The organism is Salinivibrio siamensis (assembly GCF_001996005.1).
Classification (GTDB): Bacteria; Pseudomonadota; Gammaproteobacteria; order Enterobacterales; family Vibrionaceae; genus Salinivibrio; species Salinivibrio siamensis.
Window position 1 is genome coordinate 115,344 of sequence record NZ_MUFB01000001.1, and the last position, 57,671, is coordinate 173,014.

Annotated in this window: 54 protein-coding genes, 1 other RNA gene and 1 other annotated feature (1 of these 56 only partly in view); of the genes, 17 read left to right on the top strand and 38 right to left on the bottom strand. The window is 51.2% G+C overall.

What is annotated here, in order from left to right; translation table 11 throughout:
- From surE to rlmD, 10 genes are all read right to left on the bottom strand, one after another.
- On the bottom strand, positions 1-643 hold the 5' portion of the coding sequence (gene surE / locus BZG73_RS00530) for a 5'/3'-nucleotidase SurE (RefSeq protein WP_077667322.1). 95 nt of this gene lie to the left of the window's left edge; 643 of the gene's 738 nt are visible here — the first part of the coding sequence; it begins with the start codon at positions 641-643; its stop codon lies beyond the left edge, outside the window.
- Complete coding sequence (truD, locus tag BZG73_RS00535) at positions 627-1,661, bottom strand: tRNA pseudouridine(13) synthase TruD (RefSeq protein ID WP_046074100.1); 1,035 nt, start codon at positions 1,659-1,661, stop codon at positions 627-629. The genes surE and truD overlap by 17 nt, the downstream gene beginning before the upstream one ends.
- Positions 1,658-2,140, bottom strand: coding sequence for a 2-C-methyl-D-erythritol 2,4-cyclodiphosphate synthase (gene ispF, locus BZG73_RS00540; protein WP_077578935.1), 483 nt, complete (start codon positions 2,138-2,140; stop codon positions 1,658-1,660). Before ispF ends, truD begins: the two co-directional genes overlap by 4 nt.
- A complete protein-coding gene (gene ispD / locus BZG73_RS00545; protein WP_046074098.1) occupies positions 2,137-2,853 on the bottom strand; it encodes a 2-C-methyl-D-erythritol 4-phosphate cytidylyltransferase in 717 nt (238 codons plus the stop codon). Before ispD ends, ispF begins: the two co-directional genes overlap by 4 nt.
- Before the next feature lie 42 nt (positions 2,854-2,895).
- Complete coding sequence (ftsB, locus tag BZG73_RS00550; protein ID WP_077667323.1) at positions 2,896-3,174, bottom strand: cell division protein FtsB; 279 nt, start codon at positions 3,172-3,174, stop codon at positions 2,896-2,898.
- A gap of 158 nt (positions 3,175-3,332) precedes the next feature.
- On the bottom strand, positions 3,333-4,631 hold the full coding sequence (gene eno / locus BZG73_RS00555; RefSeq protein ID WP_046074096.1) for a phosphopyruvate hydratase: 1,299 nt from the start codon (positions 4,629-4,631) through the stop codon (positions 3,333-3,335).
- A gap of 76 nt (positions 4,632-4,707) precedes the next feature.
- Positions 4,708-6,342, bottom strand: a complete 1,635-nt coding sequence (locus BZG73_RS00560) for a CTP synthase (protein WP_077606146.1) — start codon at positions 6,340-6,342, stop codon at positions 4,708-4,710.
- A 151-nt stretch (positions 6,343-6,493) separates the two neighbouring features.
- The gene (mazG, locus tag BZG73_RS00565) at positions 6,494-7,291 is read right to left on the bottom strand and encodes a nucleoside triphosphate pyrophosphohydrolase (protein WP_046074094.1); all 798 of its coding nucleotides are present in this window, start codon (positions 7,289-7,291) and stop codon (positions 6,494-6,496) included.
- Positions 7,292-7,341: 50 nt separating this feature from the next.
- Complete coding sequence (gene relA, locus BZG73_RS00570) at positions 7,342-9,558, bottom strand: GTP diphosphokinase (protein ID WP_046074093.1); 2,217 nt, start codon at positions 9,556-9,558, stop codon at positions 7,342-7,344.
- Between the two features lie 76 nt (positions 9,559-9,634).
- On the bottom strand, positions 9,635-10,966 hold the full coding sequence (gene rlmD / locus BZG73_RS00575; RefSeq protein WP_077667324.1) for a 23S rRNA (uracil(1939)-C(5))-methyltransferase RlmD: 1,332 nt from the start codon (positions 10,964-10,966) through the stop codon (positions 9,635-9,637).
- Positions 10,967-11,112: 146 nt separating this feature from the next.
- Here rlmD and barA point away from each other — a divergent pair, with 146 nt between their 5' ends.
- Positions 11,113-13,869 (top strand): two-component sensor histidine kinase BarA, encoded by a 2,757-nt coding sequence (gene barA, locus BZG73_RS00580; RefSeq protein ID WP_077667325.1) that lies wholly within the window; start codon positions 11,113-11,115, stop codon positions 13,867-13,869.
- A 47-nt stretch (positions 13,870-13,916) separates the two neighbouring features.
- On the opposite strand, the gene acpS is transcribed toward barA, so the two are convergent.
- The 11 genes from acpS to rpoE all read right to left on the bottom strand — a co-directional run bounded on the left by acpS (position 13,917) and on the right by rpoE (position 22,866).
- Positions 13,917-14,297 carry a holo-ACP synthase gene (gene acpS / locus BZG73_RS00585; protein WP_046074090.1) on the bottom strand — a complete coding sequence of 127 codons (381 nt, stop codon included), beginning with the start codon at positions 14,295-14,297 and terminating at the stop codon, positions 13,917-13,919.
- Positions 14,298-15,029 carry a pyridoxine 5'-phosphate synthase gene (gene pdxJ / locus BZG73_RS00590; RefSeq protein ID WP_077638533.1) on the bottom strand — a complete coding sequence of 244 codons (732 nt, stop codon included), beginning with the start codon at positions 15,027-15,029 and terminating at the stop codon, positions 14,298-14,300. It lies immediately after the preceding gene.
- A 2-nt stretch (positions 15,030-15,031) separates the two neighbouring features.
- Positions 15,032-15,727 (bottom strand): DNA repair protein RecO, encoded by a 696-nt coding sequence (gene recO, locus BZG73_RS00595; RefSeq protein ID WP_046074088.1) that lies wholly within the window; start codon positions 15,725-15,727, stop codon positions 15,032-15,034.
- A 43-nt stretch (positions 15,728-15,770) separates the two neighbouring features.
- Positions 15,771-16,676, bottom strand: coding sequence for a GTPase Era (gene era, locus BZG73_RS00600; RefSeq protein ID WP_046074087.1), 906 nt, complete (start codon positions 16,674-16,676; stop codon positions 15,771-15,773).
- The gene (gene rnc, locus BZG73_RS00605; RefSeq protein ID WP_046074214.1) at positions 16,676-17,347 is read right to left on the bottom strand and encodes a ribonuclease III; all 672 of its coding nucleotides are present in this window, start codon (positions 17,345-17,347) and stop codon (positions 16,676-16,678) included. The genes era and rnc overlap by 1 nt, the downstream gene beginning before the upstream one ends.
- 12 nt (positions 17,348-17,359) lie before the next feature.
- Positions 17,360-18,256, bottom strand: a complete 897-nt coding sequence (lepB, locus tag BZG73_RS00610; RefSeq protein ID WP_046074086.1) for a signal peptidase I — start codon at positions 18,254-18,256, stop codon at positions 17,360-17,362.
- 14 nt (positions 18,257-18,270) lie between these two features.
- On the bottom strand, positions 18,271-20,067 hold the full coding sequence (lepA, locus tag BZG73_RS00615) for a translation elongation factor 4 (protein ID WP_046074085.1): 1,797 nt from the start codon (positions 20,065-20,067) through the stop codon (positions 18,271-18,273).
- Between the two features lie 78 nt (positions 20,068-20,145).
- On the bottom strand, positions 20,146-20,643 hold the full coding sequence (locus BZG73_RS00620) for a SoxR reducing system RseC family protein (protein ID WP_077606142.1): 498 nt from the start codon (positions 20,641-20,643) through the stop codon (positions 20,146-20,148).
- Positions 20,640-21,623: a sigma-E factor regulatory protein RseB gene (rseB, locus tag BZG73_RS00625; protein WP_046074083.1), complete on the bottom strand. Its 984-nt coding sequence runs from the start codon at positions 21,621-21,623 to the stop codon at positions 20,640-20,642. The genes BZG73_RS00620 and rseB overlap by 4 nt, the downstream gene beginning before the upstream one ends.
- On the bottom strand, positions 21,620-22,252 hold the full coding sequence (locus BZG73_RS00630) for an RseA family anti-sigma factor (protein ID WP_046074082.1): 633 nt from the start codon (positions 22,250-22,252) through the stop codon (positions 21,620-21,622). The genes rseB and BZG73_RS00630 overlap by 4 nt, the downstream gene beginning before the upstream one ends.
- A gap of 32 nt (positions 22,253-22,284) precedes the next feature.
- Positions 22,285-22,866, bottom strand: a complete 582-nt coding sequence (gene rpoE, locus BZG73_RS00635) for an RNA polymerase sigma factor RpoE (protein WP_046074081.1) — start codon at positions 22,864-22,866, stop codon at positions 22,285-22,287.
- Between the two features lie 332 nt (positions 22,867-23,198).
- Here rpoE and nadB point away from each other — a divergent pair, with 332 nt between their 5' ends.
- A complete protein-coding gene (nadB, locus tag BZG73_RS00640) occupies positions 23,199-24,815 on the top strand; it encodes an L-aspartate oxidase (RefSeq protein ID WP_077578942.1) in 1,617 nt (538 codons plus the stop codon).
- Positions 24,816-24,890: 75 nt separating this feature from the next.
- Here the strand turns inward: nadB and BZG73_RS00645 are convergent, their stop codons facing one another.
- The 3 genes from BZG73_RS00645 to BZG73_RS00655 all read right to left on the bottom strand — a co-directional run bounded on the left by BZG73_RS00645 (position 24,891) and on the right by BZG73_RS00655 (position 27,473).
- Positions 24,891-26,723, bottom strand: coding sequence for a methyl-accepting chemotaxis protein (locus BZG73_RS00645; protein WP_077606140.1), 1,833 nt, complete (start codon positions 26,721-26,723; stop codon positions 24,891-24,893).
- A gap of 107 nt (positions 26,724-26,830) precedes the next feature.
- Entirely contained in the window at positions 26,831-27,157 is a 327-nt protein-coding gene (locus BZG73_RS00650) for a hypothetical protein (RefSeq protein ID WP_046074078.1), read from the bottom strand.
- A 52-nt stretch (positions 27,158-27,209) separates the two neighbouring features.
- Positions 27,210-27,473: an FAD assembly factor SdhE gene (locus BZG73_RS00655; RefSeq protein ID WP_046074077.1), complete on the bottom strand. Its 264-nt coding sequence runs from the start codon at positions 27,471-27,473 to the stop codon at positions 27,210-27,212.
- Between the two features lie 216 nt (positions 27,474-27,689).
- Here BZG73_RS00655 and ygfZ point away from each other — a divergent pair, with 216 nt between their 5' ends.
- From ygfZ to BZG73_RS00680, 5 genes are all read left to right on the top strand, one after another.
- Positions 27,690-28,667 carry a tRNA-modifying protein YgfZ gene (gene ygfZ, locus BZG73_RS00660; protein ID WP_077667326.1) on the top strand — a complete coding sequence of 326 codons (978 nt, stop codon included), beginning with the start codon at positions 27,690-27,692 and terminating at the stop codon, positions 28,665-28,667.
- Between the two features lie 3 nt (positions 28,668-28,670).
- Positions 28,671-29,174: an aminoacyl-tRNA deacylase gene (locus BZG73_RS00665; RefSeq protein ID WP_077667327.1), complete on the top strand. Its 504-nt coding sequence runs from the start codon at positions 28,671-28,673 to the stop codon at positions 29,172-29,174.
- An 8-nt stretch (positions 29,175-29,182) separates the two neighbouring features.
- Complete coding sequence (locus tag BZG73_RS00670) at positions 29,183-30,154, top strand: LysR family transcriptional regulator (protein WP_046074074.1); 972 nt, start codon at positions 29,183-29,185, stop codon at positions 30,152-30,154.
- Positions 30,154-30,690 (top strand): GNAT family N-acetyltransferase, encoded by a 537-nt coding sequence (locus BZG73_RS00675; RefSeq protein ID WP_046074073.1) that lies wholly within the window; start codon positions 30,154-30,156, stop codon positions 30,688-30,690. The genes BZG73_RS00670 and BZG73_RS00675 overlap by 1 nt, the downstream gene beginning before the upstream one ends.
- Positions 30,691-30,809: 119 nt before the next feature.
- Positions 30,810-31,055 (top strand): DUF1107 domain-containing protein, encoded by a 246-nt coding sequence (locus BZG73_RS00680; RefSeq protein ID WP_077667328.1) that lies wholly within the window; start codon positions 30,810-30,812, stop codon positions 31,053-31,055.
- A gap of 99 nt (positions 31,056-31,154) precedes the next feature.
- Here the strand turns inward: BZG73_RS00680 and gcvH are convergent, their stop codons facing one another.
- From gcvH to BZG73_RS00700, 4 genes are all read right to left on the bottom strand, one after another.
- Positions 31,155-31,544 (bottom strand): glycine cleavage system protein GcvH, encoded by a 390-nt coding sequence (gene gcvH, locus BZG73_RS00685; RefSeq protein WP_321166657.1) that lies wholly within the window; start codon positions 31,542-31,544, stop codon positions 31,155-31,157.
- 159 nt (positions 31,545-31,703) lie between these two features.
- Positions 31,704-32,939, bottom strand: coding sequence for an FAD-dependent 2-octaprenylphenol hydroxylase (locus BZG73_RS00690; RefSeq protein WP_077606135.1), 1,236 nt, complete (start codon positions 32,937-32,939; stop codon positions 31,704-31,706).
- Entirely contained in the window at positions 32,936-34,126 is a 1,191-nt protein-coding gene (ubiH, locus tag BZG73_RS00695) for a 2-octaprenyl-6-methoxyphenyl hydroxylase (RefSeq protein WP_077667329.1), read from the bottom strand. The genes BZG73_RS00690 and ubiH overlap by 4 nt, the downstream gene beginning before the upstream one ends.
- Before the next feature lie 57 nt (positions 34,127-34,183).
- A complete protein-coding gene (locus BZG73_RS00700) occupies positions 34,184-34,759 on the bottom strand; it encodes a UPF0149 family protein (protein WP_046074213.1) in 576 nt (191 codons plus the stop codon).
- A 458-nt stretch (positions 34,760-35,217) separates the two neighbouring features.
- Between BZG73_RS00700 and zapA the strand changes: the two genes are divergently transcribed.
- The 5 genes from zapA to serA all read left to right on the top strand — a co-directional run bounded on the left by zapA (position 35,218) and on the right by serA (position 38,644).
- A complete protein-coding gene (zapA, locus tag BZG73_RS00705) occupies positions 35,218-35,523 on the top strand; it encodes a cell division protein ZapA (protein WP_046074068.1) in 306 nt (101 codons plus the stop codon).
- Positions 35,524-35,526: 3 nt separating this feature from the next.
- A non-coding RNA gene (ssrS, locus tag BZG73_RS00710) (6S RNA) lies at positions 35,527-35,709 on the top strand.
- 33 nt (positions 35,710-35,742) lie between these two features.
- Entirely contained in the window at positions 35,743-36,342 is a 600-nt protein-coding gene (locus BZG73_RS00715; RefSeq protein ID WP_077667330.1) for a 5-formyltetrahydrofolate cyclo-ligase, read from the top strand.
- A 56-nt stretch (positions 36,343-36,398) separates the two neighbouring features.
- Entirely contained in the window at positions 36,399-37,058 is a 660-nt protein-coding gene (gene rpiA, locus BZG73_RS00720; protein WP_046074066.1) for a ribose-5-phosphate isomerase RpiA, read from the top strand.
- A 353-nt stretch (positions 37,059-37,411) separates the two neighbouring features.
- Positions 37,412-38,644, top strand: a complete 1,233-nt coding sequence (gene serA, locus BZG73_RS00730) for a phosphoglycerate dehydrogenase (RefSeq protein ID WP_077667332.1) — start codon at positions 37,412-37,414, stop codon at positions 38,642-38,644.
- Positions 38,645-38,715: 71 nt separating this feature from the next.
- Here serA and yaaA read toward each other — a convergent pair whose 3' ends face one another.
- Both yaaA and BZG73_RS00740 read right to left on the bottom strand, forming a co-directional pair.
- Entirely contained in the window at positions 38,716-39,489 is a 774-nt protein-coding gene (yaaA, locus tag BZG73_RS00735; RefSeq protein ID WP_077667333.1) for a peroxide stress protein YaaA, read from the bottom strand.
- Between the two features lie 94 nt (positions 39,490-39,583).
- Positions 39,584-41,008, bottom strand: a complete 1,425-nt coding sequence (locus tag BZG73_RS00740) for an alanine/glycine:cation symporter family protein (protein WP_077578952.1) — start codon at positions 41,006-41,008, stop codon at positions 39,584-39,586.
- Positions 41,009-41,251: 243 nt separating this feature from the next.
- Here BZG73_RS00740 and BZG73_RS00745 point away from each other — a divergent pair, with 243 nt between their 5' ends.
- Positions 41,252-41,431, top strand: a complete 180-nt coding sequence (locus tag BZG73_RS00745) for a DUF3545 family protein (protein ID WP_046074061.1) — start codon at positions 41,252-41,254, stop codon at positions 41,429-41,431.
- 73 nt (positions 41,432-41,504) lie between these two features.
- Here BZG73_RS00745 and ung read toward each other — a convergent pair whose 3' ends face one another.
- On the bottom strand, positions 41,505-42,188 hold the full coding sequence (gene ung, locus BZG73_RS00750; RefSeq protein ID WP_046074060.1) for a uracil-DNA glycosylase: 684 nt from the start codon (positions 42,186-42,188) through the stop codon (positions 41,505-41,507).
- A gap of 597 nt (positions 42,189-42,785) precedes the next feature.
- Here ung and grcA point away from each other — a divergent pair.
- Entirely contained in the window at positions 42,786-43,163 is a 378-nt protein-coding gene (grcA, locus tag BZG73_RS00755) for an autonomous glycyl radical cofactor GrcA (RefSeq protein ID WP_077667334.1), read from the top strand.
- Positions 43,164-43,257: 94 nt separating this feature from the next.
- On the opposite strand, the gene thrC is transcribed toward grcA, so the two are convergent.
- From thrC to thrA, 3 genes are read right to left on the bottom strand one after another with little or no spacing between them, the layout of a single operon-like run.
- Positions 43,258-44,541: a threonine synthase gene (gene thrC / locus BZG73_RS00760; protein WP_077667335.1), complete on the bottom strand. Its 1,284-nt coding sequence runs from the start codon at positions 44,539-44,541 to the stop codon at positions 43,258-43,260.
- On the bottom strand, positions 44,538-45,497 hold the full coding sequence (gene thrB / locus BZG73_RS00765; protein ID WP_077578954.1) for a homoserine kinase: 960 nt from the start codon (positions 45,495-45,497) through the stop codon (positions 44,538-44,540). Before thrB ends, thrC begins: the two co-directional genes overlap by 4 nt.
- A 2-nt stretch (positions 45,498-45,499) precedes the next feature.
- Entirely contained in the window at positions 45,500-47,959 is a 2,460-nt protein-coding gene (gene thrA, locus BZG73_RS00770; protein WP_077667336.1) for a bifunctional aspartate kinase/homoserine dehydrogenase I, read from the bottom strand.
- A 24-nt stretch (positions 47,960-47,983) separates the two neighbouring features.
- Positions 47,984-48,100 (bottom strand) — a sequence feature (Thr leader region).
- A gap of 165 nt (positions 48,101-48,265) precedes the next feature.
- On the opposite strand from thrA, the gene aceK reads away from it, so the two are divergent.
- Positions 48,266-50,005, top strand: coding sequence for a bifunctional isocitrate dehydrogenase kinase/phosphatase (aceK, locus tag BZG73_RS00775; RefSeq protein WP_077667337.1), 1,740 nt, complete (start codon positions 48,266-48,268; stop codon positions 50,003-50,005).
- 233 nt (positions 50,006-50,238) lie between these two features.
- On the top strand, positions 50,239-50,712 hold the full coding sequence (locus BZG73_RS00780) for a hypothetical protein (protein WP_077666507.1): 474 nt from the start codon (positions 50,239-50,241) through the stop codon (positions 50,710-50,712).
- A gap of 13 nt (positions 50,713-50,725) precedes the next feature.
- Here the strand turns inward: BZG73_RS00780 and BZG73_RS00785 are convergent, their stop codons facing one another.
- Positions 50,726-51,208, bottom strand: a complete 483-nt coding sequence (locus BZG73_RS00785; RefSeq protein ID WP_077667338.1) for a putative 4-hydroxy-4-methyl-2-oxoglutarate aldolase — start codon at positions 51,206-51,208, stop codon at positions 50,726-50,728.
- A gap of 33 nt (positions 51,209-51,241) precedes the next feature.
- Complete coding sequence (locus BZG73_RS00790) at positions 51,242-51,664, bottom strand: DUF3293 domain-containing protein (RefSeq protein WP_077667339.1); 423 nt, start codon at positions 51,662-51,664, stop codon at positions 51,242-51,244.
- Positions 51,665-52,098: 434 nt separating this feature from the next.
- Here BZG73_RS00790 and arcA point away from each other — a divergent pair, with 434 nt between their 5' ends.
- Positions 52,099-52,818 carry a two-component system response regulator ArcA gene (gene arcA, locus BZG73_RS00795; RefSeq protein ID WP_046074051.1) on the top strand — a complete coding sequence of 240 codons (720 nt, stop codon included), beginning with the start codon at positions 52,099-52,101 and terminating at the stop codon, positions 52,816-52,818.
- A gap of 127 nt (positions 52,819-52,945) precedes the next feature.
- Here the strand turns inward: arcA and arcB are convergent, their stop codons facing one another.
- On the bottom strand, positions 52,946-55,300 hold the full coding sequence (arcB, locus tag BZG73_RS00800; RefSeq protein WP_046074050.1) for an aerobic respiration two-component sensor histidine kinase ArcB: 2,355 nt from the start codon (positions 55,298-55,300) through the stop codon (positions 52,946-52,948).
- A 9-nt stretch (positions 55,301-55,309) separates the two neighbouring features.
- Positions 55,310-57,103, bottom strand: a complete 1,794-nt coding sequence (locus tag BZG73_RS00805) for a GGDEF domain-containing protein (protein ID WP_077667340.1) — start codon at positions 57,101-57,103, stop codon at positions 55,310-55,312.
- Positions 57,104-57,671: the final 568 nt, after the last annotated feature.

Genomic DNA, 57,671 nt, shown 5'->3' on the forward strand with positions numbered 1-57,671 from the left:
CGTGAAAATCGGTTCCCGGCCCTGCATCTTGGGTTTGACCTGGCGCACCGACCCAGTATATCGGTTTGCCCCGCGGATCGCTTTGTTTTATCACGTCTTCGGCATGATGACGGGCGCCAAGACGTGTCACTTTCCACCCCTCTAGGCTATCGATTGGCACATCGGGCACATTAATATTAATGAGGCGGTGGCTGGGCGCGGCATGGCGCTGGTTCTTGGCTAAGAATTGTTTCACTACATGCGCAGCTGTCTCAAAGTGTTGGTGACCACATAGTGAGACGGCAATAGCTGGCGCGCCCAGGAAAAAGCCCTCTGTCGCCGCGGCCACTGTCCCCGAGTAAAGCACATCATCACCGAGGTTAGCACCATGGTTAATCCCAGTGATCACAAAATCAGGCTCCCAGGGTACCAATTGCCGTAGCGCCAAATGCACCGAGTCTGTGGGGGTCCCCTGAACCGCATAACGCTGAGGTCCAAGTTCGCGCACGCGTAAGGGGTTTTCCAATGTGAGTGAATTTGACGCGCCTGAACAATTACGATCCGGCGCGGCCACCACCACATCTGCGATGGTCGATAACGCTTCGGTCAAGGTTTGGATCCCTTGAGCATGGTAACCGTCGTCGTTACTAATCAATATTCGCATTGTGCTCTCCTTGTGGGCTCGCGACGACTAACTCTCGCATCACCGCGGTGGCAAATGCGCCCGCGGGTAAAAAGAAACTCACGGTTAAGGTGTCAGCATCGTGTGTCCAAGTCATCGCTTGCGGCAGTAAACACAACACACGACGGTCATGACGCATGCGATTATCACGGATCACGGCTAATAGCTCAGGCTCTTTGTCGACCACCGCTTGCTCAAAGTGCTGTGCTTGCCCCTCAGTGGGCAACGCATTATCGCCGGTCAGAGGGCCGGTGATCGCAGAATGACACTGCCCTGCCTGCTCAACCAAGTACGTTTGCTGCTGCGCGTCGAGACACAGGTCACCCGCCAAGGTAGAGGTAAAGGCATCCGCCTCTATTCGTGCAGAGACGACTTGATTAAACAGCAGCGACCGGGCTGCTGAGAGATAAAAACTGCGTTTGCTTTTGTCACGGACTTTTTTCTCTCCACGTCCCCAGGCGCGCGCCATCTCAACATTATTGCCATCACGGCCAAAGCGCTGTGTACCAAAGTAATTGGGCACGCCCTGCTCGGCTATCGCGGCTAAGCGCGGCACTAAAGCCTGTGGCGACGCCAGGTCACGAATGCAGAGCGTGAACTGATTGCCGGTCAGATCGCCAGGGCGCAATTTATGCTGATGCCGGGCTGTCCCTTCAATGCTCACAACGCCTGGATGATTTTGGACAAACGCCGCTAAATCCGGATCCGCTTTGCCTGGCAGATGAACACTGAACCATTGCTCTGTCACGGCGTGACGATCTTTAAGGCCCGCCCAGCTCACTTGCCGCGAGCTAACCCCACAGGCTTTTGCCAGCTCATTGGCGACGTATTTGGTATTTTCACCACGCTTTTTAATTCGCACTAAAAAGTGTTCACCTTGACCTGATGGGGTGAAACCCAGGGATTCTGAGACAATAAAATCGTCCGGTGACGCTTTTAACGTTCCTGACTGTGTCGGTTGGCCATGTAAGTAAGCCAAGGGCGCGAGTAAGTCTGTCATACGGCCTCTTTGTTTAATAGCACCACCGCCTCACAGGCAATGCCTTCTTTGCGTCCGGTAAACCCCAAACGCTCTGAGGTGGTGGCTTTGACGTTAACCGCATCCACCGTCACACACAAATCACTGGCGATGGTTTCACGCATTGCGTCGATATGTGGGCCCATTTTAGGCGCTTGCGCGATGATAGTGATATCTGCATTGCCCAAGCAATAGCCTTTGTCTTGTACTTTGCGGTAAACGTCGCGCAGCAGCATACGGCTGTCGGCGCCTTTCCACTCATCACTGGTGTCTGGGAAATGCTGGCCAATGTCACCGGCAGCAATCGCGCCCAACAGGGCATCACACAGTGCATGGAGTGCCACATCACCGTCCGAGTGCGCAAGCAACCCTTGTTCATAAGGCACAGCCACACCACCAATGATCACCGGGCCATCACCACCAAATTTGTGTACATCAAACCCATGTCCAATTCGAATCATGATTTGCCTTCTTGTTGTGAAAGGTAAAACTCGGCCAGCCACTTATCCTCAGGGTGAGTGACTTTTATGTTGCTGGCACTGGCAGGGACCAGCACAGGCTTCCCCCCAAGCGCTTCAACGGCAGACGCTTCGTCAGTCACCTGATCGCCTGCCACATTAAGTGCCTGGATTAGCGTTTGGGTTAAAAACATTTGTGGGGTCAATGCATGCCAAAGCGCCTCACGCTCGACAGTGTGAGCCACCTGCCCTTGCGCGTCCGCACGCTTCATGGTGTCTCTAACCGGCGCCGCGAGTAAGGCGCCATCCGGGTGAGATTGCGCCTGTCTAATCAAGGCGTCGATATCGGCATGCGACACACAAGGGCGTGCGGCATCATGCACCATCACCCATTGCGTATTGACCACATCGAGTCCAGCTTGCACCGACGCGGCACGCGTCGCTCCACCCAAGACCACACGCACATTCGGACGCTCACTCAAGCGAGTGTGCGCAAAGTAGCTATCGTCAGCACCAATGGCGATGATCACGTCAGCCACGGCAGGGTGAGAGAGTAAACGCTCAACGGTATGCTCAATCAACATTTTGCCGGCTAGAGGGAGGTATTGTTTCGGGCAGCTAGCTTGCATCCTGCTGCCGACACCTGCGGCAGGTACCACGGCGCTTATTCCGGGCTGTAAAGCGGTGTTGTGCTGCAAAGGGGGTTGTTCGACCACAAGTTATCTTCTTTGGTTGTACCGCCAGTCAACGGCTGTCAGTTACTGGGATTTATCGACTAATCGGAAAAATGTCTCGTCCGGCTTTATCATGCCCAGCTCATTGCGTGCGCGCTCTTCAATCGCTTCTTGCCCACGCTTCAAATCCGCAATTTCTGCGTACATTTGCTGGTTACGCTTAACGAGTYTTTGGTTGGCTTGTTGCTGTACGGCGACATTGGCTTCAATTTGCCAATAGTCTGTCACGCCATTTTTACCCAGCCACAGTTCGTACTGCAGCCACACGAGCGTGAGAAATAGTGCAACCGATAGCAGCCTCATACCTGTACTCCTTCCAATATCGGCTCAGGGTATTCACACCCTGATTGACTAACCGCATAGGCTAGCGGATCCGCTGGCTGGTGTCATGGTTTTCCTAAATGAAAAAAGCCGCCCCGTTAAACGGGACGGCTTTTTGGCAAAAAGTGCTTAAGTGCCGGTTATTGGCCTTTCACTTCTTTTAGACCATTAAATGGTGCTTTTTCACCCAGCGCGTCTTCAATACGGATTAGCTGGTTGTACTTAGCCACACGATCAGAACGGCTCATCGAACCGGTTTTGATTTGGCCTGCAGCCGTACCAACCGCCAAGTCAGCGATGGTGGCGTCTTCTGTTTCACCTGAACGGTGAGAGATCACGGCTGTGTAGCCTGCGTCTTTCGCCATCTTGATCGCTGCCAGCGTTTCGGTCAGAGAACCGATCTGGTTGAATTTGATCAGGATAGAGTTCGCCACACCTTTGTCGATGCCTTCTTTTAGGATCTTGGTGTTGGTTACGAACAGGTCATCACCCACTAGCTGAAGCTTGTCACCCAGCAGTTCAGTTTGGTGCTTAAAGCCATCCCAATCTGACTCGTCTAGGCCATCTTCGATAGACACGATTGGGTATTCTTCAGCCAGTTTTGCCAAGTAGTGGTTAAACTCTTCTGAAGAGAAGGTTTTACCTTCACCTTTCATGTTGTAGATGCCTTGCTCTTTGTCATAGAACTCAGACGCCGCACAGTCCATCGCAAGAGTGATGTCTTTACCCAGCTCGTAGCCCGCTTGCTCAACCGCTTCTTTAATCGCAGCCAGTGCAGCAGCGTTTGATTCTAGGTTCGGTGCAAAACCACCTTCGTCACCCACGGCAGTGCTTAGGCCTTTGGCTTTCAGTACTTTTGCGAGGTTGTGGAATACTTCCGCACCGATGCGCAGTGCTTCTTTCAGGGTTTTCGCGCCAACAGGCTGGATCATGAACTCTTGGATATCAACGTTGTTATCCGCGTGCTCACCACCGTTAAGGATGTTCATCATTGGCAGAGGCATTGAGAACTGACCAGCAGTGCCGTTTAGTTCAGCAATGTGCTCAAACAAAGGCATGCCTTTCGCAGCCGCGGCTGCTTTTGCGTTAGCAAGAGACACCGCCAGGATAGCATTCGCACCAAATTTAGATTTGTTGTCAGTGCCGTCGAGATCGATCATCACTTGGTCGATATCGGCTTGGGCTTTCGCGTCTTTACCTTGTAGGGCTTCGGCGATTGGGCCGTTAACCGCTTCAATCGCTTTTAGAACGCCTTTACCCATGAAACGTGACTTGTCACCATCACGCAGTTCTAGCGCTTCGCGAGACCCCGTTGATGCACCTGAAGGTGCTGCCGCCATACCAACGAAGCCACCTTCTAGGTGTACTTCAGCTTCAACGGTTGGGTTACCGCGTGAATCGATGATTTCACGGCCTAGAACTTTAACGATCTTAGACATTGTGATTCCTCTCGTCTGTCATTGTTTTTAAAAATAAAAGCGGCTGCCTACGTTCAGGCGACCGCTCGAATCTCGTTTATAGCTCACCGCGCTGTTTTTTGCCTGCCGCCGCAACAAACCCGGCAAACAGTGGGTGGCCATCACGTGGTGTCGACGTGAATTCTGGGTGGAACTGGCACGCAACAAACCATGGGTGCTCAGGGTTCTCGATGATCTCCACCAGCTTTTTATCTGCAGACAGGCCTGAGATTGAAAGCCCCGCTTTTTCTAGCTGCGGACGCAATAAGTTGTTCACTTCATAACGGTGGCGATGACGCTCGTGGATCTGCGTGTTGCCATAAAGCTGGTGTGCTTTAGAGCCTTCGGCAAGATGACAAAGCTGTGCGCCAAGACGCATGGTACCGCCCAGATCAGAGGTTTCACTGCGCTCTTCCACTTTGCCTTCTTCATCCACCCACTCGGTGATCAGACCCACCACTGGGTATTTACTCTCTTTGTTAAACTCGGTCGAGTTTGCGCCTTCCATACCCGCGACATTACGCGCGTATTCAATCAGGGCAACCTGCATTCCTAGGCAAATGCCGAGGTAGGGCAGTTTGTTTTCACGCGCATATTGTGCCGCCAGGATCTTGCCCTCTACACCTCGGTCACCAAATCCACCTGGTACCAAGATAGCATCCAAGTCTTGCAGCATTTCCGTGCCACGTGTTTCAAGATCTTGCGAGTCTACATACTTGATGTTGACGGTGAGACGGTTTTTCAACCCACCGTGCTTCAACGCTTCGTTGACAGATTTATACGCATCCGGCAACTCGATATATTTACCCACCATACCAATGGTCACTTCGCCCATTGGGTTGGCTTCTTCGTAGCTGACCTGTTCCCACTCTGACAGGTCAGCTTCCGCCGCTTCAATGCCAAAGCGGCTGCAAACCAGATCATCCAAGCCTTGAGAGCGGATGAGTGATGGGATTTTGTAGATAGAGTCTACGTCTTTCATGGTGATCACGGCTTTTTCTGCCACATTACAGAACAGCGCAATTTTCGCGCGCTCATTGGCCGGGATCGGGCGCTCACTACGACACACCAGTACATCAGGCTGGATACCAATCGATAGCAGCTCTTTCACCGAATGTTGCGTTGGCTTGGTTTTCACTTCACCCGCGGCCGCCAAATAAGGGACCAGAGTCAAGTGCATAAACATGGCATGTTCGCGGCCGACTTCAACGGTCAGCTGGCGAATCGCTTCTAAAAACGGCAGCGACTCAATGTCGCCCACTGTCCCGCCGATTTCGACAATGGCAATATCGTGACCTTCACCACCGGCGATGATGCGGTCTTTGATCGAATTGGTGATGTGTGGAATCACCTGAATGGTGGCTCCCAGGTAATCTCCACGGCGCTCTTTGCGCAGTACATCCGCATACACACGACCAGAGGTAAAGTTATTACGCTTGGTCATTTTGGTGCGGATAAAGCGCTCGTAGTGGCCGAGATCAAGGTCGGTCTCTGCGCCGTCTTCCGTGACGAATACTTCCCCGTGCTGGGTAGGGCTCATTGTCCCTGGATCCACGTTGATATAAGGGTCGAGTTTCATGATGGTGACGTTAAGGCCACGCGCTTCAAGAATGGCTGCCAATGAGGCTGCAGCAATACCCTTACCGAGGGAGGATACAACACCGCCCGTAACAAAAATGTAGTTCGTCGTCATGCTAAACCTGAGAGTTGGATTTAGAGGAAATTAATGAAGTTCTGGACGGGACATTATGATACCAGACCCCATTGACTCCCACAATGTGAAAGCTACCACACACCCTGGTGTTTTTAATTGTCACAAATCAATTATGCCAATTACAGGATATTTACTTATTCGCCTTTTTGACGGCCTGCCATGCCGATTCTAGTTCATCTAGCTGACATTGTTGAATGTTTTTTTCATTATCACGTAAGTGGTTTTCAACCTTACGAAAGCGAGATTCAAATTTTTGGTTGGCACGGCGTAGGGCTTGCTCGGCATCTGTCCCTAGGTGGCGAGCCAAATTTACCACCGCGAATAACAAGTCCCCGACTTCTTCCTCCACACGTGCCTGATTGACAGAAGTTTGCGCCAGCTCTTGCTCGACTTCTTCAATCTCTTCCCGCACTTTATCTATCACAGGGGCGACAGTCGGCCAATCAAAGCCCACACGCGCACAACGCTTTTGCAATTTATACGCTCGTATTAAGGCGGGTAAGCCTTGTGTCACCCCATCGAGCACACTTTCCGGTTGCACAGAGGACGATTTCTCGGCGCGCTCTTTCGCTTTGATACCTTCCCAATCTGGTGCCATTAAAGGCTTTCCCTGCGCATCTTTGGGACCAAAAACATGAGGATGACGACGGATGAGTTTGTCGCAAATGCCGCGCACCACATCCTCAAAATCAAAATGGTTTTCTTCCCGCCCCAATTGACTGTAGAACACAATTTGAAAAAGTAGGTCACCGAGCTCATCTTTTAGGTCTGACCAGTTTTCACGTTCAATGGCATCCGCCACTTCATAGGCTTCTTCTAGCGTATGAGGCACGATGGAGGCGAAGTGTTGCGCGTTGTCCCAATCACAACCTTTGTCGGGATCACGTAAGGTCGCCATAATGGTCAGTAATTGCTCGATAGGAGCCATAAAAGCATTCCTTCTAAAAAAACGCCCTGTCGAGACAGGGCGAAGGATGATTAGCGAAGACGTTTGGCCTCGACCACATCTTTTACTTGTTCAAGCCGGTTAACCACGCGGCTCAGGGTGTCGAGATCGGAGATTTCTAAATCAAAATCCATAATAGACATTTGTTTTTTGTAATCCACGCGACTTTGCATGCCCGCTACGCGTGCTTTTTCATTGCTGAGCACGGTATTGATGTCTTTGACCAACCCGGTACGCTCATTGGCAGATAAGCGGATCCGCACATGGTACTGACCAATGTGCCCTTTACCCCAAACCGTGGCAATAATGCGCTCGGGCGCGTGATGACTCAGTTCGTTGAGTTGCTCACAATCAGCGCGGTGCACAGAGATACCCCGCCCTTGGGTGACAAAACCTTTGATCTCATCACCGGGTAATGGCTGACAACAACGCGCAAGGTGAGTCATTAAGTTATCAACCCCCTCCACAACCACTGCATCACGGTGCGCCTTGCCCGTATTCGGCTTTTGCTCACTTTGTTGCAGCTTCTCTAAAAGCTGTTGCTCTTCTTCTTCAAGACTTGGCTTGTTAATCAGGCCATTGATATGGTTAACCACCTGATTAATACGCAAATCACCGCTACCAACTCCCGCGTAGAGCTCATCCAGTGTATTCACATTAAAGCGTTTGAGCGCGAGTTGAGCGTCTTTGCTGGTACCACCGATTTTTTGCAGCTCAGTATCCAAAATCTCTTTACCCGCGGCAATGTTCTTATCTTTATCCTGTTTGCGGAACCAAGCATTGATTTTGGCGCGTGCCCGGCTCGAATTCACAAAGCCATGGCTGGGATTTAGCCAATCTCGCGAGGGGTTGGGCTCTTTTTGGGTAATGATTTCTACCTGGTCGCCCATTTGAAGGTGATAAGTGAACGGGACAATACGCCCTTCCACTTTCGCTCCGATACACCGATGCCCTACCTCGGAGTGAATATGGTAAGCAAAATCCAACGGCGTGGCGCCGCTGGGTAAGTCCACGACATCGCCGCGCGGGGTAAAGGCATAAACCCGGTCGTCAAACACTTGGCTGCGCAGCTCATCGAGCATTTCACCCGAGTCTGACATTTCTTCTTGCCATGCCAACAGTTTACGCAGCCAGGTAATTTTCTCGTCGTACCCACTGCGCCCACTGGCCGCCCCTTCTTTATACTTCCAGTGTGCAGCGACCCCAAGCTCTGCATCATCGTGCATTTGTTTGGTGCGGATTTGAATTTCTACCGGTTTACCTTCCGGCCCCAGCACCACAGTATGAATGGATTGATAACCATTGGGTTTCGGGTTGGCGACGTAATCATCAAACTCTTTGGGTAGATGGCGGAATTTGGTGTGCACGGCCCCTAACGCGGCGTAACAATCTTGTAGCTCTTCTGCGATGATGCGTACCGCACGCACGTCAAACAACTCGTCAAACTGCAGGTTCTTTTTCTGCATTTTACGCCAGATGCTGTAAATGTGTTTGGGGCGACCATAGACTTGCGCATTGATGTTGGACGCTTCCATCGCCTGCTGCAGATCGTCGACAAAATCAGTGATGTAGTTTTCGCGATCAATCCGTCTTTCCGCGAGTTGCTTGGCGATTTGTTTGTAGGTTTGCGCATGCTGGTAACGGAACGCGTAGTCTTCCAACTCCCACTTTAACTGACCAATACCTAACCGGTTAGCCAAGGGGGCATAAATGTTGGCGCTCTCTTTTGCCGCTTGTTGGCGGACAGATTCCTCCGCCTCTTTCACTTCGCGTAAATGACAGATGCGCTCCGCCAGCTTGATCACCACGCAGCGAAAGTCTTCCACCATCGATAACAGCATACGACGTACGTTATCAACCTGAGACGAGGTCGCTTCTGTCTCTGTTTGGGTATTTAAGTGGCGAATAGCCGCCGTCTGTTGTACCCCTTCTATCAGTTTGACGATAGAGGTTGAGTAAGCGTCCGCAAGGGTATCTAGGCTGATAAGCTCCGCCTCAACCACGGGGAAAAACAGGGCTGCCAATAAGGTATCAGCATCCATGCTCAAGGTGACGAGGATTTCAATCATCTCCCGGCCACGCCATAGTGGCTGGCTGAGCACGGCTTCATCGTCGCTCAATGTTCGGCAGTATTGATAACCATCTACCAACGCCTGAGTGGTTGAGGGATCTTGCCCTAACCGTTGAACCCAGGTATTGAGATCAAACGCTTCGTCTTCGTGTAGGTGGGCTTCTCGTACCGCAACCATAACCGTTCCTATCCTTATCTCTCGAGTGACAAGAGAGGCGTATCCGTATCGACAGGCCACGAGGGCCAAACTTGTATTATGCCAACCGTTTGGTGACAGGCATGAACAAAGCCATCGACTCCATGTGTCCTGTTTGTGGAAACATATCCAACATACCAAGCGTGACCAGCTGATAGCCATTATCGAGCAATACGCGCGCATCACGTGCTAGCGTGGCAGGGTTACAAGACACATACACAATATGTGAAGCCTTAGATTGTGCCACAAAGTCTATGACACCAGCAGCCCCCGCACGTGCCGGATCGAGTAAGATTTTGGTAAAATCCTGTTGCGCCCATTCACCCATCAGCGCGTCACTGTTCAAGTCAGCTTGGTAAAACTCGGCGTTCTCACAGCCGTTTTTTGCCGCATTATCCGCTGCTTGGTCCACCATAGCTTGCACACCTTCAATGCCTACCACATGTTTCACACGCTTAGCCATTGGCACGCTAAAGTTACCCAAGCCACAGAAAAGATCCAACACGCGATCGTCTTGCTCAAGGGCGAGCCAGTCAAGTGCTTGCCCTACCATTTCTTGGTTGACCTTCGCATTGACTTGAATAAAGTCACTGGGCGCAAACGCCAGTTGGCAACCTGCCATATTATAATAGGGCGCGGGGCCGACAAGGCGCTCCGGTGCCATGTCGCCTTGGTACAAATACAGTGTGCAGTCTTGCGTCTGTGCCCACGCCATTAACGCGTGGCGATCGTCGTTGTGCAAGCCCTTAGTGGTACGCAGTGAGACCACTGATGTGTTGTCAGCGTCAATGACGTCTAAGTGTCCCAATACACGACGGCCACGCAGGCTTTCTAAACAAGGACGTAAGCTTGACAGGAGGCGGTTGAGTGGTGCGCTTAACACCGGGCACTGATTCACTGTGATGATCGCGCTTCGTTGACGGGCGCGAAATCCCATCGCCAATGCCCCTTTTTTATCCACCTGCAAGCTGATCCGCGCACGACGACGATAATGCCAAGCCGCATCTTCTATCGGCGTTGACAGCGTTATCTCATCACCTGCAAATTTTTGCATCAACTCATTGAGCGTTTGCTGCTTGTGTGCGACCTGTGCTTGGTGATCCAAGTGTTGAAGACTACAGCCCCCACACTGCTGGTAAAGAGGACAACCAGGCTCAATACGCTGCGCGGCCTGGTTATCCAACTTAATTAATTGACCGCGCGCATATTGACGCTTTTGTTCGGTCAATTGCACCAAGGCTTGTTCGCCGGGCAAGGTTCCCGGGACAAAAACAGGTTTTTTCTGCAAAAAACCCACTCCGTCACCATGATGGTCCAAGCGTTCTATGGTCAGCAGTTGATGCTTTTGCTCAACCTTTTTCTTTTTCTCAGGCTTAAAAAAGCGCGCCATTATCGATTCCAGTGTTAAAAGCTTGTCGCCAAGCCAGTCAAGAGATCCTGCCAGTGGGAGTTGTGATAGTTCGCTGACTATTTTGTGATTGAATCATGTACACTGACGGCTAAATGTCGTGATTATTTTCCCATAGTTTATCTAGCATGACCAAATATGGCCTCCGCACCCGTGTCTCTGTTCTGACCATTGCCCCAACGTTGATTGTCGGCCTATTACTGAGCGCRTTTTTTACCAGCACCCGCTACCAAGATCTTGAACAGCAACTGACGGTCACCGGCTCTGCGATCATCGAGCCACTGGCGATTGCCAGCGAAGTCGGATTGAAAAATGATAGCCGTGAAAACGTACGCCGGCTAATTGGCTTTGCGCACCGCCAGCACTCACAGTTTGTGCGCAGTATTGCCGTGTTCGACCGACGTAACGAGCTATTTGTCACCTCGAACTATCACCGCGATCTTGCCATGCTCTCGGTTAACAGTGGCCAACCTATCCCCACACAACTGCAGATAAGCCAACAGCAGGATACCTTGATTCTGCGCGCCCCTATTTTGGAGATTGGTCGGTTTACCCCTGGCCTCAATGTTGAGCGACCGCTGGGCTATATTGCCATGGAGCTAGATTTGAGCTCGGTGCGGTTAAAGCAATACCAGGAGATGATCACCGCACTGGTGATGGTTGCTTTGGGCGGAATATTGTCATGCTTCTTTGCCTATCGCTTAATTGCGGATGTCACCCATCCGATTGGTAACATGGTGACCTTAGTCGATAGAATTCGGCGCGGCCATCTTGATGTCAGGATTGAGGGTGAGTTACTCGGTGAGCTCGACACCTTGAAAAACGGTATCAATGCGATGGCTATTTCGTTGTCGGAATACCATTTAGAAATGCAGCAAAGTATTGATCAGGCGACCTGTGATCTGCGCGAAACCCTCGAGCAATTGGAAATTCAGAATGTTGAACTCGATATCGCCAAGAAAAATGCGCAAGAAGCGGCGCGGGTCAAATCTGAGTTCTTGGCCAACATGTCGCACGAGCTACGTACCCCACTTAACGGGGTGATTGGCTTTACGCGTCAAATGCTCAAAACCGAGCTCAGCAGCAGCCAGCGTGACTATTTGCTCACCATTGAAAAGTCGGCTAATAACCTGCTCACCATCATTAATGACATCCTCGACTTCTCTAAGTTAGAAGCAGGCAAACTGCTGTTGGAAAACATCCCGTTTGATGTTCAAGACATGCTCGATGAAGTGATGCGACTGCTTGCGCCGATGGCGCACGAGAAAGGACTAGAGCTCACCTTGCGGACCGATGCGCGTATTCCTGCAGGGGCCGTGGGCGATCCACTCCGTATCCAACAAGTGCTGATAAACCTGATTGGGAATGCCGCCAAGTTTACTGAGCGCGGGAATATTGATGTCAGTGTCGATCTCAAGCAGCTTCACGATGAAACCGTTGAGCTACAGTTAATGGTTAAAGATACTGGCATTGGCATTTCCGAACGCCAGCAAGCACAGCTTTTCCAAGCCTTTAGGCAGGCGGACGCCAGCATTTCGCGTCGCTATGGTGGTACTGGCCTTGGCCTAGTGATCACACAGAAACTGGTCCAACAAATGGGCGGTGACATTGGTTTTACCAGTCGCCTTCACCAAGGCTCAAGTTTCTGGTTTACCCTGCAGCTCACGCAGACCGATTTGCCAGTTTCACAACCGCTCGACATTGAACCTTTGGTGGGTCGCGACATCGTGATCGTTGAGCCGAATGCGCGCACTCGCGAGATTTTGCGTAAGCGGCTGACGCAAGTGGGGCTGAATGTCGACACTGCATCTGGCACCAATGTGCTGACGGACCGTCACTATCACTTTGCCTTGCTCTGTTTCGACGCGGGAAGCATGCCGAGTCTTGATGCCATGCAACAAGCGGTGCAGGTCTGCGAGCAGCAAGCGCAATCAGTGGTAGTGTGTTTGCCAACCACTGAGCTAGAAGCGTCTGAGCATCTATTAAAAGCCGGGGTCAGCGCCTGTATTGCCAAGCCTATCCCTCAACGTAAACTGCTGGAGGCATTAATCGGGTCCCCTGAGGCGACGCCTTTACCCTTGCCTAAGCCAAGTGCATCACAAAAAGCGCCTTATACGGTAATGACCGTCGATGATAATCCAGCCAACTTAAAGCTGATCACTGCCTTGCTGGCCGAACGGGTCGAGAAGGTGATCACCGCAGAAGATGGGGTGAAAGCGGTCGCGCTTGCCCACCAACAAGCGTTTGATATTATTTTGATGGACATCCAAATGCCAGAGATGGACGGTGTCACCGCTAGCCAAGAAATTCGCAAAGCGGGATTCAATCAGCAAACACCGATTATTGCGGTGACCGCTCACGCGATGCCCGGTGAACGTGAGCGTCTCCTTGAAGCGGGGATGGACGATTACCTGACCAAGCCAATTGAAGAAGCCATGTTAGAGAGTACCCTCGCACGCTGGCTGCATCTTGATGAGGCGGCCTCTCAAGCGCAAAGCGTCCCACCGCCAAGCCCGTCAGCCAACCAAGATCAAAGTGTGCGACACCTAGATTGGCAGCGCGCGCTCAATCAAGCGGCAGGCAAAACGGATCTGGCGAAAGAGAYGCTAACCATGTTATTGGCCTCGTTTGACTCGGTGAAAGAGGCCGTTGAGCAAGCATTGGCGGGAGAGTTAGAGACTGATCAGTTATGGCACGCTATTCACAAGCTCCATGGGAGTTGCGCGTATAGCGGTGTCCCGCAGCTAAAAAGCTTGTGTCATGAGCTCGAAACCCAACTAAAAGCAGGCGCGGATATGGCTGCTATCGAGCCAGAGCTGTTAGAGCTGCAAGATGAAATTGCGCACATTGAGCAATTGGCACCACAATACTTGGGTACCTCATAAAACATCGAACGCCACACCGCGTGAGTTGCAGCCATACAGCAGTAAGCTTATGCGGTTTCTAGCACCACATACGCGATGGCATACGCTTTTTCATCAGAGAGGGTGAGCCAACACTGTGTAATGCCACGCACCTGCGCCAGTTCCGCGGCTCGGCCCGACAAGCGCAAGGTTGGTTGGCCCGAGGCCTGGTTGGTGATAATAAAGTCGTGGAACGTTACCCCGTTGGCAATGCCGGTTCCAAGCGCCTTGGCGGCGGCTTCTTTGGCGGCAAAGCGCTTGGCGAGGAAACGTCCAGGCGCGTGATGGCGCGCCAGATTGGCTTGCTCAGGCTCGGTTAAGATCCTGGCAGCAAAGCGTGGTTGGCGCGCGAGGGCTTTTTCAACACGCGCAATCTCAACAATGTCAGTACCAATTCCAGCAATGGCCATTTAGCGACGCGCCGCTTCCATGATCGCTTTCATATCCGCGACGGCTTTTTGCAAACCATCAAACATGGCACGGCCAATGATCGCGTGACCAATATTCAGCTCATGCATTTCTGGCATCGCCGCTATCGGCGTGACGTTATGATAGGTTAAGCCGTGGCCCGCATTCACTTTGATCCCCAAATCGACCGCATAACTGGCCGCCGCTGAGATTTTCTTCAACTCGGCTTGGCGATCATTGTCATTGGCGGCATCGGCGTAATGCCCGGTGTGCAGTTCAATAAACGGCGCGCCACATTGGTGAGCGGCTTCTATCTGGGTGCGGTCGGCATCGATAAATAAGGAAACCTTAATCCCCGCTTCGCTCAACGTTTGCGTGGCGGCTTTGACTTTATCCAGCTGGCCCGCGACATCGAGGCCCCCTTCGGTCGTCAGCTCTTCACGCTTTTCTGGCACCAAACATACAAACTCAGGCTGCGTCTCCAAGGCTATCTCGACCATTTCATCGGTGACCGCCATTTCCAAATTCATCCGGGTTTGCAAGGTTTCTTTAAGCAAGCGAACATCACGATCAGTAATGTGGCGGCGATCTTCACGCAAATGAACCGTGATCCCAGCCGCGCCTGCACGCTCTGCCAACTCAGCGGCATGAACAGGATCCGGATACGCGGTGCCACGCGCATTGCGCACTGTCGCGATGTGATCGATGTTCACACCTAAGTAGATTTTATCCATGATTATTTCCTTCTAAACAATTCTCTGCTTTTGAGCGGCTTGGGGCCAAGATATGGCTTGAGCGCCATACGCGTAAAACGCTTTGCGGCACGTAACTGAGCGACCGTCTCAAAGTGACGCGTCGCCAGCGCACGCAGATCGGCCCCCGTAAATTGTCGGTGTTGGCTTTTCATGATCGATGCCACAAAGCCTTGCTGCTCGCGATACAAGTACGTCATGTTATCGTTAATAGGGTCACCGCTGCCAGCACAATGAAGAAAATCAACCCCATAGCCCAAGGCTTCTAATAACGCGAGTTCAAAACAACGCAGGGCTGGCTCAGGATTATTGTAGCGAGCCAGCTGGGTCAATGCGGTCACATAGTCATGAAATAATGCCGGGTAAGGCGTGTGAGGCTCCAGCACACGCATCACCAGCTCATTGAGGTAAAAGCCAGAATACAGGGCATTGCCTGATAGCGGTAGGGCGAGGCCTGTGGCTTCGGCACTGCGTAAAGTGCGCAGTTCACCACGTCCCCCCCATTTGAGCAGCAAAGGGGTAAAAGGCTGCAAGGCACCTCTTATCGCCGAGCGTGGCCGACGCGCCCCTTTGGCAAGCAGAGTCACGCGCCCCTCGTGCTCAGAAAAGATATCCAAAAGCAGACTGGATTCACTGTAAGGGCGCGTATGCAATACAAAGCCGCGTTGAAACCCGTCCACTCACTCTCTCCTCCTGGCATGGGTACCTGAATCAGTGGGTCACTTAGAGATCGTCGATATAACCGAGGCTGCGTAGCGCGCGCTCATCGTCGGCCCAACCTGACTTCACTTTTACCCAAAGCTCAAGGTAAACCTTGCGCTCATACAGCTCTTCCATGTCTAGACGCGCTTCACGGCCAATGCGCTTGATCTTTTCGCCGCCTTTACCAATGACCATTTTCTTTTGGCCATTGCGCTCAACCAAGATCAAACCATTGATATGAAACCCGTCCGTTTCTGGGTTGTAGTCAAAGCGCTCGATTTCGACGGTGACCGAGTAAGGCAGCTCCTCACCGGTAAAGCGCATCAGTTTTTCGCGGATAATTTCAGAGGCCATAAAGCGCTGAGAGCGGTCTGTGACGTATTCTTCAGGGAAGTAAAACTCACTTTCCGGTAACGCGTCGCGTACCTTCTGTTCAACCACATCGATATTGGTGCCGTGTTTCGCGGACACCGGGATCACGTCAACAAACTCCATCTTTTCCGACAAGGTTTGAAGGTGTGGAAAGAGCTCGGTTTTCTCTTTCACATTATCGACTTTATTGACCAACAAGACCGTTGGCAGACCAGAGCGCGCTAACTTGTTGAGCACCATCTCGTCGTCTTTGGTCCAATGGGTGCCATCGACCAAAAATAACACCAGTTCGACATCGGTTAATGAGCTGTTCGCCGCACGGTTCATCAAGCGGTTGATCGCGCGCTTTTCTTCGATGTGCAGCCCTGGGGTGTCCACGTATACCGCTTGATAGTTATCACGGGTATCCACCCCCATGATGCGGTGACGTGTGGTCTGCGGTTTCCGCGAAGTGATCGACAGCTTTTGCCCCACTAAGCGGTTCAGTAATGTTGATTTGCCGACGTTCGGACGGCCTACAATGGCAATAAAGCCACAGCGCTGTGTATCAGTCATTATGTTAACTTCTGTAATGCGAGTTCTGCAGCCGCTTGCTCTGCCTTGCGACGGCTGCTGCCTTTTCCAATCACAGAACTCTCCAGTCCTGATACTTGGCACTCTACCGTAAATTCTTGGTTGTGTGCCTCACCACGCACTTTCATCACCGTGTAAGACGGCAAGGGTTTGCGTTTACCCTGTAGGTGTTCTTGCAGTCGGGTTTTCGGATCTTTTTGACTCGCGCCAGGCTCAATGGTCTCGAGGCGGTGTTGATACCACTGCAGGATAATCTCCTGCACTCGGTTGATATCACTGTCCAAAAAAATCGCGCCAATCAAGGCTTCGACGGCGTCAGCGAGAATCGAGTCACGACGAAACCCGCCACTTTTAAGTTCTCCTGGGCCAAGGCGCATCACTTCGCCCAGAGAAAACTCACGTCCGATCTCCGCCAAGGTGTTACCACGCACCAAGGTAGCACGCATTCGGCTCATGTCGCCTTCGTCCACTTTCGGAAAACGGTGGTAAAGATCCTCGGCAATCACAAAGCTCAAAATCGAGTCGCCTAAAAATTCGAGACGCTCGTTATGGGTGCCATTGGCACTGCGGTGCGTTAACGCCAATTCGAGTAATGCAGCGTTGCTAAATTGGTAGCCGATATCACGCTGCAACTTATCTGTTAGTTTTGTCATCATAGTCCAGAATTAATCAATTCCACCAATACGGTTAAAGCGAATGCCTGTCGGTACCCACGATGGTAGCCAGCTATCATTGGGGCGCTCAAATTCAAAGCTAACCCAAATAGCAACCGCTTTGCCCACGAGATTGCGTTCAGGGACGAAGCCCCAGAAGCGGCTATCCGCGCTGTTATCACGGTTGTCACCCATCATAAAATAGTGCCCGTCTGGCACGACCCAGCGGTTGACGCCCGGACGTGGCTGATACGCGCTCACCCGATCTTGCTTTTTAGGGTGCACCAAAATCTGATGCGACTGCTCCCCTAACTGCTCCTGCGCTTGCACAAGGTTGATGCCCGCTTGAATAAACTGGCTCGGCTGAATATCGTCAATCGGCACCGGCTGACACTGAGATTCGCCCTTGGGCTGAATACATAGGCGCTTATCTTCATACACAACCGTATCGCCCGGCAGCCCGACCGTGCGCTTAATGTAATCGATATTGGGTTGAGGCGGGTATTTAAATACCACGATATCACCGCGCTCTGGTTTACCTGTCTCGACAATTTCAGTGTGGAAGGCAGGATCACGTAAGCCATAGGCAAACTTTTCCACCAAGATAAAATCCCCGACCAATAAGGTAGGCATCATCGATCCGGATGGAATTTGAAACGGCTCATAAATAAATGATCGCAGCACCAGTACCACCGCGATCACTGGAAAAATAGACGCCATATTTTCAACCCAACTCGGTTGAGGCGCCACTTTAGCAACTTGTTCGGCATCCAGTTCACGCGCTGACACCTTGAGGGTTTCCCCTGCCGCTTGGCGGCGGCGCGGTGCCCAACGGTATTTATCTAACGCCCAAACAATGCCGGTGACCAAGGTCACCAGCACTAAAATCAAAGAAAACGTATTGGCCATAATGGAATCCGTCGTTATTTATCTTTGCCCACGTGCAAAATGGCCAAAAAGGCTTCTTGCGGCAGCTCGACATTACCGACCTGCTTCATTCGCTTTTTACCTTCTTTTTGCTTTTGCAGAAGCTTTTTCTTACGGCTCACGTCACCGCCGTAACATTTCGCGGTCACGTTTTTACGTAGCTGTTTCACCGTCGAGCGCGCAATAATGTGATTACCAATCGAAGCTTGGATGGCAATATCAAACTGCTGACGAGGAATAAACTCTTTCATTTTTTCCACCAGCTCGCGACCGCGCGGCTGTGCGTGCGCACGGTGAGTGATAATCGCCAGCGCATCGACGCGTTCACCGTTTAGGAGGATATCCACCCGCACCATGTCAGATACTTCATAGCGCTCGAAGTTATAATCTAACGACGCGTAACCACGTGAGGTCGATTTAATCCGGTCAAAGAAATCGAGAACCACTTCGGCCATCGGAATGTCATAGGTCAGTGCCACTTGGTTGCCGTGATAAACCATATCGACCTGCACACCACGCTTTTCCACACACAGTGAAATGACGTTACCGACAAACTCACTCGGCACCAAAATATTACACCGCGAGATCGGTTCACCAATGGTTTCTATGTCATTGATAGGTGGCAGTTTGGATGGGCTGTCGACGTAAATGACCTCGCCATCATTTTGGGTCACCTCGTACACCACGGTCGGTGCAGTGGTGATAAGATCGAGGTTATACTCGCGCTCCAACCGCTCTTGGATGATTTCCATGTGCAGCATGCCAAGGAAACCACAACGGAAACCAAAGCCCAGTGCCGCAGAGCTTTCCGGCTCAAAGAACAAGGAAGCATCGTTAAGGCTCAGCTTATCCAAGGCATCACGAAAACTTTCGTAATCATCCGATGAGATGGGGAACAGACCCGCATAAACCTGCGGCTTCACTTGTTGGAAACCTTCAATGCGCTTTTCACAGCCGTTTTTAGCATGAGTGATGGTATCGCCCACTGGCGCACCGAGGATATCTTTGATCCCACAGATCACCCAGCCAACCTCACCGGTTTGCAGACCATTGAGCTCTTTACGCTTAGGCGTGAAAATACCAATGCTGTCCACGTTCCATTCTTGGCCCGTGCTCATGATTTTCACTTTGTCGCCTTTTTTCAGCGACCCTTCACGGATGCGCACCAAAGAGACCACGCCGAGGTATTTATCAAACCAGGAGTCAATAATCAGCGCTTGCGTTGGCGCGTCAGGATCGCCTTCAGGTGGCGGGATCTGGCGTACAATGTCTTCAAGGACATCATCAACACCCATGCCGGTTTTCGCTGAACAGCGAGTGGCGTCAATGGCCTCAATACCGACGATGTCCTCAATTTCTTGCGCGACGCGATCTGGATCAGCGGCCGGCAAGTCAATCTTATTCAGAACAGGAACCACTTCCAGGTCCATATCAATGGCGGTGTAGCAGTTGGCGAGCGTCTGTGCCTCAACCCCTTGTCCTGCATCGACCACCAGCAAAGCACCTTCACACGCCTTGAGCGAGCGTGACACCTCATAAGAGAAGTCAACGTGTCCTGGCGTATCGATGAAGTTGAGCTGATACACTTCGCCGTCTTTGGCTTTGTAGTTCAGTGTCACACTTTGTGCTTTGATGGTGATACCGCGTTCACGTTCCAGATCCATTGAATCAAGAACTTGATCTGCCATTTCCCGGTCAGTTAGGCCGCCACATACTTGAATCAGTCGGTCAGAAAGTGTCGACTTACCGTGGTCAATATGGGCGATGATCGAAAAGTTACGAATATGCTTCATGTGTTGGTGTGACTTACTCGTTATCAATAAGAATGGGATCCTAAGATCAAGTGAGCGGGATTCTACCGAAAATAGTGGCTAGTCGCTATCCTGCTGTGTGGTATTTATTACCGCCAAGTCAGAGACGGGTTCCCCCATCACGCGTAACAGTTGAGGCTGTTGCTGCTCTTGGGTACCGATACGCGGTGCAAGATGACGCGCAAGGCCCACGCCAACCGCTCCCAGCCCTAGGCTTAGCGCGATAACGCCACCCTCCCCGCTGCCGGCGAGCGTGGCGAACAAAAATTGCCCGAGCAGTGCCCCCGTTAGCATCATGACTAAAGGCACCATGTAGACCAATAACGCGGAGCGTAATAAGGTCGCCTCACCTAAGCCGATTTCAACTAAGGTGCCGGCCGGCAGGGGTTTTGGGGCACGTACTTTAAGGTGTTTCACCTTACCAGGAAGGGCTTTGGACACAATACCGGTACCACATTGACTTTGTGACTGGCAGCTACCGCAACTGGTTTGCTGCTGGCAGGCCAATGACAACCAACCATCTTGGTAACCGGTAACTTCTGCCAATGCTTTGATCATGGTTCAACCTTCTGTTCTGACTTGCTCGCAGGCATATCAGTAATACGGACAGACTCCGCCACCCGTTTAGCTGTCTCAGGAGGAATATCGCCGACCACCGTGATTTCTGCATTGCCACTGGTCACGCTATGCAGTGTGCGCCGACCTTGGCGAACAATTTGCTTACGCACCGAGACATCATCGGCTTTGGCAAGATACACAGAAAAGCTGAACAGGCCATCACTGAACATCTGACTCTCGACCGCACGTTTAGTCATCATCAAACGGTGGCGATTGCTGTATACAGGTTCAAACCCCTCAGGTAACGCGGTGACCTGCCAATCTAAGTCGGAGCGCTGCGTGGTTTGTGGCAAGGTCAGTACCGGTGGCAATGCCAGCTCAGCCAGCTTTTGCATTGAGGTACTGATTTGTGAAGAGACGACCAACGACAACGCACGATATTGCTCAAGCGGATCGCCATCACGGTCGAGCAAATCCGCCCTGACAGGCAGTTTGCTGTTCTCATCTAACCATAATACGTACGAATAACGCTCTCCGTCTTTCGGGGTAATCCGAACCACTTGGCAATCCATCCCCGCTTCACGCGCGTGCCCCATAGAGACAAAATCATAATGGTTAGCCAGCACATCGATATCGGCTTGGATAAGCGTTGGCAAAGGCGCAACCATATGATCACTGGCAATGGTGAAAGGGTCGTAGCCTGGTTCAAAATAGCTGATTTCACCGCCTCGACGGATGACTTCTCGCGGCGGGCCACTTAAATACATGAGGTGGCCGTAGGCATCATCCCCAACTTGGGCATGACGAAAGCGAAGGGGTTCGAGACTATTTTTACCTACCAAGATGTAGGACACTTCATAATCTAGGGTGTCACTTGCGGTATCCATTTGATGTAACAAAGCCTCGGCAGAAGGTTCGGCCGAGGCTTGCGCAGACATCAAACTGACCAGCGCAAGCGCACCGATCAGAATTTTTTTCATTGATTATTACTGCTTGTCGACGGTGCCATTGTCTGATGGTTAGACAGCCTATCCTTATTCAAGCGCAGCTGCAATTCATAGTCTTTGAGCATGGCATTGACGCGGCGACGCTGCTCCATCAACTCGGCCTCAGAAGGTGTGGCACGTAGATCGTCACGGCTTAAGCTGACCGGCTCCGCAGCCCCTGCAAAAGGAATCGTTTCTAGTACTGGCGGCTGGGTTTGCGTGCTGGCCACCGGCGAACTCGCATCAGACTGATTATATTGCTGCACACCCACGATCACGGCCAACGAGACACACGCGGCAACGCTTACCTGTGTCAGCTGCTGCAGCCACCCTGGTAAGTGACGACGCGCCTTTTCAGGACGCGGCTGTGCTTCGTGCATGGGGAGCACATTATTATCAAGGTGATCGCCTTGATAAGCAGGTTCTGCTTCCAGCGCGGACGCTACAGAATCGGCAATGTTCCATTGCAACGAGCTGGGTGCCTCACCACGCATCACATCGCGAATGGTGCTAAAACTCCCCCAAGCCTGTTGCGCGTTATCATCTCGCTCAATCTCGTGGATGACTGCCGTATCCACCAGTTCGCCATCTAACAACGCTGAAATTTTTTCTCTATCCGTCATTCAAGTCACCGTCATGCAGCCAGTAAAACTCGTTACCGTTTCATCAGTGGCCGGATGCGTTTTTCAACCGCTTCACGCGCTCGGAAAATACGCGACCGCACCGTACCGACTGGACAATCCATTACCTGTGCAATTTCCTCATAGCTAAGCCCATCGAGCTCCCGTAAGGTAATTGCGGTTCTTAAGTCGTCAGGCAGTGTTTCTATGGTCGAAAATACCACCTGTCTCAATTCATCTGACAACATCAAGTTTTCAGGGTTCGATATTTCTTTTAAAGAACCCCCACTTTCGTAATTTTCTGCTTCGTCGGCATCAATATCACTGCCTGGCGGACGTCGTCCTTGTGCCACCAAATGGTTTTTCGCGGTGTTCACAGCAATGCGATACAGCCAAGTATAAAACGCACTCTCGCCACGAAATCCCGGCAATGCGCGATACGCTTTGATAAACGCCTCTTGCGCAATATCTGGAATATCACCACTGTGTGTACCGACATAGCGGGCGATAAGGTTACATACCTTATTCTGATATTTGACGACTAACAGATTGAAAGCTTGCTTGTCACCATTCTGTACACGTTCTATTAGAACCTGGTCGGTTAGCTGCTCGCCCATTCGAGCGTTTACTCCTTGGTTGATCTTTCCGCCCGATTATCGAAATTCTAGGCCCGACGTTGTCAGAGCGCGGTTAAACCCGCTTGCGAGCTTTCGCACACGATTCGATAACCCAGCCGGCGAAAAGTTCCTCACCATGTTGGTTTTATTATGCGTTGAATCACATTACTGTGACGGAATGGTCAAAGAATGTCTCTTTGACTGAGGGCATTGTCGCCCGAACCATACCATGGTTGCAAACTTTCACCCAAGCGAGACGGGATTTGATCTTACCGCGCGCAGCCACGTCAAATTGGTGTAACATTGGGGGCGCAGAAAGAGGATTAGGGATCATGACGACCACAACTCAGGAACATCAATGTGACGTGCTAGTCATCGGCAGTGGTGCCGCAGGCTTGTCACTGGCGCTCCGCTTAGCGCCGACCCACAAGGTGATTGTATTAAGTAAAGGCCCGCTCAGCGAAGGGGCAACGCTTTACGCACAGGGCGGTATTGCCGCGGTGTTTGACGAACAAGATTCGGTAGAATCTCATGTCGAGGATACCCAAATCGCAGGCGCAGGTATCTGCGATACCCAGGTCGTGGACTTTATTGCCCGCAATGCTAAAGATTGTGTGCAGTGGTTAATTGATGGCGGTGTCCCGTTCGATCAAGAAGATAGCGACGACGACACCCCTCGGTATCATTTAACCCGTGAAGGCGGCCATAGCCACCGCCGTATCTTGCATACCGCCGATGCGACCGGAATGGCCGTGCAAAACTCGCTTCAAGATAATGTGCGCCAACACCCTAATATCACCCTGCTTGAACGACACAATGCGCTGGATATTATCACCCGTAAAAAAGTCGGATTAGGTGGTCCAAACCACGTCCTCGGCGCCTACATCTGGAACCGAAACCAAGAAGTGGTTGAGACCGTGCGCACCAACTATGTGGTACTCGCCACCGGAGGGGCCTCGAAAGTTTATCAATACACCTCCAATCCCGATGTGTCATCCGGTGATGGCATCGCCATGGCATGGCGCGCAGGTTGTCGTGTCGCCAACCTAGAATTTAATCAGTTTCATCCAACGTGTCTGTACCATCCAGACGCGCGCAACTTTTTGCTCACTGAAGCACTGCGCGGTGAAGGCGCTCACCTTAAACGCCCAGATGGCTCGCGCTTTATGGCGGAATTCGATTCACGCGGCGAGCTTGCCCCGCGTGATGTGGTTGCCCGTGCGATTGACTACGAAATGAAGCGCCTTGGCGCCGACTGTATGTATCTCGACATCAGCCACAAAGACCCTGAATTTGTGATCAAACACTTTCCCACCATCTACGAAAAGCTCAAGCAATACGGCATCGATCTGACTAAAGAGGCGATCCCTATTGTCCCAGCCGCCCATTATACGTGCGGTGGCGTGATGGTGGATAAAAACGGCACCACAGATTTACCCGGCTTATACGCCATTGGGGAAGTGAGCTACACCGGCTTGCATGGCGCGAACCGTATGGCATCTAACTCGCTACTCGAATGTGTGGTTTATGCATGGTCAGCCGCTGAACATATAAAAGCGCACTCAGACCATATCGAGCCGCATACTGCGCTACCCCCTTGGGATGAGAGCCAAGTAATTTGTTCCGACGAAGAAGTGGTGATCCAGCATAACTGGCATGAGTTACGCCTGTTTATGTGGGATTACATGGGCATTGTCCGCTCAACCAAACGGTTGGAGCGTGCGCTACGCCGTATCGAACTGCTCAAGCAAGAAACACATGAGTATTATGCTAATTTCCGGGTCTCAAACAATCTGCTGGAGTTGCGTAACCTTTTACAGGTGGCAGAGCTCATGGTTCGTTGTGCCATGCAACGTAAAGAAAGCCGAGGCCTTCACTACACCATTGATTACCCTGAGCCTAACGAGCAATCCGGTCCCACCGTATTAACGCCAGATCAGCCCTGCTAGTACGTGTCGCTCGCCGACTGCTAATGATAAAGGCCAGCCTCAAGAGGCTGGCCTTTTTACTGGATATCATCGCGGTTATTCGCTTTTAAACTCGCTCACCGCACGCTCAAGGTGTGCGGCTTCTTCGGCCACCTTGTGTGCCGCTTCGCGGTTCTGGTTGGCGCGTTCAGTACTGTTTTGCGCAATATCTTGAATATTGTGCACGTTTTGATTGACTTCTTTTGCCACCGAGCTTTGCTGCTCGATCGCCGTGGCAATGTGGGTGCTCATATCCATGATGTTTTGCATATCTTCCATGATCTGCGAGAGCTCTTGCGAAGCCGCTTCCACCTTACCCACGGATGTTTCCCCGTCTTCTCGGCTTTGCTCCATACGCTCAGAAACCGACTGGGTTTGCGCTTGCAACGACGTAATAATGCCAGAAATTTCATCGGTTGATTCACGCGTACGGGTCGCCAACTGGCGCACCTCATCAGCCACGACCGCAAAGCCACGTCCTTGCTCACCAGCGCGCGCCGCTTCAATCGCCGCGTTCAGTGCCAATAAGTTGGTTTGCTCGGAAATATCTTTAATCACATCTAATACTGAGCCGATGGTTTCAGACAGCTTACTCAGTTCAAGCACCTCGTTGCTGGTATTACTGAGGGTTTCTGCCAGTGTCATGATCATCGCTTTAGTGTCATCCACCACTTTTTGCCCGTTCTCCGCACGGCTTAAGCTGGTGCGCGCATTCTCCGCGGCCTGATCGGTATTACCCGCAATATCGCGAATGGTGCTTTCCATCTCATTCATCGCAGTCGCGGCATGAGTGGTTTCATCTAACTGGGTAGCCATGGCGGCCCCAGTGGCTTCAGTACGGGATTCAACTTGCTCTGCACTTTGATTAAGCGCTTGTATGGCGCGACTCACATCCAAAACCATGGTTTGGATACTGCCGAGCATCTGGTTAACGTCTTTCGCCATGAAGGCAATCTCATCACGACCGTTTTCGTCAGCTCTCAAGGTCAGATCCCGCTGCTGCGTGATGGCGGCCATTTGCTCACTAAATCGGTAAATACGCTGTTGAATGCCACGGTTCATCCACAACGAAATCGCTGTCATCACCAGTGCCAGTATCACCACCACCGATCCGGTCATCATCACGGTCTGTCTTAAGGCTTGCGAAATGGCCTGCTCATACTCTTTACTGAGCACATCGAACATTTCCTCAACTTGGTGGGTTTTACCACGAATTTGCCCCAGTAGGCCTTTGTCTGCCGCTAGCCCTAATGTCTTTTTCTGCGCGACAATCTTGTCCACTTGCGCCTGATGCGCTTGAAATAAAGCGAGCAGGTCACCGCGAAGGTAATCTTCAAGCTCTTGCATTTGGCTTTGATATTCGTCGATGTAGTCAAGGTTACTGCTTTGCACAAACAGTTTGGCATCTGCGGCTAATAAGCGGGCGCTACTCTCAAGCACAATGTCATTTTTGGTCGCTGCCACCATTTTCTTGCTCGCGTTTTGCATCTGTCCTCGGATCCCCTGCTCAGGGGTTAACCCCAATGTTTGGTAACCCTTACCCAGATCGCGAAAGCCGTTGGCATACGCTGTCATTGCTCGCTGCACTTTATCAATGGTCGCAGTCTCTAGCCCCAACGAAGCGCTGCGGGCGCGAAAATCACTCAGCAGCTGATTGAACGCGTCGACATTGTTATCAAAACGGGAGAGATATTTGGGGTCCATGCGCGCGAGAAAGTCTTTCTCATTGCGGCGTAGATTGAGCAAGATCACCTCAAGATCAGAGACCGTGGTTAGCTGACTGTGCATTTTTTGTAGCCGCGTTTCCGCTTTCCATGCAACGGCGGCAACCGCAAGTAGCGCCAACACCGACATCAAGGTGAGTGACAAGAGTTTTTGTTTAATATTCATAGCGACCCTACAGCGTTATCTGAGCAGAATGGATTGAACCCGTGTTCCTTGAATATCGGAGATAACGTGAAAAAGTAAAGCCACGCAATCGGTTTGTCACAAATATGTCACATGCTATCCCAGCCTTGCTGACAGCAATGCCGATAAATCAGACGAAAATGATAGTCTGGAAGGCCATAACGCCAAATATAAAGGTATTGGGCATCCGCACGCGCGGCGAGCACCAGCAGCCATGGGGTCGCATAAACACAGGTCAGTTTTCGATACTGCCCATTAGGCATGACCGCCCAAGCGTCAGATGAAAAGCGAAAGGGGCCTTCGTTAGCGATGAGGTGAGCATGGAAACGGAGCAAGTCTCGTACCGCCCAAACGGTTAGCACAGCACGAGCACTCAAAGGAAGGGAAACATGCGACACGGCCAGCCAAGCCACCATCGTTCCTAGCAAAAGCAGACAGACAGTGACATAACGCGGGCAATGTAGGTGACTATGTACGTAACTTACTGCGGTTATAAGCGACGACCTTATCGACAACAGATTTCATCTTCGGGTCGTCAGGTTTACCATGCCCCATCAGCCAGGCAAACAAGTCAGGATCCGCGCTTTCCAAAAATGCGACAAAATCCTGTTTTTCTTTTTCATTAAGCGTGTCGTAGCAGGCTTCAAAATACGGCATAACCAACACATCCAGTTCCAACATGCCGCGACGACATGCCCAACGAACCCGCGCTTTATCCTCGGTATTAACCATTGTTTACCTCTATCGATGATGTCAGTACTCGCATACTATCAATGCCGTTATCGGGCGACTACTTTTGCTGAGCAACAAACCACGAATCTGAGAGCTCTCTAGCGTTAATTCGGTTTATACAGCAATCGCCCGACAAGACAAAGGCTGACAAGCTTTATGCTCCCTATTAGTATACGGGGCAGAGTCTATGTTTTCTCAACAGAGAGCGTGAATGTTATGAGTGAATGGTATCAAACCGTAGCCTTTGAGCCTGCGGATACACACCCCAGTGATCCACAACCTGAACTGGCGATGGTTGCCCTTGATAACTGGGCAATCACTAAAGTGAGCGGCAATGATACGAAAAGCTACTTACAAGGCCAGCTCACTTGCGATATTGCGAACCTCGCAGAAGATAAATCGACCCTCGCCGCCCATTGCGATCCAAAAGGTAAAGTTTGGTCAGTACTGCGTTTTTTCCATTACCAAGACGGGCTCGCCATGGTGCAACCGGCGTCGATTGAAGCCACCCAGCTTCAAGAAGTAAAAAAGTACGCCATTTTTTCCAAGATTGCGTTTGAAAAGGTCGATGCCGTGTTGCTCGGTGTCATTGGTACACAGGCAGACAAGGTAGTGGCTGATCACTTCGGCCCGCACGGTGACGTTCGCCAAGGGCAACAAGGCACCGCTGTATACATTGAACCACATCGCTGGTTACTGGTGGTTGACGCGACCAAAGCCACAGAGCTTACCCATCAATACTCAGCCACATTGCTCACCCATGAGTATTGGGATAAGTGGGATATTGACGCGGCATTACCCCGCATCGAGCAAACGACCAGCGGTGAATTTATCCCGCAATCGCTAAATCTTCAGGCGCTGGACGCGATCAGTTTTACCAAAGGCTGTTATACCGGACAAGAAACCGTGGCACGCGCCAAGTATCGAGGCATGAATAAGCGCGCCATGTACACGCTCAGCGGCCACGCCGAGCACACACCTGTTGCAGGCGACAAAATCGAACGTGCGGTGGGTGATAATTGGCGCGCAGGCGGGACAGTGATCGCTGGTTATCGCGATGCTAACGGCAATGCGAGCGTGTTAGCCGTGCTGCCAAACAACTTGGACGACGACACCGCTTTCCGCCTTGCTGAGTCTCCTTCGTACGCATGGCAGCGTGAGCCACTTCCTTATTCACTTGAGGACGATGATTAAGCCGTGTACGCGGATCCTAATTGGCAAACCCCGGTGACTGCCGCGCTCGATAGCGCCCATATTCGCTACCAAATACTGTGGCAGTCACGCGCGACACAATCGATTGAGGAAACCGCGAAACAACGTGGTATTGATCCTTCTCAAATGCTCAAAACCATGGTGTTGCGTGATATGGGAGGGCGCTATGCAGTGGCTTGTGTCCCAGGCGATCAGCAAGTCAGCCCACCCAAAGTGCGCCAACGACTCGGCTGGCGACGGATGACACTTGCCAGTGCCCAACAAGTGCAAAGCACTACCGGCTACGCACGCGGTACTGTCGCGCCACTAGGGCTCTCACCAGATCTGGCCTTGGTCTTTGATGAGCAGATCTGGGACTATGAAACTGTCACTATTAGCAGCGGTGACCCCCATGCCGGATTATGGGTGAGCGTGAAGGATCTTCTCGCGCTTTGCCAGCCGCTGCGTGCCGAGATATGTCGTAATCGGGCAAATCAAATGAAGGAATGACCCAACGGATGGCACAAAAACACTGGCGGAAATACGATCTCAACTTGTTGGTGACCTTTGTCACTTTAATGGAAACACGCAGCGTGACTGGGGCTGCACAGCGCCTATCTCTGGGTCAGTCAGCCATGAGCCATAGTTTGGCACGTCTGCGTACCATGCTTGACGATCCCCTTTTTGAGCGGCGTGGACACCAAATGGTACCCACTGCTCGCGCACTGGATATCGCCCCTAAAATTGAGGCGCTACTCGACACCCTCGCCACGGACGTGCTGACCCCGCCCGCTTTTGAGCCTGTCCTGTTTGATGGTCAGATCCGCCTTGGGCTCACCGACTACGCTGAGCTTATCTTCGCCCCTGCACTGTTCGACACCCTCAACCAGCAACTTCCTTTAGCACAACTTAGCTTGCGCCCGGTTGACCGTCGCCACTGTCTGGACGCGATTAAAAACGATGATGTCGACGCGGTGATCGGCGTGATCCCCGACAACACCGAGATTCTTGATAGTCAGGTATTATACCATGAGCAGCATGTGTGCTTATTTGATCCACACAGCACCGGGCTCGGCACACCCATCACCCTCGCCGATTTTGTCGCTACACCACATGCACTGGTTAGCACATATGGCCAGCTCTCCAGCCCGATAGATGCGCGTTTGGCAGCACTCGGCTATCATCGACAAGTGGTGATGGGATCGCAGCGGTTTCTCACGGTGAGGCAACTGCTCAAAGGGCGACAGCTGCTTTGTACCGTCCCAGAGCTTATGGCGCGATTAGATACCTTTAACGATGCTAACCATCTGGCATTCAGCCCTCCCCCTATTGATGTGCCAGGGTTTGATATTGGCTTGGCATGGCGACATCAAGCGAGCGGTCACCCCAAAATGCAGTGGCTCATTGATCAGATCACCACCATTGTCGACAAGCGCGTGGCTTCCCTAAAAACGTCATCAACCCTGTCTCACTCGCAAAAGGAAACCTAATGAACATCGTCTCTCTATCGACCCTTAATCCCGATTACGTGGCGCAACGGGTCAGTGAAACGTTCACGCATAGTGAGGGGGCCGACACCGGTGAAGTCATCCGACAACTGGTGGATAAGCTGCTCGGTGAAACGCCCAGTGAAGACTGTCATGGCTGGGGATACCTTGAGGGTGAGAGCTTAGTGGGCGCTGTCTTTTTCTCACGGCTGACCTACCCGCATACCGATAAGATAGCGCTGCTCTCTCCGATGGCTATCCACCCGGATTATCAGCGCCAAGGGCATGGAAAAGCATTAATCAACGCCGGGCTGCAACAGCTACGCACTTTGGGTTATCAGGCGGTGATGACCTACGGGGATCCTGCTTTCTACACCCAGCTAGGGTTTCGCGCTGCCGACCCTACCGAGATCGTGCCACCACATACATTAAGCTACCCACACGGTTGGCTGGCCCAGTCGCTTACTGACAGTGACTTGCCGGCATTAGGGTCCAAACCGTGCTGCGTCGATGCCTTCAACCAGGCGGATTTATGGTAAGGATAAAGTGAATGTTTTTTTTAGGCATTGTCATCACCGCGACATAAACCCACTTCACAATCGGTGCCGTTTTCACACCCCTACCGGGTGACGACCACCAACATGAGTAAGAAGAGGTTATGCGCGTTTTTAATCGCTACTCACCCAAGCTTGTCGCCAAACATGTCACACGCTTATTCTCAGGGCGCCTATATATCGCCGGACGCGGTCGGTTTGATTTTAATAATGGTTGGTTAAGCGCCCCCGATCACGCCACTATCTGTCACTACCAAACCGTGAAGGAAGTTAACGGTTTGATTCGAGATGTGTATCAAGAAGGGCTGCGAGAACCAGAACAAGCTTACTCGTTGTGGACCACTTACTGACTTGGCCGCACAATACAAACAGGGGCCCGTTGGATGGGCCCCTGTTTGTTATCGGGAGCAAAAAGACACGGATAGCACAGGTGCTACCCCCTGACCGTTTTAGTCTGCGTCTTGATCGCCTAACGTTTCTTCATAGCTTTGCGCATCAAGCAGGCTATCGATTTCAGACTCATCTGTCGCTTGAATCTGGAACAACCAACCATCACCGTAGGGATCGCTGTTAACCAGTTCAGGGGCACTGTCTAACTCTTCATTGACGGCCACGACCTGACCAGAGATGGGCGCATAGATATCTGACGCCGCCTTTACCGACTCTGCGACCGCACAATCGTCACCCGCATCAAAGGTGTCATCTTCATCAGGCAAATCGATAAACACCATGTCCCCTAACAGCGCCTGGGCGTGGTCAGAAATGCCAATGGTAAATAGGCCTTCCCCTTCAGGGCGAACCCACTCATGTGTCGCGGTAAATTTTAATTCAGATGGGATATCACTCATAGTCTTGTTCCTTGTTACACCCAATGACAACTCGCACCGTCAGTCGGTAAATTCAACATCATACTCACCATTCAACCGTTGCCTGCTCGGCGAGGGTCTTTGTGGTATTTAGCATATTCTCTATTTTTCGCCAATTCAGCCATCACGCAATCACCAAAAAGTCGCGCCTCGCTCACACGGCTTAGCCAGCTCGGGTAACGTCCCCACAAGGCCTAGCGCACGCGCCATAAATGGCTGCTTGGCGCCAGGCAAATGATTGACGGCGCGCATGCCCACGCCACGGACGAGCTTTTTGACCGGATTATCGCCCGCAAATAAACTTCGAAAGCCTTGCATCGCTGCAATCATCTGCGCCGCTTCCGCTTTGCGCCAACGTTCATACTGGCGCAAACCGGCATAATGCCCGATGTCTTTCCCTTTGTCGGCGAGTGAGGCCAATGTTTGCGCCAAGGCGGCCGCGTCGAGCATACCTAAATTCACCCCTTGCCCAGCCAAAGGGTGGATGGTGTGCGCCGCATCACCGACTAAAGCCAGGCGCTCCGCCGCAAAGTGTTGAGCATAACGCATGGTAAGCGGGTAGCTGGCGCGCGGCCCTACCACCTCACAAAGGCCAAGTTGCGCATCAAACGCAGCGGTTAGGGCGCGGTTAAAAGACGCTGATTCCATCGCGACATAATCCGTCGCTTGTTCTGGGGGGATAGACCAAACAATCGAGCACAGATGCGAGTCGGAAAGCGGTAAGAATGCAAGCGGCCCGTCCGGCGTAAACACTTGACGCGCAACGCCCCGGTGCGGCTCCACCGTGCGCACCGTCGCCACCACCGCATGATGGCCATAGTCGCGCTGTACCAAGGGGAAATGTGCTTGCTCACGCACCCAAGAGCGCGCCCCATCGGCCCCCACGACCAGTTTCGCCGTCACACCGCCCCCAGATGCGAGCTGTAACCAAGTTTCGCTCTCTCCTTGTAGCATGGATTGGCATTGCTCCGGCATCAACACAGTCACATTGTCCTGCTTTTGTACTTTATCGAGCAAAGCCAACTGAATCACACGGTTTTCAACAATATGGCCGAGGTTTTGCTGGCCAAACGCCTGCGCATCAAAGTGAATATCGGCAAAACTGTCTTTCTCCCACACCCGCATCTGCTGGTAACTGGCCGCGCGACGTGAGGCGATGCCCGGCCATACATCCAGGGTGCGCAGTATGTTCTCACTCGCTCGACTCAACGCAGAGACGCGGTTCTCTGGTATGTCGTTTAAGGTCGTTTCCGGCGCTTTACCTTCTATCACCACCACCCGTAAATCCGTGTCGGCAAGGGAGGCGGCGAGTGTCAGCCCCACCATGCCGCCACCGACAATGGCCACGTCGGCATTGATCATTTTCATCTCGGTTCTACCCATCCTATGGTGCGTTGCACAAGCGGTTGCTTCATACTCTCTAATGTTGACATCAGCCCTAACCCGGCATTACGTGCCCCCGCCAGAAGCGGACTATCATTGGAGAAGAGGTGAACCAACCCTGATGTCAATGCCACTGTGGCATCTCGGTCTGGTGTTCGTTGTTTGGCGTACGCCATCAATGTTGGCATTGCACCGATATCATCGCCACGCCTTGCCGCCTCCGTCAGCGTGTGCGCTAACGTCATTACATCTCGCAAGCCAAGGTTAAATCCTTGCCCGGCAATAGGGTGTAAGCTTTGTGCCGCATTACCCACCACGGCCACACGATGACTGACCGGACGAACCACTTGGTTAAGCGTCAATGGATACGCATGGCGCTCTCCAACATGCAGCAATTTGCCCAAACGCCAGCCAAACACCTGCTGCAGGCGCTGAAGAAAGGCGTCATCGCTGATTTGCATCAGCGCATCAGCTTGCTCTGCGGTGACACACCACACTAACGAACACCGTCCTTGCGACATGGGTAACAGCGCCACAGGGCCTGTTTGCGTGAAGCGCTCAAAGGCGTGTCCTTGATGAGGAAGTGCGGTCGAGACATTGGCAATCACCGCCACTTGGCCAAAATTGTGTTGCATGCGTGGCATTTTCAACTGCGCGCAACAAGACGAGCGCCCACCGTCAGCCGCAATAAGTAACGAAGCGGTCAGTGACTCCCCCTGTTTTAATCTCACCGTTACCGCCGCCGGCGTTCGCTCAATCGCCATCACGGCATCTGGGCAAAACACATCGATCGCCTCGCGGTGTTGTAACTTTTGGTGAAGCACCGCACCGGCATCCGCTAGTTCGATAACTTGGCCAAGATAAGGCACTCCCTGCGACTGTGCGTCAATATGGGTTTGTCCGGCGTGGCCACGATCAGACACATGAATGTGCTGAATCGGCGTGCCAAAAGGGGCGAGTGAGTCCCACAGCCCCAAGCTCGCAAAGGCTGCACAGCTGCCTTGTGCTAATGCGATACTGCGTGCATCGTAACCCGGGTGTTCGCGGTGATCGGGCACCATTGCCTCGACCACGGCAATACGCAGTGTGCCGCCACTCAATGTGTCTAAGGCCAATGCGGCAGTCGCACCGGCCATTGCGCCGCCTGCGATCACTATGTCATAGGCTTTCATCCCACTTTTACCTCACCCTGAGTCACTTAACGCCTCAATCTGAACGCGTCATTGAGATTAATGCAATGTTTTAGGCGTATCGTCACGGTCCGGACGCGCCCCAAGTTCTGCGTGCACCACCATGCTGCATACGCGTACATGCTCGACAACCTGCTCAAGTAATTCGGCTTGCTCTTGCATGTCGCCATCTTCATCGACACCCAGCTGCGCAACATCTTTGAGATCGCCCAATGCTTCTGTCACATCCTTAGATAAGGTACGCCCTTTGGTTCCGATCAGTCCCACCCCCGCTAAAAACGCGTTAATCCACTCCACCAGCGCTTCGGCACGGGCAACGACACCCGACTGCTCGTCGTCAGGGACATAAATATCTAAATCAAGATCACTGCCGGTAAGCTGCGCTTTTAGCTGATGATAGCTTTGCAAGGCAAGCGTCTTAGACTCTGTTGGCCACCCCATCCCTTGGTGGGTGTAATCATAAAGCATGGTTAACCAGCTACCATCTTCCAGCTCTAGTCCACCACTGAGCATGCCTGCGATTAAACCGTGCATCTCTGCAGGCGTCACCGCCAAACTGTCAGCCCTCAGTGTGTCTGCTGTTGTCGCATAAGCGGGTAAACGGGTATCAGTCACAATCTTGCCCCTTGCTGTGCCATCAAAATAAGAAGCACAGTCTAGCATTTCACACCATCAGGCTGAATCACCGCGATAAAAAACGGTATGATGCCCCACCACGCATGACTGATGACGCAAGACAGTGTATAAGTGCAGATGACGCCCTCACGATGACAAGGATCAACCCTGGCCGCGAGAAGCCGCTGGCGCAAGCGAGCCACCTCACATTTGTGTCTAAAAATGTGCGCGCTTGGTCGTGAAAAGGAGCAAACCTCACGACGCCTCTAGCGCTGCGCCCTAGGTACCGCTTTACCGAGACGCGATGTCGCTGTCATGTTTTGGTCAAATTCCCTGCACCAGTAGCAGAGATGATTTTCGATGTAGTGTATTCACCAGAATAATTGCTAGAATAGCGCCATATTATTGTGTACTGGGCCCTCGACAAATCGGGCCGGATGAGGAGCCAGCGTGGGACTATGAGCACACAACCGGTTGAAATCAAAATTCTAGATCGTCTTGTTCGCGTCAATTGCCCACCCGGGCAAGAGCAAGCGCTTAAAGATGCAGCAAGCGAGTTCGATCAACGGTTGCATCGGCTGGCTGAGCGCACTAAAGTAAGCAATACAGAGCAGCTAATTGCCATTGCCGCTCTCAATGTTTGCCACGAATTAAATGATGCCAAACAGTCGTTAGAGACATTGCAAGATCAGGTCACGCAACGGACCGCCCTGATGACGTCACAACTAGACAAAGCAATGGCAGCGCAAGGATCGCAAGAATAACCCAATTCCCTGGGGTGTTTGTCAGCGGATCTACGTCCCTGAGCCGATAAGCAAAACTAAGGGTGCGTTGTTATAGGCTACTGAGCAAGCTCGGCATGCACCGAGAAGCCTACGGCTTATACTACCCACCCGCCTTGAACCAGCGGGTTCAAGGGCCATCGATCCCAACGGCACCCCGGGGTCCTCTTCTCTACCCTTCGGCTAGCATCAAGGACAGTTATGCAGCCTAGACAACAAATACGACACGCTATTCGCGAAGCACGTCGTCAGCTTTCTCCAGAGCAACAAACGTTCGCCGCAGACGCGGTTGCCAAACGATTTACGGCGCTTGCTGATGTTGAGCAAGCCACGGACATCGCCCTGTATCTCTCATTTGATGGCGAGCTAGATACAACACCTGTCATTGAGGCGTGCTGGAAAGCGAACAAAAATGTCTACTTGCCCGTCATTCATCCCTTTAGCCGTGGTCACTTACTGTTTCTTCACTACACCCCGACCACCCCAATGCGGGTTAATGGTTATGGTATTGCCGAGCCGACACTCAATATCAATGCGTTAATCCCAACTGCAAAGCTGGACGTGATTGCGACGCCGCTGGTGGCGTTTGACGCAAAAGGACAACGCCTGGGCATGGGAGGCGGCTATTACGATCGCACGCTCGGCTTATGTGCCCCTGATGCGGTTGCGGTTGGGCTCGCTCATGAGTGCCAGCAATGGCCAGCGTTACCTACCGAACAGTGGGATGTGCCTTTGCCACATATTTTGACCCCCAGCCAACATTGGCAGTGGCCGACGCGTATTTCGCGACCTAAACCCTGACGCCATCTATTGGCTTCGCTATAATCACGCCCATTCCCCTAGATTCAGGAGTTATCATGACCCAAGACGAAAAGAAAAAAGCCACGGGCGAAGCCGCGGTGGAATATGTCAAGCCGGGCAGTATTATCGGCGTGGGAACCGGTTCTACCGTTAATTACTTTATTGATGCCCTTGCGCCCATTAAAGAGCACATCAAAGGCGCGGTCTCTAGTTCAGAAGCCTCCACCGAGCGACTAAAAGCGTTGGGCATTGAGGTACTCGATGCCAATGAAGTGGCAAGCTTAGACATCTATGTGGATGGTGCGGATGAAATTAACGCGCGTCATCATATGATTAAAGGCGGTGGTGCTGCCTTGACGCGTGAGAAAATCGTCGCGGCGATCGCAGATAAGTTTGTGTGTATTATCGACGACACCAAACATGTGGATGTACTGGGTGAGTTTCCACTTCCCGTTGAAGTGATCCCCATGGCACGCTCTTATGTCGCGCGTGAATTACTCAAACTAGGGGGCGACCCGTGTTACCGTCAAGGGGTGATCACGGACAATGGCAACGTGATCCTCGACGTACACAATATGAAAATCCAAGATCCCAAAGGATTAGAAGATGCCATCAATGCCATTCCTGGCGTCGTCACCGTTGGACTGTTTGCCAATCGCGGCGCAGATATTGTGTTAACCGGTACCGACACCGGTGTGAAAAAAGTAGCAAATTGAGTGCATAATACCGCAAATCAGAGGCTTATACGCGGTGGTGAGTAACCAGAAAAGCCAAACGTTTGCGTTAAGTGTAATCAATAAGTTAAAAGCACCTTTTTTAAGGTGCTTTTTTTATGGCCTAGAACGGATAATTCTTACCCCTTATGTGAATTTTTGTTATCTTGGTCACTGTTCTGATACCGGCACATCGCATGCCCAGCGGTCTTTTGACGTAAAAGATCAACCTAATGACCAGGTCAATCAACCGCATCTCCTCGTCGCCATCGTGCRCGGGAATAAGGTACGATGCGCCCCGGCACTCAGGCGCAACATTGCTACCATTATTGTTTCTAAGGAAGAGAACAGCCCGCATGTCACACTATTCACTGGACAAGAATAAAATCAAAATCCTATTACTCGAAGGCGTCCATCCCACTGCTGTTGAAGCCTTCAAGCAGGCCGGATACACCAACATCGAGTACCATAAAGGCTCACTCACCGGTGAGGATCTCGAAGAAGCTATCCAAGATGCACACTTTGTGGGACTACGCTCTCGCACCCAGTTAACGGAAGCCGTTTTTGCAAAAGCGAAAAAGTTGGTCGCGGTTGGCTGTTTTTGTATCGGCACCAATCAAGTGGACCTCGATGCGGCGGCCAAGCGCGGGATCCCCGTTTTTAACGCACCTTTCTCCAACACCCGCAGTGTCGCAGAGCTGGTTTTAGGTGAGATCCTACTGCTCCTGCGCGGGATCCCCGAAAAAAATGCCAAAGCGCATCGCGGTGAATGGCAAAAATCCGCTGATCGCTCCTTTGAGGCTCGCGGTAAGGTGCTCGGCATTATTGGCTATGGCCACATCGGCACCCAGCTAAGTATCTTGGCAGAAAACTTGGGGATGCGAGTGTATTACTACGATGTTGATAATAAGCTCTCGTTAGGGAACGCCATCCAAGTTAACTCGCTCACAGAGCTGCTTAATCGCAGTGATATTGTCTCGCTTCATGTCCCCGAGACGCCAAGCACGCAGAACATGATTGATGCTGAGGCCTTTGCCCGCATGAAACCAGGGGCGATCTTTATTAATGCCTCACGCGGTACGGTGGTCGATATCGATGCTTTATGCAGCGCGCTAGAAAGCAAGCATTTGGCTGGGGCGGCAATCGATGTTTTCCCCGTTGAGCCAAAAACCAATAAAGACGCATTTAGCTCTCCGCTACAAGCGTTTGATAATGCGTTACTCACACCACACATTGGTGGCTCAACCCAAGAAGCACAGGAAAACATCGGCCTGGAAGTAGCCGGTAAGCTGGTGAAGTATTCTGACAATGGCTCGACGCTGTCGTGCGTCAACTTCCCTGAAGTGTCATTGCCAGAACATCAAGGCCGCTCGCGCTTACTGCATATACACGCCAACCGACCTGGGGTGCTGACCAAAATCAACACCACCTTTGCCGACGAAGATGTCAACATCGCCGCACAGTACTTACAAACATCGTCGCAAATTGGTTATGTGGTGATTGATGTTGAAGACAGTGATCATGCCTACAAGGCACTGAAAAAGCTTAAAGCGATCGAAGGCACCATCCGCGCGCGGATATTGCACTGATTCGAGCCAGAAATGAAAAAAGCCCCTGTTGGGGCTTTTTCGAATTGTTCGCGTTTTATCACTGGCGCCGCTTATTGCTCGTCGCGCAGAAATACCAGCTCATTGCCTTTCGAGTCGGCTTCACTAAAGTAATAGCCTGCCACATTAAACGCTTTAATGTCCGCCACTGAGCTCGCGCGCTTATCAATCAAATACCGCGCCATCATGCCACGGGCTTTTTTGGCATAGAAGCTAATCACCTTATATTGACCGTTTTTATAATCTTTAAACACTGGGGTGATGATGTCGCCTTTAAGCACCTTCTTGTTGACCGCTTTAAAGTATTCATTGGAGGCAAGGTTGACTAATAGCTTACTGCCCTGTGCCGCCAAATCATCATTCAGTGCCTCTGTGATGATATCGCCCCAGAACTGATATAAGTTGTCGCCTCGTGGTGTCGACAACTTGGTCCCCATTTCCAACCGGTACGGTTGCATCAGATCGAGCGGCCGCAATAGCCCATACAAGCCTGATAACATACGAAAATGATCTTGTGCCCAATCAAAATCTTGCTCGGACATCGAATTGGCATCTAACCCTGTGTACACATCCCCTTTAAATGCAAGCGCCGCAGGTCGTGCATTATCTGGGGTAAAAGAAGGAGACCATTCAGAAAAACGCACAGCATTAAGACTGGCGATTTTATCACTGACTTTCATAAGCGAGGCAATGTCTGCCGGTGTAAGCTGACGGCAAACCTTAATCAACGCCTCTGAGTGTTCAGTAAGCTGAGGTTGAGTATAACGGTCTGTCGGCAATGGCGTTTCATAATCCAAGGTTTTTGCAGGAGAAACCACTATCAGCATGTTGCTCGCCCTTTTGTTATTTATCTTTTGCTAAGCCTATCATTCCCGCATAAAAAAACCACCGCCCGCCACCACACATCATGCGTATCAGTGACTAACGTTTGGGGAGCGGCCACGCCTTATCGTCAAGCTGACTGTGCAGCTCGGGAAAGCGGCGACTGTCGAACACAGGTACCCGCCCCAATGAGCGCTGAGTGTGATAGTCCTTTGCCAGCCGCTTGACGATGCCCGAAAGTAAAAAAATCGCAATCATGTTTACCAGCGCCATCATTCCCATAGACGCATCCGCGAGAGTCCAAACCAGCGGCAGTTCCGCCAGCGCCCCAAACATGACCATACCCAAGACTAAGGCACGGAAGTACGGCAATGCCGGACGACACCGATGATTGATAAACAACAGATTGGTTTCTGCATACGAATAATTGGCAATGATCGAGGTAAAAGCGAAAAAGAAAATGGCGACCGCCACAAACTGTTCGCCCCATTCCCCAACTTGTGCGCTTAACGCCCGCTGAGTCAACTCAACCCCCGTGATTTCGCCGCCGGGAATGTACTCACCTGATAGCAGAATAATCGCCACGGTAGCAGTGCAGATCACCAAGGTATCCACAAACACGCCAAGCATTTGCACGTAACCCTGAGAAACAGGATGAGGAGGATAAGGCGTCGCTGAAGCCGCCGCATTAGGCGCGGAGCCCATGCCTGCTTCGTTAGAGAATAATCCGCGTTTAATCCCCTGAATCATGCCTTGTGCCAAGGTGTAGCCCAAAGCGCCTGATGCCGCTTCGTGGAGACCGAATGCACTTTCTATGATCAAAGAAAATACCGCTGGCACTTTATCAAGATGGGTTAACACCACATACAAAGACAAGGACAAGTATAACAGCGCCATCACGGGCACAATCACTTCTGCCGTGCGCGCTATCTGACGTAATCCACCATAAATGATTAACCCGCTAACCAGCACCAACCCCGCGCCGACATAGGCCGGTGGCCATGAAAATGCCACTTGTGCCGCTTGTGAGATAGAGTTGGCTTGAACCGAATTAAACACTAGCCCAAATGCCAAAATCAGTAATAGGGAGAAGAGTACCCCCATCCAACGCATTCCTAGGCCATGTTCCATGTAATAGGCAGGACCACCGCGAAAATAGCCGTCCGGATCCCGTACCTTATACACTTGCGCCAGCGTACTCTCTGCAAAGGCCGTGGCCATGCCGAGAAATGCCATCAGCCACATCCAAAAGATTGCCCCCGGGCCACCTAATGACAGAGCGACCGCCACCCCGGCCATGTTGCCCGTCCCTACACGCGCGGCGAGCCCGGTACACAAGGCCTGGAAAGAGGAAATGCTGCTCCCCTCACGGCGTCGGCTATGACGCATGACAGAAAACATATGAGAAAAGTGACGAAACTGAATGCCGCCTAATTTTAAGGTAAAAAAGATCCCGCCACCGATGAGCACATAAATGAGCACCGACCCCCAAATCAGATCATTAATAAAAGTGAGTAGGCTCAATGGACTGTCCCTCGTCGTGATTAAGTAAGGATAATGATCAATGCGGCGCAATCTTCGCGTGAACCACCTTCTAGGTCAATTCAAACCCATCACGGCTGGGGCAACAGTCACTCATTTTAAAAATCAGTGATTGCGGTCTCATAAAAACTTCATCGGACTGCCACAAATGAGAAATACTTCAATTTTACGTTAGGGGTAGCTGTGGTATTTAAAATCTGACCGCAAGGTGAAAAAGAGGTGACTATGGAAAACATTGCCTTTAACGATCTGTTCGAGCAAGACAAGCCACAACGCAACGGACGCGCGAAACCAGTCAAACGTAAATGGAGAGAAATTGAAGCGCTGAAAGACAAACAGCGGCTAAAAAAAGAATTGGAAGAAATCGATATTTTTGGCGATTTCTCTCAACTGGACCTCGATTAACTCACCCTCAACATAGGATTGCTAAAAGGTGCTCACCGAGCACCTTTTTTTCATCGCTCCTCAGCGACTGAGCCTACTCCGCCTCGAGATAAGGCTGCCAATCAATGGGCGTCTTCCCTTGCGCCTGAAGCAACGCATTGGTTTGTGAAAAGTGCTGACAACCAAAAAAGCCACGATGCGCTGACAGCGGTGACGGGTGAGGCGCGGTGAGCACATGGTGGCGCTGACGATCGATCGCTTTACCTTTTTTCTGGGCGTGCGCGCCCCATAATAAGAACACCACGCCTTGGCACTGCTGGTTTACCGCATCGATGACACGATCAGTAAAGGTTTCCCAACCCAGTTTGGCGTGTGAGTGCGCTTTTCCTTGCTCAACGGTGAGCACAGTATTAAGCAACAACACACCTTGTTCCGCCCAGCTTTTCAAGTAACCGTGAGAAGGTGGCGTAAAGCCTTCAATATCGGTGGCAAGCTCCTTGTAGATATTGACCAATGACGGTGGTGTTTTCACACCCGGTCGCACAGAAAAGCACAGCCCGTGCGCTTGGTTCGGCCCGTGATAAGGATCTTGACCCAGAATCACGACTTTCACCTCGCCCAACTCGGTGTAACGAAAGGCATTAAACACATCTTCCTTCGGAGGAAAAACCGTTACCCCCTTGGCACGTGCTTGTTCTACATAGGCAAGGGTTTCTCGGAAATACGCTTGTTGTTTCTCATCAGCCAATACTTGCTGCCACGTTTGCGCCTGAGTCATGGTTGCTCCTTTTGATTATATTGGCGCTATTCTAACGAGGCAGCATGGCAAAATCAGTGTGTGCAACGATCTTTTGTTCGTTCGGTGTGTGAGTGGTAATGACGCTGACAGCGGCCTTGTACCGCGCGGTTAGGGGTCGGTAAGCTCGCACGCGTCATGGTTGGCTTAATCATGGGGCATTCCTCATCATTGTGGATTCATCATTAGCAATGAAATTTTAATGCCAACTTTATAAAAGCAATAAAGTCATGGTGTTAGCCTATAAGCTGATCAGCCTAAGTCACACAATGAGCACAAGTGGTGCAAATTTGCCTCTTTTTTGCACACACTTGTTTGCGCACACGCCACTTTCACTTGTAATTAAATTACTACATTTTGAATCAAAAAATCCCCGTGAGACTCGCAGCGCGGAAGCGGCCGTGCTACAGTCCTCACTGTAGTTCAAAAAAGATTGATATAAGATAAATATCATAATGTTAATTATGAGATAAAATTGATTTAGGTCAACAAAACCCCACTCTTTAAAGGGTATATATAGGCACTCTAAATGATGAAATCTTACATCATAAAAGTCACTATCATAAAAGGGGATAGGCCATGATCACTGGTATTCAAGTAACCTCAGCGGCCAATGATGAACTCGTTAATTCTATTTGGTTGATTGATAAAGACACCGATCAAGCGCGTTGTGTTTGTGCTAAACAAGGCTTTGAAGCGGATCAGGAAGTTGCCCTATCTTCTTTGGGTGAATTCGATTACCGCGAGGTGAATATCGAGACACAAGCGATCAACGAAGGCGGCCAGCATCTTAACGTCAACGTATTGAAGCGTGAAACGCTGGAAGATGCAGCAAAGCACCCAGAGAAATACCCACAGCTGACCATTCGCGTCTCCGGTTATGCGGTACGTTTTAACTCACTGACGCCTGAACAGCAGCGCGACGTCATTACACGTACCTTTACCAGCTCACTATAAGCGCATTGCTTTTCGCAAGAGCGCTTACACTGAAACAGCCCGCTATCGCGGGCTGTTTTTTCAGGCATAGGCTGGAGTGCGTTGCTTCTACCCGTTAGCCATTAATGTCTAATAGGTAGTCTCGTAGCACTTGGAAATCCGCCTCTTGCTCACGAGAAAGCAGCGTCATTTTCGCGTGTTTCGCGAGCGGCCCAGGCAGGGGGATATCTTTATCCAAAATGGCATCCACCGACTCTTTAAATTTCGCCGGGTGGGCGGTGCACAAGAAGATCCCCTCTTCTCCTGGTTCAAGCTGCTCAGCCAGCAGACGGTAAGCAATCGCACCATGCGGTTCACACAAATAGCCCGCGTGAGAGAGCGATTTTAAGCTCTCAGCCGTTTCCTCATCGTCAGCACGCCCTGAGGCAAGTTCACTCAACGTCCACTGCTCTCGGCGGAAAAGCTCTTCGATACGTGGCCAGTTGTTAGGCTGACTCACGTCCATGGCATTGGATAAGGTGGCGACCGTTTGCTGCGGAGACCATTCCCCCGAGTCCAAATAGCGCGGTACCGTGTCATTGGCATTGGTACCCGCAATAAAGCGCTTAATCGGCAGCCCCATCGCTTTAGCAAGCAAACCGGCCGTGAGGTTACCAAAGTTACCACTTGGCACCGATATCACCACCTGATCGCGTTTACGCGGAGGGAGCTGCGCCACCGCCTCGAAGTAGTAACAAATCTGGGCCATTAAGCGGCTAATGTTGATGGAGTTAGCCGAGTTAAGACCAATGGCCTGACGAAGCTCGCTATCATCAAAGGCTTGCTTGACCATGCTTTGACAATCGTCAAAGGTGCCATTAATCGCGACCGTATGGATATTGCCGCCGAGTGTGCAAAAGAGTTTTTCCTGCAGCGGGCTGATTTTGCCTTTCGGGTACAAGATGACGACATCGATATTATCAATACCGTAGAACGCATGGGCAACAGCCGCCCCGGTATCCCCAGATGTTGCCGTGAGGATGGTGATCTTTTTGCCATCAGAGACCGCTGCCAGCGACTGCGCCATAAAACGGCCACCAAAGTCTTTAAAGGCGAGCGTCGGGCCATGGAAAAGCTCTAGCGCGTGAATATTATCTTTCACCTGGGTAAGCGGTGCGGCAAAGCTAAATGCGTTTTTAACCAGTTCACTCACTTGCTGTTTAGGCAGCTCATCGCCAATTAATGCAGATAAAATTTCGCTACTGCGCGCCACCAAAGGCATGGCCAGTAATGCCTCGATGTCGTCGAAGTGGGGCAAGCTCTCGGGAAAAAAGAGCCCTTGGCCACGACCTAAACCTTGCTGGACCGCCTGAGAGAATGACACGGTTTCACTGTGATCTTTGATGTTATAAAGCTTCATGCCTGACTTCCTATTTCTTTCGCGCCCTGTCCATCAATGCGACATACATGAACAAAGCCATCATCATTTTGTATATAGTGCTCGCGTAACCATTGCGCGACACGCTCTGCCACCTGTCTATCGTCACAAATGCTAAATAGGGTTGGCCCTGAACCGGAAATCCCCGTCGCCAATGCGCCACAACTGGCGGCATACTCGCGCGCTTCAACAAACCCCGGCAGCAGTTTTTGTCGGTACGGTTCAGCAATCACATCGCAAATTAAACTCGCCGCGAGCTTAGGCTGTTGCGTGTGACACGCATGAATAAAGCCGCCGAGATAGCGCCCATGGGCGATCACATCTTGCCGGCGATACTGGGCGGGCAAGATGGTGCGTGCTTCTGCCGTCGACACCTTGATGCCCGGATACGCCATCACCCAATACCAGTTTTCAAAGTGTGGTACCGCTTGACTGATCACCCCTTGGCTTTCCAGCATGAGCTGCACGCCACCAAGATAACAAGGCGCGACATTGTCATAATGTAAGCTACCGGAGATGGACGCTTCCATTTCTCCCATCAGCGCTAACATGCGAGTCTCATCGAGCGCATGGTCATGAAAGCGATTCAACGCATCGAGCGCGGCGACAATCGAGCATGCACTGGAGCCAAGTCCTGACCCAATAGGCATATTCTTTTCAAGCACCATGGCAACGGGTTTCACCGCCAAGTCATGGCTTTTAAGCGCCTCGGCATAGGCCAAGTACGCCTGATAAACGATATTATCCTGCTGATTAGCGGGTAGCTTATCGATAAAGCGGCCTTGGCAGCGCAATGAAAAAGCGTGGTTTCCACCGTCTGCCACTTCCACCACATCGCCCAGTAAACTACCGTCGACAGGACTCACCGCTGCCCCTAAGACATCGAATCCCACACTGACATTACCAATCGATGCAGGTGCATAAACACGGACTGCCATAACTAGACTCCTAACTTCCAACCCAGTGTACGCATTAAGTCCGCAAACACCCCGGCGGCGGTCACTGCGGTTCCCGCGCCATAGCCTCGCAGCACCAAAGGAATCGGCTGATAGTACCGGCTATAAAAAGCCAATGCGTTCTCACCCTCTTTGATTTTGTTCATGGGGTCATCGTCAGATACCGCTTGGATTTTGACGAAACAGCGTCCTTCTTCGATACCACCAATATAGCGCAATACTTTGCCTTCTTTGGCGGCAGCCTCGGACCATTGTTTAAAATATTCATCGGCTTGCGGCAAACGCGCCATAAAGGTTTCCACATCACCGGACTGATCAAAGCCAGGCGGAAGCGCAGGTTCGACCTCAACATCATCAAGCTCAAGCTCCATGCCAGCTTCACGTGCCAGAATCAACAGCTTACGTGCCACGTCCATGCCCGATAGATCGTCACGCGGATCCGGCTCAGTAAAACCGTTTTCACGCGCGACCTTGGTCGCCTCACTAAAGCTGGCGCCGTCATCTAACTTGCCGAAAATGTGGGAAAGCGATCCCGATAAGATCCCAGAAAAGCGTGACAGCTCATCCCCTGCCGCAATCAAGTTTTGCAGGTTTTCAATCACCGGCAGGCCTGCGCCCACTGTGGTCTCATACATAAATTTGCGGTGCGTCGCGCGGGCCGCCTGACGCAACTGGTGATAGTAAGCCATGCTGCTGGTATTGGCTTTCTTATTAGGGGTAATCACGTGAAAGCCTGCACGCAAGAAATCAGCATATTGATCGGCGACCTGTTGATCAGCGGTGCAATCGATCAACACAGGGTTAATGATATGATTACGCTGAACTAGCTGGATCATCCCCGCTAAGCTGAACGTAGACAGGTGGTTGGGGAGTTCATCACGCCAGCTATTTAGATCAATGCCTTGGCTGTTAAGCCACATCCCTTTGCTGTTCGCTAAGCCACAGACCCGCATCACAATGCCTTGTTGCTGGAGCTTGGCTTGTTGGCGGCGGATTTGCTCAATCAGCTCACCCCCCACACCACCGACACCGACGATAAACACATCCAAATGATGCTGGCTATTAAATAAGTTCTCATGACAGGCTTTAACCGCCTCAGAGACTCGCTCTGAAGGCACCACCGCAGAAATAGCGCGTTCCGATGAACCTTGAGCAATCGCAACGATATTAACATTGACTTCTGCCAACGAGGTGAAAAAGCGCGAGGCAACACCTTTCGACGTGCGCATGCCATCGCCCACCAAAGAGACAATCGACAAATTATCCATAAACTCGACAGGCTCGAGCAGACCATCTTTCAATTCAAGCTCAAAATGGTTACTCAGCACCTTGTCGGCTTTTTCTTTGTCCTGGCTTTGAATACAAAAACTGATGCTGTACTCAGAAGAGGATTGAGTAATCAACACAATCGACACCCCCGCCGATGACATCGCACCAAATACGCGTGATGCCATCCCTACCATGCCTTTCATACCAGGGCCTGATAGGTTGACCATGCTCAAATCGCTTAAGGTGGTGATGCCCTTAATCGCAAGCTTGTCCTCCCCGCTATCCTCACCAATTAAGGTGCCTCCTGCTTGCGGGTTCGCCGCGTTTTTAATCAAACAAGGGATATGAAAGCGCGCAATCGGTGCGATGGTTTTGGGGTGTAACACTTTCGCGCCAAAGTAAGACAGCTCCATCGCTTCTTGATAGCTCAGCGATTTGAGCAAGCGCGCATCCGGTACGAGGCGAGGGTCACAGTTGTACACCCCATCGACATCTGTCCAAATCTCGCAACACTCGGCACGTACACACGCTGCGAGTACCGCGGCAGAGTAGTCTGAGCCATTCCGTCCTAGGGTCACCAGCTCGCCATTTTCATTCCCCGCCATAAACCCTGGCATTAGACCAATGTGTTTCGCCGGGATGGGCGATTGTTTGAAGCGTTGCGATGAGACTTCGATGTCGACTTCAGCACTTAAGTGACTGCCCGACGCGGCAAAGTATTCCACCGGGTCAATATCGAACACTGCATACCCACGCGCCTCGAGTAGTGCATGCATCGCTGCGACCGACAAACGCTCACCTTTACTGACGACACGTGCGTAGGTGCTATCTGGGCATAAGCCCAATAAGCTCATGCCATGCACATATTGGCGAAGCTGGCCGAGACTGCGTGTTAATTTATCGAAAAGTGGCTGGGTATCGAGGTTGGGTTGACGCTCAGCTAGGCCATGAAACAAGCCGACGAAAAGCTGCTCTAGCTCTTTAAGCGGCAATTCCGCTTCACCATGTTTGACCGTGTTCTCAACCACTGAAACGAGGATGTTTGTCACCTTCGCTGGGGCGGATAACACGGCAGACACCTCGCTCTGCCCCTGGTTACTGACAATGATATCGGCAGCGCGACTGAAGCGCTCAGCATCGGCCAGCGACGTGCCACCAAATTTTAAAACTCGCATCCGTTTGGGACCTCTCTTTTAAGATAAAAAAAAGCCCGTACCTGGGAAGGTACGGGCTTTTTTGGAAATTCTGTGCGTATCAGCCCGCACCAACACATGATGTGCCAGTAATAATAATGGTGGTTGTGGTGGTCTGGGTGCTGATCGTTAGTTGCATGTGTGTTGCGTATATCATTTGTTTTGTTTGATTCTCTCTAGGTGTATCGAATCATGTTGCTTAGGTCAACAAAAAAGTGATCCTGATTGCTTTTTCAACAAAACTCTGCGAGCTTGAACAAGGGAGCAACCAGATCGCAAGGAGCGCGAATGACCCAAGAAGCGATGGCCCAGTTAGTCGCCAATACCATACTACAAGGCTCGGATGCTATGTATGGCCGGTTTCTCGATGTCACCTCCGGTGCGCAGGAGCGCTTTGAGCAACAAGACTGGAAAAGTGTTCAACAAGCGCTTAAAACGCGTATCCAGTTCTACGACCATCATGTTGGTTTGGTCAGTCAACAACTAGGAGCCATGCTCGGCAAAGCGCACGCCACACGCTCCTTTTTGATGGCAGTCAAAGCGGCTTATGTCACCTTGCTTGATGATTACCCGCGTTACGATATCGCTGAGAGTTTCTTTAACTCTGTGTATTGCCGGATCTTTGAACACCGCAATATCCGTCGCGATAAGCTGTTCGTGCAAAGCTCCCAAGGGGGGCGGATCCCCAAATATCCAACCCCTTTATTAAGACGCTTCCAATCGCAAGCCGGCATTTACGCCACCTTAGAGCGGATGCTCGATAGCACCCCGTTTACCCTACCTTGGCGGGATAAAAGCGGCGATCTCAAACGTGTGACACAAATACTCCAAGCGCGGTTTGGCCCGCAACTTACCATGAGCTTTACCCTCGAAATGGTTCGTCAGCCTTTTTTCCGTAATAAAGGCGCTTACCTTATCGGCCGACTCGATATGGCTAACCAGCGCCGGCCTTTGGTGCTGCCGCTCGCGATCTCCGAGCAAGGGGAGCTATACATAGACGCCTGTATTACCGACAGTGATGATGTCAGCATCGTGTTTGGTTTTGCCCGCTCGTACTTCATGGTCTACGCCCCTGTGCCGGCGGCGTTGGTGGACTTCCTTAACCAGCTGATGCCCAACAAAACGCCCGCTGAGCTCTACACCGCGATTGGTTGCCAGAAGCACGGAAAAACCGAGCTATACCGTGAGTTTCTTTACCACCTGGATAACTCGGATGACTTGTTTGATATCGCGCCTGGGGTCAAAGGAATGGTGATGTCGGTATTTACTCTGCCTTCCTATGGGTTTGTGTTTAAGATCATCAAAGACAAGTTTGCCCCGCAAAAGCAAATGACCCACGCCCAAGTAAGGGAAAAGTACCGCCTGGTTAAAGAACACGATCGGGTTGGACGCATGGCCGATACCCAAGAATACCGTAACTTTATTTTTCCCCGTGACCGCTTTAGTGACGCCTTAATTGATGAACTCCTCGAGGTTGCCCCCTCCTGCGTTAACGTCACCGACAACGAAGTGCGCATTCGCCATCTCTACATGGAAAGGCGCATGATCCCGTTAAATATTTATCTCGAAAAAGCCGAGCCGGACGCGATCACCCAAGCCGTACAAGAATATGGCGATGCACTCAAAGAATTAGCCGCCGCCAACATCTTTGCCGGCGATATGCTGTTTAAAAACTTTGGGGTCAGTCGTCACAATCGGGTCATTTTCTATGATTACGATGAGATAGCGTATCTCACTGAGGTAAACTTTCGCCATATTCCGCCACCTCGCTACCCAGAAGATGAACTGGCTGCAGAGCCTTGGTACAGCGTGGGCGACAATGACGTATTCCCAGAAGAATTTCGCACATTTTTACTGGTTAATCGTACCGTTGCCGACGAGTTTGATCGCCTCCACCCAGAGCTGTTTGAAGCTGGTTATTGGCAGCAACTGCAAAGCCAGGTAAAGGCCGGGCATTTTCATGATGTGCGTCCCTACAGTGAAGAAAACCGGTTAGGACACGCGACGCTCTCACCAAAAACGGCCTAATATTTGCTCAGTCATCATGTGTTAACCGCACACTGGCGATTTACCGCCTTTGTGCGCCAATAAAGTGGCAAATCGTCAATATATTGGCAGTTTAGTCTATCGACCGTTATCGGCACGCATGAGGAGAGAGACAAAATTCGGCAGTAGTATCTATTTTTTGTCTACACTGATCGCAACGCATCAGCGTCTTCTAAGACTGAGCTAAGCCTAAAAAGAACAATGAGGCACAGGATTTGAGTATAAAACAACTAGGACTGTTGACCCTCGTCTTACAAGCTGTGGCAGCGCCTGCGTGGGGCCAACCGTTAACTTGGCAAACGCTGCCAGCTGGGACAGCTGATCACTTCTTTATTCAGTCTATCCCATCGGCCACACAAGGTTTTGACAGTTGGACCATTCAGTCAGGCTATCGTTACCCACTCAGTAATGTATCTGTTTATATGGGCACGCAACTGAAAAGCGAAAACGACCAACACACCACGCAACAAGGGTTGTTAAGCGGGATTGAGTACCGTTTTACCGACAAGCTGCGTCTTTCGAGCCAAATTAGCCGCGATAATGACGATACCCTGATCGATCAGTGGGGCGTCAGCAGTCGCTACCAGTTGAGTGAGTCGATTGATGTGAATGCCGGGCTAGATGTCGAGTTTCGTCCCGAAACCTCCCCCGAATCGATTTATCAACTCGGGGTTGGATTGCACTTTTAACCCGCCGCCCAGATTAACTGACCAGTGGCTCTGCACACACAATCACGCCATTTTGATCGGCATACAGATAATCACCTGCTCTCACAGACACGCCGTTTAACGCTAACGCGACATCCACATCGCCCTGATCGCGTTTTTGCGTTTTAATCGGACAGACACCCAGAGCCTTAATACCGATCGGCAAGGTCGCTAGCGTCGCCGCATCGCGAACCGGCCCAACGATGACGACGCCTGCCCACCCATTATCAACAGCGCTTTGTGCGATAAGATCGCCCAGCAAGGCTCTATCCATTGCACCAGAACCATCCACCACCAGCACCTGGCCCTCACCTGGGGTAGCCAGCATCGCCTTCACTTTGGAATTATCGTGATAGCAACGTACTGTACGAACTCGGCCTTCAAAGCAGCAATGAGCGCCATAGTTCTGCCACTGCAGTGGGATCCATTGCACCGCCTCCGGGTGGCTGTCACATAAGTCCGGCAATTTATCGTCCATGATGCCTTTCTCCTTTTTCGTTGAGGGAAAGAGTTAGCGAGTGGCTGCCGTAAACAAGGATGAAAAACGCACGTTCAGTGATTGCGGTGTGAACGCATCCATCAAAACAGGCAACAACCATAAACTATCATTCTCTACCCAATAGATGGCATTTTGTTGCCATTGTTGCGCCAATAACATGGCTTCGTGCTTATCCAAAGCAACCGCAAAACCCGGCTCATACCAACTCCCATCCGGCGCCCCACCATTCATTGGCCAATAGCGTATCCCTTGTTGTGTCATTGCACTTTCAAGCTGAGCATTACGCGATTGATTCTCTTTCTCAGATAAAGGTTGGCTACGCGGATTAAATGCGGTAAGAATAGCAAATGCTTCGGCATCTGGCGCTTGAGGAGCGTGAAACGCGATCGATTGGTAAGTTTTCCACAATTCTTGCTGGTTATCAGGATCACACATTGTTTACACCTACTCGTAACGCATACTATGCTTAGTGACTAATTATGCGTCATTATTCAGAAAGTTAAGTTAAAACGCGTCGCTAACTGACATTTAACATGCTTTTGATTGGGGTCAATAAAGGATGAAAAAAATCATCAACCCTTATCCTAATATATTGTTAGCGTGCTGTTAAATGAATACAATTGGCGATAATTAATGGATATCAGAGTGATTGGCTTGGTGGTGCACTCATACTGCCACGCCCCGTCTTAAGCTGGAACTCACGGTGCGTTGTCTAGCATCGACGAACACTTCTCTATGGATGGCGTGCCATATGTTAGTTGCGAGGTTCGCGGTAGACACTCCTCGCATTTTTGTAAATTTTTTTCACAGGCTAGACAGTCTAGACTGTGAAGTGCAACCGGATTCTATTTAGATATTAGGTATCGCCAATGCAAACCCCGCAAATTCTGATTGTAGAAGATGAACAGGTCACACGTAACACGCTGAAAAGTATCTTTGAAGCGGAAGGTTACAATGTGTTTGAAGCCAGCGATGGCGACGAAATGCATCAAGTCCTGTCTAACCATCATGTTCACTTAGTGATCATGGATATTAACTTGCCAGGTAAAAACGGCTTGTTGCTCGCGCGCGAATTGCGTGAACAAGGTGACATGGCGCTGATGTTCCTCACTGGGCGTGACAATGAAGTCGACAAGATTCTCGGGCTCGAAATCGGTGCCGACGACTACATTACCAAACCGTTCAACCCACGCGAACTGACTATCCGTGCGCGTAACCTGCTCACACGTGCCATGAGCAGTGTCAACGACAGCGAAGAAAAGCGTAACGTCGACGTGTATGTCTTTAACGGTTGGACACTCGACATCAACAGTCGCTCGCTCATTAACCCAGAAGGGGAAACCTTTAAGCTGCCTCGCTCTGAGTTCCGCGCCCTGCTTCACTTCTGTGAAAACCCAGGCAAAATTCAGACGCGTGCTGAGCTGCTTAAGAAAATGACGGGTCGAGAACTTAAGCCGCACGATCGTACCGTGGATGTCACGATCCGCCGGATCCGTAAACATTTCGAATCGCACAATGACACACCAGAGATCATTGCGACCATCCATGGTGAAGGTTATCGCTTCTGCGGTGAAATCGAAGAGCAATAAAGAGTCGTTGAGAGACGGTGCATGGTTTAAAGACTGCGTGTCGAACTCAAGAAAAAGGCGCCGATTAAGGCGCCTTTTTTCTCTTTGTCGCTTGCTGGTTTCTCAGTGGGCTCGCCAGCCAGAAGCGCTACGCTTGCTCGTCTAACCACGCTTTGAGCACATCCAGGTCGTGCTGATAGCCATCTTTGATTTCATCAATCCAATCCGCAATGTTTTCCCACCACGCGGGGAGGTCGGGTGACTGTGCTTTTTGCGCCACTTTTTGAATATGCTTGAGTCCCACCGATCCTGCAGCGCCCTTAATTTTGTGCGCTTCAGAAACAATGCCTTCTTGATCTCGTGCCGTCATATTCGAGTCGAGGATGGCGATGTACTCTGGCATGGTTGACTCAAACATCTCAATGCTTTGTTTCACAGGGTCTATACCCACTAACTCCACATACCCAGTGAGCATATCCATATCGAGTAACCGCTCTGCTTGTTCATTCGCGATAGGACGGCTCGGCGCGGGCTCATTCACACTCTCGACGTCTGTCACCATGTTTGATGACAAAGCATACTGCTCAATCACCTGGTTAAGCGCACTCACACTAATGGGTTTGCTGATCGCATCGTCCATTCCGTTGGCAAGATAGCTATTTTTGTCATTAATAACATTGGCGGTCAGCGCAACTAAAGGTGGCAGTTGCGCATACTGCTCTCGCCAAGTAGCCGCGATATCAAAACCGGTCATATCGGGCAGTTGAATGTCGAGCAGCGCCAGATCAAACGCGTCTGGCGAGAACACATCTAACGCCGACTGCCCATCGCGAGCGACGGTCACCTGGTGCCCCAAACTCTCAAGCAAGCTGGTAGCAACAGTAATATTGAGCTCAATATCCTCCACCAATAAAATACGCAGCCTGCTTTCCACTGGGGTGAGTGCCGGTGTTTCGTCTTCTCCAGGCTCACTCAATGGCACCTTGACGGTAACCGTAAAGGTACTCCCCTCGCCCTCTTCACTGTCGAGGGTAATATCCCCCCCCATCAAACGGGCCAATTTGCGCGATACCGCCAAGCCAATACCTGTCCCAACGGCATGTAGGTTTTCCCCTGCCTGTTTAACTTGGTAATACATGGCAAAAATCTTGTCTTGTTCATCCGCGGGGATCCCGATACCACTGTCTTCAACGTCAAAGCATAAATGGGCTTGGTCACCGTCTACTTCCGCACTGACTGTAATGATCACACAGCCTTGCTTGGTAAACTTGACCGCATTACCGACGAGATTCCATAGGATTTGCCGCAGCCTCGTCGTATCAACCGCCACATAGTCAGGGAGTTCGGTCACTCGCTCAAGTTCAAAACGTAAGCCCTTTTGCTCGGCCATCAACCCTGAAATATTGTCGATTTCGGTAACAAACTCATTTAAATCCACACTGGTGGGATGCAGAGAAAGACGTTTGCGATCAGATTTGTCTAAATCAATGATGTCGTTAAAAATATTTCCCAACGTGATCGCACTGACATAAATCGTCCGCAGATAATTACGTTGCTTATCATCCAAGTTTGACTCCAGCAACATGCGGCTTAGCCCAACAATCCCATTGAGCGGGGTGCGCAATTCATGACTAATGGTGGAAATAAACGCTGTTTTTTCTCGGCTCGCTTTTTCAAGCGCATCTTGGTAGCGCTTACGCTCAGTAATTTCTCGCCCAAAACCAAGCAGCCCAAGGTGCCGCCCATCTCGGGCAAAGAAAGGCACTTTGCGTAATTCAAAATAGGCTTTACGCCCGTCTTGATATTCAAGCCATTGCTCGTAGGTTATCGACACATTGGCGTCAAACACTTGCTGGTCGGTTTCGACCACTTTTTCAGCGATATCTTCGCGATAAACGTCCCAAGGTGTCAGCCCTTTGAGCGTTTTCTCGTCATAACCGGTTAGCTCTTCCATCGCTCGGTTACAACCCGAGAACTGACCATCAGCGTTGCGGTAGTAAATCAAATCTGGGGAAGCATCAATGAAAGAGCGGAGTAAGGCGGTTTGCTCCGCCAGCTCCAACTGCGCTTTTTCACGCTGATAAACTTCGTTTTCAAGATCTTTAATCGCCTGCTGCCGCGCACTCTCCGCTTTCTCACGCTCTTCTATTTCCGAGTTGAGTTGCTCAATATTTTCGGTGAGTTGGCGGTTAAGGCGCATATCACGCGCACGCATTTCTTCCAGCTTAGAAACCAGTTTTGATAACCGCTGACGAGACTCCTCCAGTTGATCAACCACCACCGACAGAAAGTAAACCGCCCACGGCGTGATCACCAGGCCAAAGAAAACCGAGCGAATGATATCAATATTTTGAACCGTGCCTTCAAGGACTAAGGTAATCCCCACTTGCACCACTACCGCGAGCGCCACGAGCGCCAAAGCCAGTAGCATGCTAAAGCGCACTATGCCTAACTTGACCAGCAAGTCGACGTAATATTGGGCAAGGACTTTAAGTTGTTTCATATAGGCTTATTAACCGCCAGATTCGAAGTGAATTGATTCAGCCACCGAGGCTCGTTGCTTGTTTGATGGGCGAGAATGAGAGGCACCTTGCAGCACACTCACACGATTGCGGCCATGTCGCTTGGCTTGATATAACGCACGATCCGCGCATTGTACCAAATCGCCATAATCTTGATCCGGCGCTGGGATCATACACGCCGCCCCCAGGCTCATCGTCAGTTGCTGGGTGGATGCCGCGTCCAAGTGTTCGATGTTCGCCGCTAATATCGCTTGCCTCGCCCGTTCAGCCACATCCATCGCGCCGTTTAGCCCTGTCTGTGGTAAGACAATCGCAAATTCTTCCCCCCCATAACGGGCAACCATATCCATCGGGCGATGAACGGACGATTTTAGCGCCTTGGCCACTTGCTGTAAGGCCCAGTCACCCCGCTGGTGGCCATAGTGATCGTTGTAAAGCTTAAAATGATCTATATCGCAAAGAATAAACGCCAGGGGGGTCTGCTCTCTGGCGTGTGAACGCCACAGCGTGCTCAATTGCTCGTCAAGACTGCGTCGGTTAGCCACTTGAGTAAGGCTATCAACAAAGCTGAGCTCCTGCAGTGCCATGATGGCATCGGCTAACTGTTGTTGTGTCTCTTTCCGTTCGGTGATATCACGTGCCATCAGCAGCACAGCCGGTGCCAACGTGACCGGATCTTGAATGCGTGACTTGGTCACCTCATACCAAGTTTGCTCACCCGTATCCGTTAAAATGACATCTTCATAGGTAATGGTTCCACCCGTTTCTAGCACCTGTTTATCACGCGCTTTGTGTTGATCAAATATCTCCGGATCCACCACATATTGCGCCGGTGCATTCTCGAGCGCTTCAATGGTGGTGCCAAGCGCATCGGCATACGCTTGATTACACGCCAAGTGATAATAGTCTTGATCAAAAATACCGATAGGGTCGACACTCGCTTGGAAAATCGCACTGAGCAAGTTACTTCGCTGCTCCAGCACTTGCTCAACCGAGTGACGCTGTTGTGCWTCTTTTTGTAACCGCTCCTGCATCTGGTGCCAATTGGTCACATCATGGCTAATACTCAATGTGCCTATCACTTCCTGCTTATCATTTTTAAGCGTTGTGATATTCGTTTCCAATAAGCAGCTCTGATCATGATGTTGTGTCGCCCAGGTACGTACTGTTCGCGGCTCGGAAAGCGGCTCACCGGCTTGCCAAAGCACTGCTTCCTGCTCTCGGCCCTGCCAGAAGCGGTCAAAGGCGGCGTTCGTACCCACCACGTTTCCCTCAACATCTTGAAAGCATACGAGCTCCGCCAAGGAATTAATCACGCTTAAAAGCACACCTTGTTCTTGTTGCTGCAGGTGCCATTGCGTGTTGGACTCAGAGGCAGAAAATGAAATGAGCCAGGCACGCTTGCCGCGACAGCGGATCGGCAAGCCAGATAAGGTCACCTCAACCCGCACCCGATTCGCGCCCGGGGCTCTGACTTTGGCTTCAACATTAGAAAATGGCTGAGGCCAACGCTGCGCCACAATAAAAGCGCGCACCGCTTGCTGTTGTTTTTCATTGGCGGTTTTAAACCGGTTGTGGCTACCTACCAGCGAAAAAGACTCCACACAAGGTGCATTGGCATACAAGATATCACCATCATCGGCCGTGACAATCGCATGTGGCGTGTCTAACCCGGCCATGTAAACCCGCCAATCGGATAACGCCAGTGTCGCTCGACGCGCGCGCCAACCGTAGCCAAGCAAAGCGCCTAACACGAAAACCAAGCTAAAACTAAAAAACGCCATGCCACTCCTGTCTGCCTTATTACTGTCCTTGATCGTATTCACGCCCTACCTCACCGGCGACGTATTCTGCCACAGTTTTGATAGAACGCGTGATTGTCCTGTTCACAGCTTTGCGAATATCATTTGTTATTTTATTACATCAATTGACAGTGCTTTTTGCTATGAAAGAGAAAGCATATAACGCACCCTTCTTTATTCATCATCAAAGCTAGAATATCTACTCGAATTCGCCTTTTATTTAATAATTATTTAACAAAATGGCATAATTGCGAATAGATATTATTCATCAAAAAAACCACAATAAATACTTTTACATCAGTCATTTACAATAAAGACATACTTCTATTGCTATGCATAAAGGATGCATATAAAAATTTGACCTTTGCAAGGTTTACCGTTAATTTGGAAGGTCGCTGAATAGCGCTTTGCCTGTGTATTCTCTGTCAATCCATCGATAAAACAGTGAGTTAGAGCGTAGATCACCGACTTTTCTCGTTAAAAAATCACAACATAACGAGCGCACAGTCACAAAGCGAATCTGTTCAGAGTGGTCAGGAGGATCACGACA

Excerpts from the sequence above, each read along its gene's own strand:
- nadB (WP_077578942.1), top strand. The coding sequence starts at position 23,199 with ATGACGACCACAACTCAGGAACATCAATGTGACGTGCTAGTCATCGGC.
- BZG73_RS00655 (WP_046074077.1), bottom strand. The coding sequence starts at position 27,473 with ATGGTTAATACCGAGGATAAAGCGCGGGTTCGTTGGGCATGTCGTCGC.
- BZG73_RS00790 (WP_077667339.1), bottom strand. The coding sequence starts at position 51,664 with ATGTGTGATCCTGATAACCAGCAAGAATTGTGGAAAACTTACCAATCG.
- BZG73_RS00785 (WP_077667338.1), bottom strand. The coding sequence starts at position 51,208 with ATGGACGATAAATTGCCGGACTTATGTGACAGCCACCCGGAGGCGGTG.
- ubiH (WP_077667329.1), bottom strand. The coding sequence starts at position 34,126 with ATGAAAGCCTATGACATAGTGATCGCAGGCGGCGCAATGGCCGGTGCG.
- rseB (WP_046074083.1), bottom strand. The coding sequence starts at position 21,623 with ATGAAAAAAATTCTGATCGGTGCGCTTGCGCTGGTCAGTTTGATGTCT.
- BZG73_RS00630 (WP_046074082.1), bottom strand. The coding sequence starts at position 22,252 with ATGACGGATAGAGAAAAAATTTCAGCGTTGTTAGATGGCGAACTGGTG.
- grcA (WP_077667334.1), top strand. The coding sequence starts at position 42,786 with ATGATCACTGGTATTCAAGTAACCTCAGCGGCCAATGATGAACTCGTT.
- lepB (WP_046074086.1), bottom strand. The coding sequence starts at position 18,256 with ATGGCCAATACGTTTTCTTTGATTTTAGTGCTGGTGACCTTGGTCACC.
- rlmD (WP_077667324.1), bottom strand. The coding sequence starts at position 10,966 with ATGGCGCGCTTTTTTAAGCCTGAGAAAAAGAAAAAGGTTGAGCAAAAG.
- BZG73_RS00680 (WP_077667328.1), top strand. The coding sequence starts at position 30,810 with ATGCGCGTTTTTAATCGCTACTCACCCAAGCTTGTCGCCAAACATGTC.
- arcB (WP_046074050.1), bottom strand. The coding sequence starts at position 55,300 with ATGAAACAACTTAAAGTCCTTGCCCAATATTACGTCGACTTGCTGGTC.
- zapA (WP_046074068.1), top strand. The coding sequence starts at position 35,218 with ATGAGCACACAACCGGTTGAAATCAAAATTCTAGATCGTCTTGTTCGC.
- relA (WP_046074093.1), bottom strand. The coding sequence starts at position 9,558 with ATGGTTGCGGTACGAGAAGCCCACCTACACGAAGACGAAGCGTTTGAT.
- ispF (WP_077578935.1), bottom strand. The coding sequence starts at position 2,140 with ATGATTCGAATTGGACATGGGTTTGATGTACACAAATTTGGTGGTGAT.
- ung (WP_046074060.1), bottom strand. The coding sequence starts at position 42,188 with ATGACTCAGGCGCAAACGTGGCAGCAAGTATTGGCTGATGAGAAACAA.
- thrB (WP_077578954.1), bottom strand. The coding sequence starts at position 45,497 with ATGGCAGTCCGTGTTTATGCACCTGCATCGATTGGTAATGTCAGTGTG.
- BZG73_RS00620 (WP_077606142.1), bottom strand. The coding sequence starts at position 20,643 with ATGATCAAAGCATTGGCAGAAGTTACCGGTTACCAAGATGGTTGGTTG.
- thrA (WP_077667336.1), bottom strand. The coding sequence starts at position 47,959 with ATGCGAGTTTTAAAATTTGGTGGCACGTCGCTGGCCGATGCTGAGCGC.
- BZG73_RS00645 (WP_077606140.1), bottom strand. The coding sequence starts at position 26,723 with ATGAATATTAAACAAAAACTCTTGTCACTCACCTTGATGTCGGTGTTG.
- BZG73_RS00690 (WP_077606135.1), bottom strand. The coding sequence starts at position 32,939 with ATGAAAATGATCAATGCCGACGTGGCCATTGTCGGTGGCGGCATGGTG.
- era (WP_046074087.1), bottom strand. The coding sequence starts at position 16,676 with ATGACTGATACACAGCGCTGTGGCTTTATTGCCATTGTAGGCCGTCCG.
- serA (WP_077667332.1), top strand. The coding sequence starts at position 37,412 with ATGTCACACTATTCACTGGACAAGAATAAAATCAAAATCCTATTACTC.
- BZG73_RS00675 (WP_046074073.1), top strand. The coding sequence starts at position 30,154 with ATGAACATCGTCTCTCTATCGACCCTTAATCCCGATTACGTGGCGCAA.
- rpoE (WP_046074081.1), bottom strand. The coding sequence starts at position 22,866 with ATGGGCGAGCAGCTAACCGACCAGGTTCTAATAGAACGTGTACAGAAT.
- arcA (WP_046074051.1), top strand. The coding sequence starts at position 52,099 with ATGCAAACCCCGCAAATTCTGATTGTAGAAGATGAACAGGTCACACGT.
- BZG73_RS00560 (WP_077606146.1), bottom strand. The coding sequence starts at position 6,342 with ATGACGACGAACTACATTTTTGTTACGGGCGGTGTTGTATCCTCCCTC.
- BZG73_RS00670 (WP_046074074.1), top strand. The coding sequence starts at position 29,183 with ATGGCACAAAAACACTGGCGGAAATACGATCTCAACTTGTTGGTGACC.
- rpiA (WP_046074066.1), top strand. The coding sequence starts at position 36,399 with ATGACCCAAGACGAAAAGAAAAAAGCCACGGGCGAAGCCGCGGTGGAA.
- thrC (WP_077667335.1), bottom strand. The coding sequence starts at position 44,541 with ATGAAGCTTTATAACATCAAAGATCACAGTGAAACCGTGTCATTCTCT.
- yaaA (WP_077667333.1), bottom strand. The coding sequence starts at position 39,489 with ATGCTGATAGTGGTTTCTCCTGCAAAAACCTTGGATTATGAAACGCCA.
- BZG73_RS00650 (WP_046074078.1), bottom strand. The coding sequence starts at position 27,157 with ATGGTGGCTTGGCTGGCCGTGTCGCATGTTTCCCTTCCTTTGAGTGCT.
- lepA (WP_046074085.1), bottom strand. The coding sequence starts at position 20,067 with ATGAAGCATATTCGTAACTTTTCGATCATCGCCCATATTGACCACGGT.
- eno (WP_046074096.1), bottom strand. The coding sequence starts at position 4,631 with ATGTCTAAGATCGTTAAAGTTCTAGGCCGTGAAATCATCGATTCACGC.
- BZG73_RS00715 (WP_077667330.1), top strand. The coding sequence starts at position 35,743 with ATGCAGCCTAGACAACAAATACGACACGCTATTCGCGAAGCACGTCGT.
- truD (WP_046074100.1), bottom strand. The coding sequence starts at position 1,661 with ATGACAGACTTACTCGCGCCCTTGGCTTACTTACATGGCCAACCGACA.
- rnc (WP_046074214.1), bottom strand. The coding sequence starts at position 17,347 with ATGACAAAACTAACAGATAAGTTGCAGCGTGATATCGGCTACCAATTT.
- aceK (WP_077667337.1), top strand. The coding sequence starts at position 48,266 with ATGACCCAAGAAGCGATGGCCCAGTTAGTCGCCAATACCATACTACAA.
- ygfZ (WP_077667326.1), top strand. The coding sequence starts at position 27,690 with ATGAGTGAATGGTATCAAACCGTAGCCTTTGAGCCTGCGGATACACAC.
- mazG (WP_046074094.1), bottom strand. The coding sequence starts at position 7,291 with ATGGCTCCTATCGAGCAATTACTGACCATTATGGCGACCTTACGTGAT.
- pdxJ (WP_077638533.1), bottom strand. The coding sequence starts at position 15,029 with ATGGATAAAATCTACTTAGGTGTGAACATCGATCACATCGCGACAGTG.
- BZG73_RS00745 (WP_046074061.1), top strand. The coding sequence starts at position 41,252 with ATGGAAAACATTGCCTTTAACGATCTGTTCGAGCAAGACAAGCCACAA.
- acpS (WP_046074090.1), bottom strand. The coding sequence starts at position 14,297 with ATGGCCATTGCTGGAATTGGTACTGACATTGTTGAGATTGCGCGTGTT.